Origin of the sequence: Methylocystis iwaonis (assembly GCF_027925385.1) — a bacterium.
GTDB lineage: Bacteria > Pseudomonadota > Alphaproteobacteria > Rhizobiales > Beijerinckiaceae > Methylocystis > Methylocystis iwaonis.
The window spans coordinates 3,012,793-3,057,500 of record NZ_AP027142.1 but is presented as its reverse complement, the minus strand read 5'-3'; the positions used below and the strand labels follow the sequence as shown (position 1 = coordinate 3,057,500).

General features: G+C 65.0%; 38 protein-coding genes, 2 tRNA genes and 2 rRNA genes (2 of these 42 only partly in view). 14 read left to right on the top strand and 28 right to left on the bottom strand.

What is annotated here, in order from left to right:
* From QMG84_RS14635 to QMG84_RS14625, 3 genes are all read left to right on the top strand, one after another.
* Nucleotides 1-888, top strand: a 23S ribosomal RNA gene (locus QMG84_RS14635); it begins 2,052 nt to the left of the window's first position.
* A 125-nt stretch (nucleotides 889-1,013) separates the two neighbouring features.
* Nucleotides 1,014-1,129: ribosomal RNA gene (gene rrf, locus QMG84_RS14630) — 5S ribosomal RNA — on the top strand.
* Nucleotides 1,130-1,210: 81 nt separating this feature from the next.
* Nucleotides 1,211-1,287, top strand: a tRNA-Met gene (locus QMG84_RS14625).
* 292 nt (nucleotides 1,288-1,579) lie between these two features.
* On the opposite strand, the gene QMG84_RS14620 is transcribed toward QMG84_RS14625, so the two are convergent.
* The 10 genes from QMG84_RS14620 to QMG84_RS14575 all read right to left on the bottom strand — a co-directional run bounded on the left by QMG84_RS14620 (nucleotide 1,580) and on the right by QMG84_RS14575 (nucleotide 12,252).
* On the bottom strand, nucleotides 1,580-1,921 hold the full coding sequence (locus QMG84_RS14620) for a zinc ribbon domain-containing protein YjdM (protein WP_281932023.1): 342 nt from the start codon (nucleotides 1,919-1,921) through the stop codon (nucleotides 1,580-1,582).
* Nucleotides 1,922-2,617: 696 nt separating this feature from the next.
* Nucleotides 2,618-2,785, bottom strand: a complete 168-nt coding sequence (locus tag QMG84_RS14615) for a hypothetical protein (protein ID WP_281928798.1) — start codon at nucleotides 2,783-2,785, stop codon at nucleotides 2,618-2,620.
* 206 nt (nucleotides 2,786-2,991) lie between these two features.
* Nucleotides 2,992-3,066 (bottom strand) — tRNA-Gln (locus QMG84_RS14610).
* 62 nt (nucleotides 3,067-3,128) lie between these two features.
* Nucleotides 3,129-4,565, bottom strand: a complete 1,437-nt coding sequence (locus QMG84_RS14605) for a pyruvate kinase (protein WP_281928797.1) — start codon at nucleotides 4,563-4,565, stop codon at nucleotides 3,129-3,131.
* A gap of 177 nt (nucleotides 4,566-4,742) precedes the next feature.
* Nucleotides 4,743-6,338, bottom strand: coding sequence for a Na+/H+ antiporter (locus QMG84_RS14600; protein WP_281928795.1), 1,596 nt, complete (start codon nucleotides 6,336-6,338; stop codon nucleotides 4,743-4,745).
* 480 nt (nucleotides 6,339-6,818) lie between these two features.
* The gene (gene rpe / locus QMG84_RS14595) at nucleotides 6,819-7,499 is read right to left on the bottom strand and encodes a ribulose-phosphate 3-epimerase (RefSeq protein WP_281928794.1); all 681 of its coding nucleotides are present in this window, start codon (nucleotides 7,497-7,499) and stop codon (nucleotides 6,819-6,821) included.
* Between the two features lie 148 nt (nucleotides 7,500-7,647).
* A complete protein-coding gene (gene fba, locus QMG84_RS14590) occupies nucleotides 7,648-8,730 on the bottom strand; it encodes a class II fructose-bisphosphate aldolase (protein ID WP_281928792.1) in 1,083 nt (360 codons plus the stop codon).
* Nucleotides 8,731-8,935: 205 nt separating this feature from the next.
* Nucleotides 8,936-9,274: a hypothetical protein gene (locus tag QMG84_RS14585; RefSeq protein WP_281928791.1), complete on the bottom strand. Its 339-nt coding sequence runs from the start codon at nucleotides 9,272-9,274 to the stop codon at nucleotides 8,936-8,938.
* Nucleotides 9,275-9,373: 99 nt separating this feature from the next.
* Complete coding sequence (gene tkt, locus QMG84_RS14580; RefSeq protein ID WP_281928790.1) at nucleotides 9,374-11,365, bottom strand: transketolase; 1,992 nt, start codon at nucleotides 11,363-11,365, stop codon at nucleotides 9,374-9,376.
* Nucleotides 11,366-11,376: 11 nt separating this feature from the next.
* Nucleotides 11,377-12,252 carry a phosphoribulokinase gene (locus tag QMG84_RS14575; RefSeq protein WP_281928788.1) on the bottom strand — a complete coding sequence of 292 codons (876 nt, stop codon included), beginning with the start codon at nucleotides 12,250-12,252 and terminating at the stop codon, nucleotides 11,377-11,379.
* A gap of 242 nt (nucleotides 12,253-12,494) precedes the next feature.
* Between QMG84_RS14575 and lepB the strand changes: the two genes are divergently transcribed.
* The 5 genes from lepB (at nucleotide 12,495) to recO (ending at nucleotide 16,408) form a co-directional block, all read left to right on the top strand.
* Nucleotides 12,495-13,265: a signal peptidase I gene (gene lepB, locus QMG84_RS14570; protein ID WP_281928786.1), complete on the top strand. Its 771-nt coding sequence runs from the start codon at nucleotides 12,495-12,497 to the stop codon at nucleotides 13,263-13,265.
* A 10-nt stretch (nucleotides 13,266-13,275) separates the two neighbouring features.
* Entirely contained in the window at nucleotides 13,276-13,965 is a 690-nt protein-coding gene (gene rnc / locus QMG84_RS14565; RefSeq protein WP_281928785.1) for a ribonuclease III, read from the top strand.
* Between the two features lie 192 nt (nucleotides 13,966-14,157).
* Nucleotides 14,158-15,087: a GTPase Era gene (gene era, locus QMG84_RS14560; RefSeq protein WP_281928783.1), complete on the top strand. Its 930-nt coding sequence runs from the start codon at nucleotides 14,158-14,160 to the stop codon at nucleotides 15,085-15,087.
* Between the two features lie 29 nt (nucleotides 15,088-15,116).
* Nucleotides 15,117-15,344, top strand: a complete 228-nt coding sequence (locus QMG84_RS14555; protein ID WP_281928781.1) for a DUF1737 domain-containing protein — start codon at nucleotides 15,117-15,119, stop codon at nucleotides 15,342-15,344.
* 350 nt (nucleotides 15,345-15,694) lie between these two features.
* Nucleotides 15,695-16,408 (top strand): DNA repair protein RecO, encoded by a 714-nt coding sequence (gene recO / locus QMG84_RS14550; protein WP_281928780.1) that lies wholly within the window; start codon nucleotides 15,695-15,697, stop codon nucleotides 16,406-16,408.
* Nucleotides 16,409-16,632: 224 nt separating this feature from the next.
* On the opposite strand, the gene QMG84_RS14545 is transcribed toward recO, so the two are convergent.
* On the bottom strand, nucleotides 16,633-16,863 hold the full coding sequence (locus tag QMG84_RS14545) for a hypothetical protein (protein WP_281928779.1): 231 nt from the start codon (nucleotides 16,861-16,863) through the stop codon (nucleotides 16,633-16,635).
* Between the two features lie 256 nt (nucleotides 16,864-17,119).
* Here QMG84_RS14545 and parC point away from each other — a divergent pair, with 256 nt between their 5' ends.
* A complete protein-coding gene (parC, locus tag QMG84_RS14540; RefSeq protein WP_281928777.1) occupies nucleotides 17,120-19,381 on the top strand; it encodes a DNA topoisomerase IV subunit A in 2,262 nt (753 codons plus the stop codon).
* A 115-nt stretch (nucleotides 19,382-19,496) separates the two neighbouring features.
* Here parC and QMG84_RS14535 read toward each other — a convergent pair whose 3' ends face one another.
* The 4 genes from QMG84_RS14535 to QMG84_RS14520 form a co-directional block, all read right to left on the bottom strand.
* On the bottom strand, nucleotides 19,497-21,776 hold the full coding sequence (locus QMG84_RS14535) for a CHAT domain-containing protein (protein ID WP_281928776.1): 2,280 nt from the start codon (nucleotides 21,774-21,776) through the stop codon (nucleotides 19,497-19,499).
* Nucleotides 21,777-22,105: 329 nt separating this feature from the next.
* Nucleotides 22,106-22,606 carry a hypothetical protein gene (locus QMG84_RS14530; RefSeq protein ID WP_202073908.1) on the bottom strand — a complete coding sequence of 167 codons (501 nt, stop codon included), beginning with the start codon at nucleotides 22,604-22,606 and terminating at the stop codon, nucleotides 22,106-22,108.
* A 307-nt stretch (nucleotides 22,607-22,913) separates the two neighbouring features.
* Entirely contained in the window at nucleotides 22,914-24,056 is a 1,143-nt protein-coding gene (locus QMG84_RS14525) for a helix-turn-helix transcriptional regulator (protein WP_281928775.1), read from the bottom strand.
* Nucleotides 24,057-24,089: 33 nt separating this feature from the next.
* The gene (locus QMG84_RS14520; protein WP_281928774.1) at nucleotides 24,090-24,965 is read right to left on the bottom strand and encodes a transporter substrate-binding domain-containing protein; all 876 of its coding nucleotides are present in this window, start codon (nucleotides 24,963-24,965) and stop codon (nucleotides 24,090-24,092) included.
* A 58-nt stretch (nucleotides 24,966-25,023) separates the two neighbouring features.
* Here QMG84_RS14520 and QMG84_RS14515 point away from each other — a divergent pair, with 58 nt between their 5' ends.
* Nucleotides 25,024-27,009: a glycosyltransferase family 2 protein gene (locus tag QMG84_RS14515; protein ID WP_281928772.1), complete on the top strand. Its 1,986-nt coding sequence runs from the start codon at nucleotides 25,024-25,026 to the stop codon at nucleotides 27,007-27,009.
* On the opposite strand, the gene QMG84_RS14510 is transcribed toward QMG84_RS14515, so the two are convergent.
* A complete protein-coding gene (locus QMG84_RS14510; protein WP_281928770.1) occupies nucleotides 26,968-28,041 on the bottom strand; it encodes a DGQHR domain-containing protein in 1,074 nt (357 codons plus the stop codon). The two genes, QMG84_RS14515 and QMG84_RS14510, sit on opposite strands and share 42 nt — an antisense overlap.
* Nucleotides 28,042-28,544: 503 nt before the next feature.
* Here QMG84_RS14510 and QMG84_RS14505 point away from each other — a divergent pair.
* A complete protein-coding gene (locus QMG84_RS14505) occupies nucleotides 28,545-28,766 on the top strand; it encodes a DUF2093 domain-containing protein (RefSeq protein WP_202073903.1) in 222 nt (73 codons plus the stop codon).
* On the opposite strand, the gene lpxK is transcribed toward QMG84_RS14505, so the two are convergent.
* From lpxK to QMG84_RS14485, 4 genes are all read right to left on the bottom strand, one after another.
* The gene (lpxK, locus tag QMG84_RS14500) at nucleotides 28,750-29,739 is read right to left on the bottom strand and encodes a tetraacyldisaccharide 4'-kinase (RefSeq protein WP_281928768.1); all 990 of its coding nucleotides are present in this window, start codon (nucleotides 29,737-29,739) and stop codon (nucleotides 28,750-28,752) included. The two genes, QMG84_RS14505 and lpxK, sit on opposite strands and share 17 nt — an antisense overlap.
* Before the next feature lie 6 nt (nucleotides 29,740-29,745).
* Nucleotides 29,746-31,023, bottom strand: a complete 1,278-nt coding sequence (locus QMG84_RS14495) for a 3-deoxy-D-manno-octulosonic acid transferase (RefSeq protein ID WP_281928766.1) — start codon at nucleotides 31,021-31,023, stop codon at nucleotides 29,746-29,748.
* Nucleotides 31,024-31,146: 123 nt separating this feature from the next.
* The gene (locus QMG84_RS14490) at nucleotides 31,147-31,401 is read right to left on the bottom strand and encodes a DUF4170 domain-containing protein (RefSeq protein ID WP_202073900.1); all 255 of its coding nucleotides are present in this window, start codon (nucleotides 31,399-31,401) and stop codon (nucleotides 31,147-31,149) included.
* Nucleotides 31,398-32,264 carry an inositol monophosphatase family protein gene (locus QMG84_RS14485; RefSeq protein ID WP_281928764.1) on the bottom strand — a complete coding sequence of 289 codons (867 nt, stop codon included), beginning with the start codon at nucleotides 32,262-32,264 and terminating at the stop codon, nucleotides 31,398-31,400. Before QMG84_RS14485 ends, QMG84_RS14490 begins: the two co-directional genes overlap by 4 nt.
* A 184-nt stretch (nucleotides 32,265-32,448) precedes the next feature.
* Between QMG84_RS14485 and QMG84_RS14480 the strand changes: the two genes are divergently transcribed.
* Nucleotides 32,449-32,973, top strand: a complete 525-nt coding sequence (locus QMG84_RS14480; RefSeq protein WP_281928762.1) for a DUF6101 family protein — start codon at nucleotides 32,449-32,451, stop codon at nucleotides 32,971-32,973.
* A gap of 181 nt (nucleotides 32,974-33,154) precedes the next feature.
* On the opposite strand, the gene QMG84_RS14475 is transcribed toward QMG84_RS14480, so the two are convergent.
* The 3 genes from QMG84_RS14475 to QMG84_RS14465 all read right to left on the bottom strand — a co-directional run bounded on the left by QMG84_RS14475 (nucleotide 33,155) and on the right by QMG84_RS14465 (nucleotide 36,383).
* Complete coding sequence (locus QMG84_RS14475; protein ID WP_281928760.1) at nucleotides 33,155-34,465, bottom strand: IS4 family transposase; 1,311 nt, start codon at nucleotides 34,463-34,465, stop codon at nucleotides 33,155-33,157.
* A gap of 263 nt (nucleotides 34,466-34,728) precedes the next feature.
* Nucleotides 34,729-35,556: an amino acid kinase family protein gene (locus QMG84_RS14470; protein WP_281928758.1), complete on the bottom strand. Its 828-nt coding sequence runs from the start codon at nucleotides 35,554-35,556 to the stop codon at nucleotides 34,729-34,731.
* A 14-nt stretch (nucleotides 35,557-35,570) separates the two neighbouring features.
* The gene (locus QMG84_RS14465) at nucleotides 35,571-36,383 is read right to left on the bottom strand and encodes an amino acid kinase family protein (protein WP_281928756.1); all 813 of its coding nucleotides are present in this window, start codon (nucleotides 36,381-36,383) and stop codon (nucleotides 35,571-35,573) included.
* Here QMG84_RS14465 and QMG84_RS14460 point away from each other — a divergent pair.
* Together QMG84_RS14460 and QMG84_RS14455 are read left to right on the top strand one after the other, a co-directional pair.
* The gene (locus QMG84_RS14460; protein WP_281928755.1) at nucleotides 36,382-36,711 is read left to right on the top strand and encodes a hypothetical protein; all 330 of its coding nucleotides are present in this window, start codon (nucleotides 36,382-36,384) and stop codon (nucleotides 36,709-36,711) included. The two genes, QMG84_RS14465 and QMG84_RS14460, sit on opposite strands and share 2 nt — an antisense overlap.
* A 66-nt stretch (nucleotides 36,712-36,777) precedes the next feature.
* Entirely contained in the window at nucleotides 36,778-37,092 is a 315-nt protein-coding gene (locus QMG84_RS14455) for a hypothetical protein (protein ID WP_202073896.1), read from the top strand.
* A gap of 329 nt (nucleotides 37,093-37,421) precedes the next feature.
* Here QMG84_RS14455 and QMG84_RS14450 read toward each other — a convergent pair whose 3' ends face one another.
* From QMG84_RS14450 to QMG84_RS14430, 5 genes are all read right to left on the bottom strand, one after another.
* Nucleotides 37,422-39,536 (bottom strand): phosphocholine-specific phospholipase C, encoded by a 2,115-nt coding sequence (locus tag QMG84_RS14450; protein ID WP_281928751.1) that lies wholly within the window; start codon nucleotides 39,534-39,536, stop codon nucleotides 37,422-37,424.
* A gap of 203 nt (nucleotides 39,537-39,739) precedes the next feature.
* Entirely contained in the window at nucleotides 39,740-41,803 is a 2,064-nt protein-coding gene (locus QMG84_RS14445; RefSeq protein WP_281928749.1) for a YgiQ family radical SAM protein, read from the bottom strand.
* A 141-nt stretch (nucleotides 41,804-41,944) separates the two neighbouring features.
* Nucleotides 41,945-42,487: a YqhA family protein gene (locus QMG84_RS14440; RefSeq protein WP_281928747.1), complete on the bottom strand. Its 543-nt coding sequence runs from the start codon at nucleotides 42,485-42,487 to the stop codon at nucleotides 41,945-41,947.
* Nucleotides 42,488-42,784: 297 nt separating this feature from the next.
* Nucleotides 42,785-43,915 carry a CobW family GTP-binding protein gene (locus QMG84_RS14435; RefSeq protein ID WP_281928746.1) on the bottom strand — a complete coding sequence of 377 codons (1,131 nt, stop codon included), beginning with the start codon at nucleotides 43,913-43,915 and terminating at the stop codon, nucleotides 42,785-42,787.
* Between the two features lie 151 nt (nucleotides 43,916-44,066).
* Nucleotides 44,067-44,708, bottom strand: partial view of a metal ABC transporter substrate-binding protein gene (locus tag QMG84_RS14430; protein WP_281928745.1) — the 3' portion only. It continues 234 nt past the right edge of the window; the window shows 642 of its 876 coding nt (coding positions 235-876); the start codon falls outside the window, past its right edge — the gene reads right to left on this strand; the stop codon is at nucleotides 44,067-44,069.

Sequence of the window (44,708 nt, the reverse complement as noted above, 5' to 3'; positions counted from 1 at the left end):
CGTCAGCTCAGTGAAATTGAATTCCCCGTGAAGATGCGGGGTTCCTGCGGTCAGACGGAAAGACCCCGTGCACCTTTACTGTAACTTTGCATTGGCATTCGTGTCGGCATGTGTAGGATAGGTGGTAGGCTATGAAGCATGGGCGCCAGCTCGTGTGGAGCCACCCTTGAAATACCACCCTTATCGTCATGGATGTCTAACCGCGATCCGTCATCCGGGTCCGGGACAATGCATGGTAGGCAGTTTGACTGGGGCGGTCGCCTCCCAAAGAGTAACGGAGGCGCGCGATGGTGGGCTCAGACCGGTCGGAAATCGGTCGTCGAGTGCAATGGCATAAGCCTGCCTGACTGCGAGACAGACAAGTCGAGCAGAGACGAAAGTCGGTCATAGTGATCCGGTGGTCCCGAGTGGGTGGGCCATCGCTCAACGGATAAAAGGTACGCCGGGGATAACAGGCTGATAACCCCCAAGAGTCCATATCGACGGGGTTGTTTGGCACCTCGATGTCGGCTCATCACATCCTGGGGCTGGAGAAGGTCCCAAGGGTTCGGCTGTTCGCCGATTAAAGTGGTACGTGAGCTGGGTTCAGAACGTCGTGAGACAGTTCGGTCCCTATCTGCCGTGGGTGTAGGAGTATTGAGAGGATTTGTCCCTAGTACGAGAGGACCGGGATGAACATACCTCTGGTGGACCTGTTGTGGCGCCAGCCGCAGTGCAGGGTAGCTATGTATGGACGGGATAACCGCTGAAGGCATCTAAGCGGGAAACCCACCTCAAAACCAGTGCTCCCTCGAGGGCCGTGGAAGACGACCACGTTGATAGGCCGGGTGTGGAAGCAGGGCGACCTGCGTAGCTTACCGGTACTAATCGCTCGATTGGCTTGATCGCTCTCATTTATCAACGCCCATCACAAACTCACATGTCCCCGAAAAGTGCGTAGCGGTTTTCGGATCAGGACATGTGCAAAAAACGTGATGACGATAGAGACCCTTTGCTTCGATGTGTTTCGCCGGCCTGGTGGCCTTCGGCGAAGCGATCAGACCCGATCCCATCCCGAACTCGGCCGTCAAACGCTTCCGCGCCAATGGTACTATGTCTCAAGACCTGGGAGAGTAGGTCGTCGCCAGGCCTGCCAAACACATCAAATCAACTCCTCTTCCGATCCCAAACACAAAAGCGCCGCTCCAAAAAAGCGGCGCTTCTCGCTTGTCGCGGGGTGGAGCAGCCCGGTAGCTCGTCAGGCTCATAACCTGAAGGTCGCAGGTTCAAATCCTGCCCCCGCATCCAAGCCGACTCACCCCTAAAAGAGCCCTGAAAAAAGCCTTCCCGCCGCGGCATCGGCAGAACTCGACCCGGCATCCTGCGCCTACGCAGCCCCACGGCGCCCGCGGTCCGCTCTCAGCGTGAGCGCACGCGATCGAGGCGCAACTGCGCGCCCTTTCTATTGCGAACCGATCGGTGGAAAAAAATGGCTGCAGGACAATCGTTGCCTGCAAGCAATTGCGGGGCTGGCTCTGGCTCCGCAATTCTGAGGGAAGGACGCCATGCAGCCGCAAGGCCGCGCCGCAGCGCCAAGCAATCAAGCCTTCCTGACAAACTCCGATTTTAGATAGATCGCGCCAATCCCGTCGATTTTACACGAGATATTGTGACCATCGACCGCATCGTCAACCAAACGGATGTTCTTGACCTTGGCGCCGCTTTTAACGGTCGAGGATGATCCCTTGACCTTCAAATCCTTGATCAGGCTCACCGTATCGCCCGTCGCCAGCAGATTGCCATTGGCGTCGCGCACACCTTCGCCTTGCGCTGGAGCTTCAGGCGCAGCCTCCGCTTCGTTCCACTCATGCGCGCATTCCGGGCAAGTCCACAAAGCGCCATCCTGGTAAGCATATTCCGAACCGCATTTTGGACACTTCATGTCTATCCATTTCCTGTGTCTTAGAGCGCATTCCGCAAAAGTTGAAAGACCTTTGCGATAAGGATGCGCTCCAGCTTTTTGAATCTGCAAGCTTTCCTATCACTCGCATGATTTCTATGCGAGCGGAAAGCGCGCGAGAGGGAAGTAGCTTCTCCTACTTTATCCGTGGCCGAAACGGAACCGGCGCAGGCGCGTCCCGCAGGAGGATATTAGGCGGCTGATCGTGAGGCCGGGCCGCTTCCAAATTCCAACTTTCCAGTAATTGACCTACGAAAATCAGAATTTCAGATCGCCAAGACTTCGAAGGCATGGGCCGCCCCGAAAGTGGCGGTGCGCCAACTCCCACGCTCGGATCGCTACGATTAAGGCTTCCTCCAGCCGCGCCTGTTCGAGCAGGTTCGTGCTGCGTTTATGGAATGGCGCAGAACGCGAAAGGTGAAGAAGACGCCCCCGAAGGAATATGCGCGCCGGTGCGCCCCTCCGCAAAAATCCCGCTGGCGCCCTTTTCTCCAAGGGCGCGGACTTTAGGTTTGGCCCTTGGGAGGCCTGCGCGAGGAGGGCGCAACGATGGCGGAAGACAAAGTGGTCGTCGGTGTCGTGGCTCTGCTTTACTTTGCCGCCTTCGTCGAGATTTTCGTCGCGGGATGGTGAGGCGCAGGGGCGCTGCGCCTGTTGGTCGCGACGACGAAAGGGCCGTCAAAGGCTGGGGGGAACCTTGCGCCCTTGGATGGGAATCATGAACCAATGCAGCAGGGCGAAGCCGGCGGAAATGAGCCCTGATCCATAGACGAGGGTCGAAAGTTTCGGATCTTTGATTCCGTAGCTCACAATCGCCAACAACAAGCCCAGGATGGCGACTGCCAAGGGGGTCGAACTCCGCGCGCTCATTTTACTTTAGCCTTGTTCAATTCGAGTTGTGACGGTCGCCTTCGCGACAGATTCCGCACCATGAGCTGGATAGTATCCATCAAGCAGGCATGAATGGGGCGGCGGCCCTTGCGAGCTTACGGGACGTGAAAAACCTGCCCGGGCTCAGACGCGCTTTTCGTCGACAGCATGTTGTCCGGCTGTGGCTGGGGCGGGAGGATTCGAACCTCCGTATGGCGGAATCAAAATCCGCTGCCTTACCACTTGGCGACGCCCCAAAGCGCTCGCTCTCCATAATGCGGCCGGCGCCGCTCTGCAACCCGGGAGTATGGCATTTGGCTCAAGACCACGCCTCGAGCCGCGCCAGCCTGGGGAATTTCTTGGATTGGTGGCGCTCCATGCGCCCGAGCACTTCGCGCAAGAAGCGCACGCCCTGCGGCAGATAGCTGCCCTTGTTGAGCATCACGCAATCGGCGCGCTGCGCCATGGCGGCGTCGGTTGTCTCGGGGCGGCTGGCGACGCCTTCGTGGACGAATTGATCGAGCACCTGGGTCGCCCAGACCACGGGGACATGCGCGGCCTCGCAGAGCCAGAGAATCTCCTCCTGCATCTCCGAAAGTCGGACGAAGCCGACCTCAACGGCGAGATCGCCGCGCGCGATCATCACGGCGGCGGGGCCGCGCGCCGCCGCCGCCACGATCAGCCCCGGAAGGTTGCGGATCGCGCGCGGCGTCTCGATCTTGAGCACCAGGCCCTGCCGGGGCGCGTCCGGGCGCCGGGCGGCCAGCTCCCGATCGAGCAAAGCGATGTCTTCGACCCGCTGGACGAAGGAGAAGCCGACAAGGTCCGCGAACTTTGCGACCGCGTCGAGGTCGGCCAGATCCTTGGGCGTCAACGGCGAGAGATCGAGGTCGACGGCGGGAAGATTGACGCCCTTGCCAGGCTTGAGCCGCAGCCCCTTGGCGCGCGCCGCGGTGATCTCGATCTCGACGCCGTCGCTTTCGCGGGCGAGAACGCGGCCCGAGGCCTTGCCGTCGTCGAAGGAAATCTCGGCGCCCACCTGGAGTTGGCCGACGATGCGCTGGAAATTCAGCGCCGCGGCGATCCCCTTGCCGCGCTTATCGAGTTGATCGACGAGGCGCAGGCGGTCGCCGGCAAAGAGGCGGCATTTCTCGGGCCCGCGCACCTCTTCTATGCGCAGCTTGGGCCCGGCGACGTCCATCAGCACGCGGCAGGGCCGCCCGAGCCGCTCGGCGGCCGAGCGGACATGGCCCGCCATGCGCCCCCAGGCGGCGGCGTCGTCATGCGCGCAATTGATCCGGGCGCAATCCATGCCCGCGTCGATCAGCGCGGCGACGAGGCCGGGATCGTCGGCGGCTTCGCTCGGCAAGGTCGCCATAATGCGGGTGCGCGTGTCGCCGTCGCCGAATATCTGGTCGCAAGCGGCGGCGAGGGCGTCGTCGCTTCGGCGCGCAGGATAAGCCGCGGTCTCTCCGCAGAGCCGGCGCAGAGTCGAAAGAAGCGCGTCGAGCGCGCCCAGCACATCCGCTTCGCTCCGCCCGAGCGAGGAGAGGCCGTAAGAAGCGAGGCGCAATTGCAGCGCGATCAGGTCGCGACCGCGCAGGGCGAGGTAATAAGCAAGGTTGCGGGCGCCGGGCATCGCCGCCGCTGCGGCGCCCCAATCGGCGAGGCGCGCGTCGCCTTCCGTTTGGACTGCCTCGCGCAGGGCCGCGACGTCGTCACGCAGCGTCCTGAGATCGCGCTCGGTCGTGTCCATCAGCTCACCGCCTCCTCGCGTGATTTAAGCATGAGCGAAGCGACAGGACTGTTACACTGCGCCATCTGTCCCGGCGTCATCGCGAGCGAAGCAACCCAGAGCCGCTATGGCCGCCCTGGATTGCTTCGCTTCGCTCGCAATGACGAGCCTCTGTCCCGCTGGGCCTCTGAACGCACATCAATGCGCCGGCGCGGCCTCGCCGGAGAGGCGTTGCAACCGCGACTCTTCCAGATCGAGCTCCGCTTCGATCGCGTGCAGCGTCGCGTCGTGGATGTCTCCGGCGCGATGCAGGCGCAGCAGCTCCGCGCGCGCGCCGCCGACGGCGGCGAGCGCCATGGCGAAATGGGCGCGCTTGGTTTCAATCAGCGCGTCGCCCTCGCGCTGGGCGCGCTGGAGGATCGTCACGCGGCGCCGGTACTCCTCGAGCAGCATGGGATGCCGTTCCTTGCCGTCCCCATCGACTTCGGCGGCAACCACGAGAATCGCCGCCTGATAGACCTTCTCGCGCGCCGCATGGTCGTCGAGATGCGCGACCGCGCCGGGGGGACGGGCGGTCGGCTTCAGCCAATCGACGAGTGGGCCGAGCGTTGCGCCTTGCAAAAGCACGGTGACGGCGATGACGACGAAGGTCGCCAACACGATGAAATCACGGCCGGGAAAATCGGCCGGCAAAGCGAGCGCCGCGGCGAGGCTCACGACGCCGCGCATGCCCGCCCAGCCGACGACGATAGGGACGGAGACGGACGGGCAGGGGTCATAATTGCGCACGGCGGGCGCGAGGCGCGGCAGATAAGTGGCGGGGAACACCCAGACAAAGCGCGCGCCGATGACGGCGGCGGTGACGATCAACGCGTTGACAACGGCCGAGGCGGCGGCCGCATTGACGCCGCCGAGTCCTTCGACGACCTTGCGCAGCGCCAGCCCGATCAGGATGAACACCATCGCCTCCATGACGAAGACGGCGGCGCGCCAGACCGTCTGCATCTCGATGCGGCTTTGCGCATCGAGAATAGCGTGCTGGGCCCAGCCCATCAGGAGTCCGGCCGTCACCACGGCCAATACGCCGGAGACATGCAGCGCCTCGGCGCCGACGTAGGTCGCCCAAGAGATGAGGAAGCTTGCGAGAATGAGGAGCTGCGTGTCGCGCAGGCGCGACATGGCGCCGTTGGCGAAGAGGCCCGCGACGAGGCCGACGGCGACGCCCCCCGCCGACAGGCGGCCGAACATGATCGCGGCGTCCGACCAGTCGAAGACGCCGGTGAGCGCAGCGGCCGCCGCCAGGCGGTAGAGCATCAGGCCGGAGGCGTCGTTGACGAGACTCTCGCCTTCGAGAATCGTCACGAGCCGCGGCGGGACCGGGACGCGCTGCAAAACAGCTTTGGCGGCGACGGCGTCGGGCGGCGAGACGATGGCGCCCAGGCAAAAGCCGGCCGCGAGCGGCAGCTCTGGCAGCAACGCATGCACGACGAGGCCGACGACGAGCGTGGTGAAGATCACCGCGCCGATGGCGAGCATCAGAATCGGCCTCAGATTGGCTTTGAAATCGCGCCAGACGGTGAAATAGGCGCTCGCCTGCAGCAGCGGCGGCAGAAAGAGCGTCAGGATGAATTCCGGGTCGATCGTGAAGGGCGGCTTGGCGGGGGTGAGCGCCAGCGCCATGCCGCCGATGACATAGGCGGCGGCGGGCGGCATCCTCAGATGCTTGGCGACAAGCGACAAAAGCAGCGCGGCAATGAGCAGCGCGAGAAGGATCGTGAAAGGGGCGTGGGTCATATCGCTCCCAGCCTAGAGCATGAGCGGCGCCGATTGAAAGGCGGGCGTTGTAGGAAATCGGTTCGATTGGCTCGTGTCATACCATTTCCGTTTGAACAGCTCGCATTGGGCCTTGTCATTCCCGGCGGGCTGAAAGCCCGACCGGGAATCCAGAGCCACAAAAGCGCTGGTTCTGCTCAGAGCCCGTCATTGCGAGCGAAGCGAAGCAATCCAGGGCAGCGATGTGGCCCTGGATTGCTTCGTCGGCTCCGCCTCCTCGCAATGACGGCGGTGCTTCCTCTGTGTCTAAACGGCGCGAGCGTCGGGAATGGCGCCGAACCAATCAAGCGGATCTCGTGTCATTCCCGACGCTCGCGCAGCGAGCGATCGGGAATCCAGAGCTGCATCAGCGCTCTTGTGGCTCTGGATTCCCGGTCGGGCCTTTGGCCCGCCGGGAATGACAGCGGCCCAGTAGTGTGAGCGGTTCAAGCGGAAATAGCGCTAGACCGATACGGCCCCGGCGCTCGCCGCAGCGGCGCGCAGCGCCCCGATATTGCCGGCATATTGGGAGGGCCCGCCGCGGAAAGCCGCGGAGCCCGCCACCAGCGCGTCGGCGCCGGCTTCGACGATGGCGGGGGCGGTCTCGGGCGTCACGCCGCCGTCGACTTCGAGGCGGATGGGGCGGGGGCCGATCATCTCTCGGATGGCGCGGATTTTGGCGAGCTGGGCGGGAATAAAACTCTGGCCGCCGAAGCCCGGGTTGACGCTCATGACGAGGATGAGGTCGATGTCGTCGAGCACATATTGCAGCGCGCTCTCATGCGTCGCCGGATTGAGCGAGACCCCCGCCTTCTTGCCGCGCGCGCGTATGGCCTGCAGCGAGCGATGCAGATGCGGGCCGCCTTCCGCATGGACCGTGATGATGTCGGCGCCGGCGTCGGCGAAGGCGCCGATATAGGGGTCGATGGGCGAGATCATCAGATGCACGTCGAGCGGCAGCTTGGTGTGCGGGCGCAGCGCCGCGACGACGGCGGGGCCGAAGGTGATGTTGGGCACGAAATGCCCGTCCATCACGTCGAGGTGAATCCAGTCCGCGCCAGCAGCCTCCATGGCGCGGGTTTCCTCGCCGAGCCTGGCGAAGTCGGCGGAAAGGATGGAGGGGGCGATGATGGTGTCGGTCATGGATTCCTCGAAAGGCGCCGGAAGCGGCGCCCCCTCCCCAACCCTCCCCCGCTGACGCGGGAGAGGGGGCTGGCTGTGGCTTTCATCGAGAAAGCTGATCGTGAGCGTCCCCTCTCCCGCGTGAGCGGGGGAGGGACAGGGTGGGGGCTTACTCCGCCGCCTTCTTCGTCGCAAACTGCGGGTCGAGCGCGCCGCTGGCGTAGCGCTTGGCCATCTCCGCCATTGGCACGGGCTTGATCTTGCTGGCCTGGCCGGCCGTGCCGAATTCCTCGTAGCGCTGCTTGCAGACCTTCACCATGGCGTCCTGCGCGGGCTTTAAGTATTTGCGCGGGTCGAACTCGCCCTTGTTCTTGTTCAGCGTCGCGCGGATGGCCGCCGTCATGGCGATGCGGCAGTCGGTGTCGATGTTGATCTTGCGCACGCCGAATTTGATGCCGCGCTGGATCTCCTCGACCGGCACGCCCCAGGTCTGGGGCATTTCGCCGCCGGCGGCGTTGAAGGCGTCCTGCAGCTCCTGCGGCACGGAGGAGGAGCCGTGCATCACGAGATGGGTGTTGGGCAGGCGGCGGTGGATTTCCTCGACGACCTTCATCGCGAGGATCGCGCCGTCGGGCTTGCGCGTGAATTTATAGGCGCCATGCGAGGTGCCCATGGCGATGGCGAGCGCGTCGACCTTGGTGCGGGCGACGAAATCCTCGGCCTGCGCCGGGTCGGTGAGAAGCTGGTCGTGGCTGAGCTTGCCCTCGGCGCCATGGCCGTCTTCCTTCTCGCCCTCGCCGGTCTCGAGCGAGCCGAGCACGCCGAGCTCGCCCTCGACCGAGGCGCCGACCCAATGGGCGAGATCGACGACGCGGCGGGTGACGTCGACATCGTATTGATAATCGGCGGGCGTCTTGCCGTCGGCCTTCAGCGAGCCGTCCATCATCACCGAGGAGAAGCCGAAGCGGATGGCGCTGGCGCAGGTGGCTTCGCTATTGCCGTGGTCCTGGTGCATCACGATCGGGATGTCGGGATACATGGCGATGAGCGCTTCGATCATCTTGGCGAGCATGATGTCGTTGGCGTAATTGCGCGCGCCGCGCGAGGCCTGGATGATGACCGGCGCATCGACGGCGGCGGCCGCCTCCAGCACCGCGAGGCCCTGCTCCATATTGTTGATGTTGAAGGCGGGCACGCCATAGTCGTGCTCGGCGGCGTGATCGAGAAGCTGTCGCAGGGTGACGAGGGCCATTGGGAAGATTCTCCCTTATTAGAGGCGGATGCCGAGTGAAATAGCGGGAACTTGCGCGGTTATCTACATCGTACGGGAAACAAGGGCCAGCCGCCGGCGAGGTGAGCTTGACAATCGTTCCCCGCCCGTCATGGCCGGGCTCGGTCCCGGCCATGACGGCGACCCGGAGGCAGGGAGGCGGAGAGAAAATCCGCCTTTAGGACATTCAGTGAGTCTCGCGCAGGCCCACGTGGCGCTCGAGGCGGAGCAGGCGCTCCTCGAACTCGCTCAGCAGGACGCCGTGTCCCACCGCCGAGGAGTGATATTCCACCACAGCGCGGCGCAGCCCCACGATCTGGTCGGAGAGACGCATTTCGAGGGTCAGCATGTCGGATGCGACATCGGCGCGCAGCGAGTGCATCTCGGAACGAAGCTCAGTTTTGGCGTCGCCGATCTCGGCGCGAAGCTGGACTCGCAGCGCGTCCACTTTCGCATCGACGGCGTCAACTTTCTTATCGATCTTGCGCAGCAGCGCTAATGTGAGGTTTTCGGGTTCGTCGCTCAAAACTTGGTCCATTATGCAAAATGCCTCGGCCGTACGGCCGGCCGAGGCACTCTAACACATCTCTTGCGGTGCAGCCCGTCCGGCGAAGCTCCGAACCGCTCAGCCTCGGGCCGCCCCGACCAGCGCGACGCCCGCCTCAGCTACGGCTTCGGCCGTGATGCCGAAGTGCTTGTAAAGCTCCGGCGCCGGGGCGCTGGCCCCGAAGCCCGTCATGCCGATGAAGACGCTATGCTCGCCGAGCCAGCGGTCCCAGCCGAGCCGCGCCGCCGCCTCGACGCCGATGCGCGGGCCCTTGCCCAGCACCTGCGCGCGATAGTCGGCGGATTGCGCCTCGAACAGCTCCCAGCAGGGCATAGAGACAACCGCCGCCTTTATTCCCTTGGCGGCGAGCGCGTCGGCGCCGGCGAGCGCGATCTCGACCTCCGAGCCCGTGGCGAGGATTGTCACGTCGCGGCCACCCTCCGGCTCGCGCAGCACATAGGCGCCCTTGGCCGAGAGATTCTCGCTCACCGGGCGGTCCAGCGTCGGCAGGTTCTGGCGCGACAGGCTGAGCACGGAAGGGGTCGCCTTCTGCGCGATCGCCAGTTCCCAGCTTTCCGCCGTCTCGATGGCGTCGGCTGGGCGGAAGACCAGCAGATTGGGCATGGCGCGCAGCGACGCCAGATGCTCGATCGGCTGATGGGTCGGGCCGTCCTCGCCGAGGCCGATCGAGTCGTGGGTCAGCACATAGATCACGCGCAGGCCCATGAGCGCCGAGAGGCGGATGCCGCCGCGCGCATAATCCGAGAAGACAAGGAAGGTACCGCCATAGGGCACGAAGCCGCCATGCAGCGCGATGCCGTTCATCGCCGCCGACATGCCGAATTCGCGCACGCCATAGTGGAGGTAGCGGCCCGAGAAATCGCCCGGCCGCACCGAGCCCATGCCCTTGGTGAGGGTGAAGTTGGAGTGGGTCAGGTCGGCCGAGCCGCCGATCGTCGCCGCCGTGGCTTCATTGATGACGCCGAGCGTCATCTCCGAGGATTTGCGCGTCGCGACCTTGGGTTTCTCGGCCGCGAGCGTGGCGCGGAAGGCCGCGAGCGGGCCGGCGATTTCCGCCGCGACGTCATTGCTCAGGAAGGTCTCGAGGGCGCGTCCCTTCGGCGAGGCGGCGAGGCGCTTCTCCCACGCGGCGCGCGCGCTCGCGCCACGTTGGCCGGCGGCGCGCCAGGCGGAGAGGATCGGCTCCGGCACGTCGAAAGGCGTATGCGGCCAAAGCAGCGTCTCGCGGGCGGCGGCGACTTCCGTCGCGCCCAGCGGTGCGCCATGGACCGACTCCTTGCCCTGCTTGCCCGGCGCGCCATAGCCGATCACTGTGCGGCAGGCAATCATCGAGGGGCGCGGATCGGCCTTGGCGATCTCGATCGCCTTGGCCACAGCCTCCATATCGTGGCCGTCGACTCGCTGCGTATGCCAGCCGGCGGCGGCGAAGCGGGCGCATTGGTCCGTCGAGGTCGAGAGATCGGTCGGGCCGTCAATCGAGATCGAGTTGTCGTCCCAGAACACGATCATGCGGGAGAGCTTCAAATGCCCCGCGAGGTCGATCGCCTCATGGCTCAAGCCCTCCATCAGACAGCCGTCGCCCGCGATCACGTAAGTATTGTGGTCGACGAGATCGTCGCCGAAGCGCGCGGCGGTCAGACGTTCGGCGATCGCCATGCCGACAGCCGTGGCGAGGCCCTGGCCCAGCGGGCCCGTGGTCGTCTCGACGCCCGGCGCATGGCCATATTCCGGATGCCCCGCCGTCGGCGCGCCGAACTGGCGGAAGTTTTCGAGATCGGCCTTGGTCATGCCCGGATAGCCCAGCAGATAATGCAGGGCGTAGAGCAGCATCGAGCCGTGGCCGGCCGAGAGCACGAAGCGGTCGCGGTCGGGCCAATCCGGGCGGCTGGCGTCGAACTTCATGAAGCGCTGGAACAGCACGGTGGCGACGTCGGCCATGCCCATGGGCATGCCCGGATGGCCGGATTTGGCCTTTTCCACCGCGTCCATGGCGAGGGCGCGGATGGCGTTGGCGCAGCTACGCGCGTCGAGTTCGAGTGCTTTGGACATATTCCGTTCTTTCAGGTCGCGCTCTTACGGCGCTTCACGAGTTCGAGGATCCTCGGCGTGAGGATGAGCTGCATCGCGAGATCGAGCTTATTGCCGGGAATGACGATCGAATTGGCGCGCGACATCCAGCTCCCGGCGATCATCGTCACGAGATAGGGAAAGTCCACCCCGCGCGGCTCGCGGAAGCGGATCACGACGATCGATTCGTCGGGCGTGGGTATTGAGCGCGCGACGAAGGGGTTGGATGTGTCGACCGTCGGCGCCCGCTGGAAGTTGATGTCGGTCTCCGAGAACTGCGGGCAGATGTAATGCACATAATCGTGCATGCGGCGCAGGATGGTCTCGGTCACGGCCTCGGTGGTGTAGCCGCGCGAATTGCGGTCGCGGTGGAGCTTCTGGGTCCATTCGAGGTTAATGACCGGCACGACGCCGATCTTGAGATCGGCGTAGCGGGCGACATTGACCTCGTCGGTCACCACCGCGCCATGCAGCCCCTCATAGAAGAGGATGTCCGTATTGGGGGGCAGCTCCTGCCAATCGGTGAACTGCCCGGGCGGCACGGCGAGCTGGGCAGCCTCGTTCTCGTCATGGGCGTAGTGGCGGTAGCGGCCAGAGCCTGTCTCGCCATATTCGCGGAAAAGGTTCTCCAGCTCCGGGAGGAGATTGGCGTCGGAGCCGAAATGGCTGAAATGCGGATTGCCCTTGGCCTGCGCCTCGGCCATTTTGGCTTTCATCACGTCGCGGGGGTAGCGATGGAAGCTGTCGCCTTCGACATAGGCGACCTCGATGCGCTCACGGCGGAAAATCTGCTCGAAGGTCGCCTTGACCGAACTCGTGCCCGCCCCGGACGAGCCGGTGATCGAGATGATAGGGTGTTTGACCGACATCGGCGCGCGACCCAGTGAGTTCCTTTTCGAGCTTACGGCGATCTGCTGCAAGGCCTGCCGCGCTGGGCTTGTCGCATGCCTGTCCGGTAAAGGAAAGGCTTTCGAGGATTGGGCCCAAAGCAAAGAGGCGCGCGCCGCCGGAACGGCGCAGGTTCTCATCCCCGCGTTTGCGTGCTAAGGGGCGCAGGGCGGGTTTTGCCGCCCATCAGATCAAGGAGCACGGCTTGAGCAGGAACGTCCCGATGGCCCAGAAACAGGAAGAGGGCGGACTTCTGGAGACCGTCAAGGTCATCGTCCAGGCTCTGGCCATTGCGCTCGTCATTCGCACGCTGCTGTTCCAGCCGTTCAACATCCCCTCGGGGTCGATGATCCCGACGCTGCTCATCGGCGATTACGTCTTCGTCTCCAAATACGCCTATGGCTATTCGAACTATTCCATGCCTTTCGGGCCGAATGTATTCTCCGGCCGCATTCTCGCCTCGCCGCCCAAGCGCGGCGACGTCGCGGTCTTCAAGCTGCCGCGCGACAATGAGACGGACTATATCAAGCGCGTGATCGGCATGCCCGGCGACCGCATCCAGATGATCGAGGGCCGCCTCTACATCAACGGCGTCGTCGTGCCGCGCGAGAAAATCGATAAGGCGCGGACCGAAAATCGCGACGGGCAGGAGGTTCCGGTCGCGACCTATCGCGAGACGCTGCCGGGCGACGCCGAACATGCCGGGGTCGAGCACACGATCATCGAGATCGAGGGCGACCACGGCATCAACGACAACACCGAGCTTTTTGTCGTGCCGCCGGACCATTACTTCATGATGGGCGATAACCGCGACAACTCTACCGACTCGCGCATTGCGCCGGAGCTTGGCGGCGTCGGCTATGTGCCCTTCGTCAATCTGGTCGGCCGGGCCGAGGTCATTTTCTTCTCCGTGAAGAAGGACGAATCCGCGCTCGCCTTCTGGCGCTGGCCTTGGTCGGTGCGCTGGGATCGGCTCTTCAAGCCGGCGCATTGAGCGGACATAGATGGCGCGGAGCAAGCCCGATCTCTCGGCGCTGGAGGAGCGCATCGGGCACGCCTTCAAGGATAAGGCCCTGCTGCGCTGGGCGCTGACGCATGTCAGCGCCGCGACGCAGCGCCCCGATTCCTACGAGCGGCTGGAGTTCCTGGGCGACCGAGTCCTGGGCCTCGCCGTTGCGCATATGATCTATGAGAGCTTTCCGGGCGACAGCGAGGGCGAGCTATCCCGCCGGCTCGCCGCGCTGGTGCGCAAGGAAACTTGCGCGGAAGTCTCGGAAAGCTGGGGCGTCGGCCCTCATATGCGGCTCGGCGAGGGCGAGGCGCAGACGGGCGGACGTAAGAAGCGCGCAATCCTCGGCGACGTCTGCGAGGCGATTATCGGCGCGGTCTTTCTCGACGGCGGGGCGCTGGCCGCGGAAGCCGTGGTGCGCGCGGCGTTCGGCCCGAAAATGCACGATGTCGGACGCAGCCTGCGCGACGCCAAGACGGCGTTGCAGGAATGGGCCCAGGCCCGCCGGCTCGCGCCGCCGCGCTACCGGGTGGTGACGCGCAGCGGGCCCGACCACGCGCCCTCCTTCGAGCTGGCGGTGGAAATCGAAGGGTTCGACTCCGCAATCGGGGCGGGAAGCTCCAAGCGCGCCGCCGAGCAGGCGGCCGCGGCGGCCTTCATGGCGCGCGAGGGCGTGCAGGAGTAGGATTCCCGGCCCGCCCAATTTCACGCGCCTGCGGCGTGATCCTCTTCCCTCCCCCTTGCGGGGAGGGTTAGGGTGGGGGTAGCCGCGATAGCAATAGATTGTCGACCCCCATCCCTAGCCCCTCCCGCAAGGGGGAGGGGGACGCGGCGCCGGCGCCGCTTAAGGCCGGACCAACGAGAAAACGGGACCGAATTGACCGACACCAACGCCACGGAACAGGAACAGGAAACGCGCTGCGGCTTTGCGGCGCTGGTCGGCGCGCCCAACGCCGGCAAGTCGACGCTGCTCAATCAGCTCGTCGGCGCCAAGGTCTCCATCGTCTCGCGCAAGGCGCAGACGACGCGGGCGCTGGTGCGCGGCATCGCCATCGACGGGCCGGCGCAGATCGTGCTCGTCGACACGCCCGGCATCTTCAAGCCCAAGCGCAAGCTCGATCGCGCCATGGTCGCGAGCGCGCTTTCCGGCGTCGCGGACGCCGATGTGGTGGCGCTGCTCGTCGACGCCCGCAGAGGCCTCGACGAGGAGGTCGAGGCGATCCTGACGCAGCTCGCGCAAGCGAAGGCGCCCAAGATTTTGGTGCTCAACAAGGTCGACGTCGTCGCGCGCGAGAAGCTGCTGGCGCTCACTGCGAAACTCAACGAACGGGGCAAATTCGAGGAGACCTTCATGGTCTCGGCGCTCACCGGCGATGGCGTCCAGGATCTGCTGCACGCCTTGGCGAAGCGCATGAAGCCGGGGCCCTGGCTCTATCCGGAAGACCAGCTCTCCGACGCGCCGCTGCGGCTGCTGGCCGCCGAGATCACGCGCGAGCAGATTTACGAGCGGCTGCACGACGAATTGCCGTACCAGTCCACGGTCGAGACCGATATTTGGACGAACCAGAAGGATGGCTCGGCGCGCATCGAGCAGACAATCTATGTCGCGCGCGAAGGTCAGAAACGTATCGTGATCGGCGAAGGCGGCAAGACGATCAAGGCGATCGGCGCCGCGGCGCGGCGCGAAATTGCGGAAGCCGCCGAGCAGCCCGTGCATCTCTTCCTCTTCGTGAAGGTGCGCGAGAATTGGGCGGAGGACCCCGAACGCTATCGCGAAATGCGGCTCGATTATCCGAAAGGCGAATAATATCGGGCGAGTTGATTCGCGAGGGCGCCATGGCCAAGAAATCGAAAACGCTGACCGTCTACCGCTATCTCACCGGCCCCGATGACGCGGCCTTCTGCCACCGCGTGACGGAGGCGCTGAGCAGAGGCTGGCAACTGCACGGTGGGCCGACGTTGACCTTCGACACAGCGCAGAATCGCGTGATCTGCGGTCAGGCGGTGATCAAGGACGTCGAGGGCGTGGAATACAGCCCGGAGATGAAGCTCTCGGAGCAGTGAGAGCGTAACGCGCCGTTGTCGCGATCCCGTCCCTCTTGCGGCTGCATGGGAGCCACACATCTCTCAACCGTCCTGGCCGGGCTTGTCCCGGCCATCCACGCCGCGCAATGCTGGGCAAACGTCGTCGTCGGAACATTTGCGTCGCCGTGAGGAACAGGCTTTCACTACGGCAAAGCCCCTGCATGAACCTTATCCACAGCGATAACGCGTTCAGTTGGGCTGTGCCCCTCGGCGTGGATGGCCGGGACAAGCCCGGCCATGACGGCCCCCGAGATGTGTGACTCTCTCGCCCCGTAAGGGGAGGGGATTAGATTGTCGTTCTTGCGGCAGCGTGGATCAGAGCAAGCGCTATGGAATGGCAGGACGAAGGCCTCGTCATTGGCGCCAGAAAACATGGCGAGACCTCGGTCATCCTGGAGCTGATGACGCGCGCCCATGGCCGCCATCTCGGCGTCGTGCGCGGCGGGCGCTCCAAGGCGATGCGGCCCGTTCTGCAACCGGGGAATCTCGTCGCCTCCACATGGCGGGCGCGGTTGGAAGACCATATGGGCGCCTATGCCGTGGAGCCGCTCGCCTTGCGCGCCGCGCGCTATCTCGATCGCGCCGCGGCCCTGCACGGCGTGACGATGCTTGCGGCGTTGCTGCGCCTTCTGCCGGAACGCGATCCGCATGAGGCCTTGTTCGACATGGCAGAAGCCATCGCTGTGCGACTTGATTCGCCCAACGCCGCCGCGCCGCTGATGGCGCAATTCGAGCTCGCGTTGCTCGGCGCCTTGGGATTTGGCCTCGATCTGGAACGCTGCGCCGTCACCGGAACGCGCGATGATCTCGCCTATGTGTCGCCGAAAACTGGCCGCGCGGTGAACCGGGAGGCCGGCGCGCCATGGCGCGATCGGCTGTTGCCCTATCCACGCTTCTTGCAGGAAGAAACCGAATACGCGGCCCCCGAAGAGATCGCCGACGCCTTCCGTTTGACGGGCTATTTTCTGACGCGCGACGTGCTCGCGCCGCGCGGCGCGGCTCTGCCGGCCTCGCGCGCGCTTTATGTCGCTGCCTTGGGGTAGATCCAGGGCTGCGAATACAGGTTAACAACGCAGCCGCGTCATGCCCGCGCTTGTCGCGGGCACCCACGCCAGGACATTAAGACAAGCGGGAAGAAGAAGTGGCGTTGTTCCGCTCATGTTCTTAAGCTTTCCGCCTCGGCGCGGCGTGGATGGCCGCGACAAGCGCGGCCATGACGCTGGAACGCTTCTGCTCGTTAACCCGAATTCGGAGCCTTAGGGATAGATCAGCGCGCGTTGTCGCAGACGACGCGCGACTCGTGATTCGTCACGCCGTAACCCTCGTCCGTGTCGACCACGACCTCGCGGCAGACCGCCTGCATGCCGCTATCGTTGCGCGCTTCTTCCGTGCCGACCTGCTGATGATGGCGCGGCGCGCGCGCCGAATCATTGGCGGCGACCCGCGGGGATTCGAGGGCGAGCGCCGCGCCCGCCAATTGCGCCAAGCCAAGAATCATGAATGCTCTGAGGATCGATGCCATTCGGAAGCCACAGAAATTTATGAGGAAACTTGGCTCGGGGAAGCTGAGCCGGCGGTGTTGCCTTTTCTAGGGAGCGGGACGGCGCCCCGCAAGCGTTAATTTTCCACTGAGCCCGATAAGCGGTGAGAATCGCATCGAGGGCTTGATTTGCCGTCACGTAGCTCGCTTGGCGCTTGCGCCGGCGCGTCGCTGCGCCTAGTACGGGCGAAAATCCAACAGAGGCGAAGGTCGAATGGCGCAGAAAGGCGGCGCGGGAAAGGGCAAGGACGGCGGCGGCGAAAGCGTGGTGACGCCCGTCGATCTGCGCGAGGCGCTGGAAGAACGCTACCTGCGTTACGCCCTCTCGACGATCACCGACCGCGCCTTGCCCGACGCGCGCGACGGCTTGAAGCCCGTGCATCGTCGCATTCTTTACGGCATGCATGTGCTGCGGCTCGATCCCGGCGCGCCGTTCAAGAAATGCGCGAAGATCGTCGGCGATGTGATGGGCTCCTATCATCCGCATGGCGATCAGGCGATCTATGACGCGCTGGTGCGCCTCGCGCAGGATTTCTCCTCTCGTTATCCGCTCGTCGACGGACAGGGGAACTTCGGCAATATCGACGGCGATTCGGCCGCCGCCTATCGCTACACCGAAGCGCGCATGACCGCCGTCGCACGCTCTCTGCTCGAGGGCATCGACGAGGACGCGATCGACTTCAAGCCGAATTATTCGGGTGAGGAGAAGGAGCCGGTCGTGCTCCCCTCCGCTTTGCCCAATATGCTCGCCAATGGCGCGCAGGGCATTGCGGTGGGCATGGCGACGTCCATTCCGCCGCATAATCTCGCCGAGCTGTGCGACGCCGCGCTCTATCTCATCTCGCATCGCGCCGCGACGAGCGAGCAATTGCTCACCTTCGTGCAGGGGCCGGATTTCCCCACGGGCGGCATCATCGTCGACAAGCGTGAGGAGATTATCGAAGCCTATCGCACCGGACGCGGCTCCTTCCGCGTGCGCGCGCGCTGGGTGAAGGAAGAGCTGCCGCGTGGCGGCTGGGTGACGGTCGTCACCGAGATACCATATGGCGTGCAGAAGTCGCGGCTGATCGAGAAGCTCGCCGAGCTGATTTCGGAGCGCAAGCTGCCACTCGTCGCCGACGTGCGCGACGAATCGGCGGAGGATGTGCGCATCGTCTTCGAGCCGCGCGCGCGCAATGTCGATCCGGCGCTGATGATGGAGACGCTCTTCAAGCTCTCGGAGCTGGAGACGCGCTTCAGCATGAATATGAATGTGCTGGTGGACGGCGTGACGCCGCGCGTCGTCTCGCTCGACGAAGCGCTGCGGCAGTGGCTCGATCATCGCCGCACGGTGCTGCAACGCCGCTCGCGTCATCGCCTCGCGGCGATCCTGCGCCGCATCGAGCAATTGGAAGGCATGATTGTCGTCTTCCTCAATCTCGATGAGGTGATCCGCATCATCCGCGAGGAGGACGACGCCAAGGGCGAGCTGAAGAGAGTCTTCAAGCTCACCGATCTGCAGGTCGATTATATTCTCGACACGCGGTTGCGCTCCTTGCGCAAGCTCGAAGAGATGGAGCTGCGCCGCGAGCTCGATGATCTCACCAAGGAACGCGCCGAGCTCGAAAGCCTGCTCGAGGACGAAGGCAAGCAGTGGAAGACCATTGCCGGACAGGTGCGCGACCTCAAAAAGCTCTATGGCCCACAGACGCCGGTCGGCAAACGCCGCACCACTTTCGAGGACGCGCCGGCGGCGGTCGATTTCGACCTCGCGGAGGCGATGATCGAGCGCGAGCCGATCACGGTCGTCGTGTCGAAGAAAGGCTGGATCCGCGCGCTCAAAGGTCATGTACAGGATTTGTCGACGCTGCAATTCAAAGGCGACGACGCGCTGGACACGAGCTTCTTCGCGCAGACGACAACGAAGATTCTCGTGCTTGCGACAAACGGCAAGGCCTTCACGCTCGACGCCTCGAAACTGCCGGGCGGACGCGGCCATGGCGAGCCGATCCGTCTTTACGCCGACATCGACGAAGGCGCGGATATTGCGCGCGTGCTGCCGCATACGGCGGGGGCGTCGTTACTGCTGATCGCGGATGACGGGCGCGGCTTCATCGTGGCGCAGGACGATCTGTTGTCATCCACCAAAAAGGGCCGCGCGGTGCTTTCCGTCGAGCCGCCCGCGAAACTGAAAGTGGCGACGGAAGCCGCAGGCGATCACGCCGCGATCATCGGCGAGAACAGGAAGCTCCTCGTCTTCCCGCTGGAAGAGGCGCCGCGCATGGCGCGCGGCAAGGGCGTGCGTATGCAGCGCTACAAGGACGGCGGCGTGGCGGATGCGAAAGTATTCTCGCTCGCCGACGGGTTGAGCTGGACGGATGCGGCTGGCCGCGTGTTCAACGTGGCGGCGGTGGAGCTGACGGAATGGATGGGGCATCGAGCGGAAGCGGGAAGGCTGCCGCCGCGGGGGTTCCCGAAGAATAACCGGTTTGGGTGAGGCGACCTCCCGTCATTGCGAGGAGCAAGGCGACGAAGCAATCCAGAGCCTCATCGCGGCCCTGGATTGCTTCGCTTCGCTCGCAATGACGGCGTAAGGGGACTTCTGACGGCCGTCAAAAGGCGCGACCAATCAACGTGTGCGCGGCCCAGTCTCCAACGGGAAGGCCGCTCTCGCGCAGCGAGCATTGCGCGCGGCGCAGCGCTTCCGCCTTCGTCTGGCCGTCGAGCCAATGGCGGTAGAACTCCTCGGCCAATTTCTGCGCGTGATCCGGATCGACATAGAACAGCGTCGCGACGAGAGACGGCGCGCCGGCTTCGAGAAAGGCTTGGCGGAATCCCCCAACTTCGCTAGCGAGCCGGGCCCGGAAGCCGCCCGAGCGACACGCGTTGAGAAACACGAGGTCAGCTTGGAGCCACGGCCCCTCCGCCTTGATCAGGGCGCGGGCGGTTAGATGGCCGCCCGTTAACTGCAAGGCCGAGGCGCTGAGCGTGTCCATGACGCCGGCGAGCACGTTGCCGTGGCAGGCCAAATGGATCACTCGAAAGCGCGCGGCTTCTGCGAGAAATCGTTCGGGAGTGGCCTCCGGCTCCGACAAATAGAGGCTTTGCTTCCCCCATTCGGGCTTGCCGACCAAAAGGTCGGCGACCGCCTTTGCCTGGGCGGCGAAGCTGATCTCTCCGACGCCGCCGGCGCCGAGCGTCAGGCAGGATTTCGCCTCCTGCGGGCGCCGCCCGAGGCATTCGAGTAAGCTCGCCACCGACGGCGCGATAACGGTCGCGCAACGCTCAACCAGCGAAACGCCGCCCTTTCCGGTCAAGGCCGCGAAGGGGATCGAATGGAGGTGCGAGTCGGGGACGATATAGAGGGTCTTGCAGGTCTCGGCCGTTTCAAGAAGCTCCGCCAGAGGCCGTTGCAGCGCTTCCGAAATGCCAGGCAGCGCATCGGCGAGACCCGCGTTCCATTGCTGCGGCCCATCATCGGCGGTCGGCAGCAACTTCTGCAATTGAGCCTCGCCGAAATCGGCGGAGACTTCGCGCACGGGGCGGCCCGGGGCGACGATGAAGACGACCGTGTCGATCGGGCCGACAGAGAACAGGGCCAGCGCTGCGGGTCCATCTGGGTGTCGTGCAAGAGCGTCGATGAGAAGCGGCAGGATGTCGCGCGAGGATGCTGGGCCAGCGGGCGAGATCAGTTGACCGTGCGCGCGCAGCAGCCGACCGCGGCCGCGTTCGGCCCACTCGAACCCCTCGGCGGCGCGTCCCAGCCGGGCGCAGATGCGCGCGGCCGCCGCGTAGGCGGCCTCGATATGCTGCAATTCGTCCCGGCCCGCGCCCGGACCGTCGCCGAGCGGATCACGCCGTCGCTCTGGAAACAGGCTCACGGCTTCGATGGCGTCGGCGAGCGCCCCCTCATCACGCCCGAGGCGCTGCAGCGCAGCGCTGCGGGCGGTCAACGCCGCGCCGCGGGTCTGGGCGTTGGCGGCGGCGTCCAGCGCGCCGTCGATGTCCGTCAGCGCGGCGGCGTAATCACGATCGAGAAAGCGGGCCATCGCGCGCTGCAACAACGCCCGGGCGAAACCCTCGCCGTCCCGCGCGTCACGGCAGGCGCGCAACACGACGTCGAGCTCGGAGATTGCGCGCCTTCGCTCCGCCGCTTCGCCGCCCGCGATCAACAGGCGGATCAAATCGCGCCGCGCGCCGTCGATAAACCCGGCGATGCCGGTCTCATTGCCGATCGCCAGCGCCTCATCGAACAGCTCGATCGCCTCCTGGCGACGGCCAGGGCGATCCTCGCAAAACCGGCCATAGGTCATGCGCGTCGTCCAACGCTCGCGCGGGCTCTTGGCGGCCAAGAGCGCAGCCTTCAGCCGGCGATCGGCGCGCGCATAGCCTTCCCGCTCGATGAGCGCCTGCCCACGCAAGAGCTGCATGTCGATCTTATAGGCCTCGTCGTCGGCGAGCTCTGGCGCTCCGCCGCGATCGAGTTCGGCGTTCATCGCGTCGAGCACCGCGCCCGACGCGTCCCAGCGCAACGCATATTCATAGCGCTGGCGCCAGATGCTGCGAATGAGCACGGGTTGGCGGCTCTTGATTGCGGCTTCGTAGGCGAGATCGAGCGTTCGCGCATATTTCTCGCGGTCGCCGCGCGCGAGGGCGATGTGCGCAAGGAGACCGAGGCTTCGCGATACGCCCTCCATCGAGCGTCGAGCCTGCATCTCCCTCTTCGGCGCGCCGATCCGGTCGGCCCAGCGCTCGGGATCGGCAAAAGATTCGGCGATCTCGACCGCCTCGGTCATCGCCTTTTGCGCCGCTTCGAGGTCGCCCGCCTCGAACTCGATCTTGCCGAGAGTTTCGAGGAGAAGAGCGCGTTCCGGGTCGTCGGCGGCGGTCAAGTCAAGACCGCTCCGGCACGCCGCTCGAGCGCCCGCGTAATCGCCAGTCATCGTGAGGGCGCCGGCTACTCCGAGCCACAGGACAATACCCGCTTTGCGGGCGCGCTCCGCCAGGTGGCGCCCCAACGCACTCGCGAGCGGACCTGGCTCCGCCGCCCATGCCCCGATGTCGCGGGCGATACTCTCCGCCTCCCCGGCAAGCGCTCGCAGGGGGCCGAGGACCTCTTTGGGCTGCGTCGCAACCAATGAATGGAGGCTTCGCCCTTGACGTTCGAGCGTGACGAGGCGCTCCGCCAAGGCCCGGAAGCGCGTTTCGCCCAGATCGCTCATCAGGCGCCGAAAAGGGAGGACTTCACCGTGTTAGGCAAGGCTTTGACGAAGCCGGTCACTTCGTGCGCAAGCTTGGCGCCGTCCTGAAGTTGGCCCCATTCGATCGTTTCGAGCTTGCCGTCCTTGAACTTGATTTTCTTCGGCACGGCGATCATCGCAAGAATGACGACCCCGGCCAGAAGCGTCAGGTCCATATGAGGCTGCGCCGCACGCCGTAGCGCCTCATCGAGATAATCACGAAGGCCAGGGGTCTGCGCCGCTTGGTCGAGAACGAGGCGGGCCACCTCGCCGCGCGCCTCGGTTTCCCTTTCCGCGAGCATTGCGTCGAGGAAAGGCGCGACGTCGGGCGGCGCGCCGTCGCGAGCCTCTTTGGCCAAATCATCGAGATCGGCGATGGTGGGTTTACCCCCGTCGAACAGATCGACCGGCAACAGATCGAATAATTCCTTCACCGCCTGTTGCGCTTGTCCCGGCGACAACGCCGCTATCCGTTGATCCATGAATTTGCCTCCTGCGCCGGCGAGCGACCGCCCGGTAGGATTACAATCAGCGTCGCTTGCTTTGCTAACAATGGTCCGATGAAATCTTGTTCGATTATGTCGGGGAAACGCGCGCCCGGCAAGCGGCGAGGCTTCGAGGCGCCGCCACGCGCGCGGCAGGGGCGTGCGCAGGTTTCCGAAGAATAATGGGTTTGGGTGAAGTGGCCGCCCCCGTCATTGCGAGCGAAGCGAAGCAATCCAGAGCCTCATCGCGGCCCCTGGATTGCTTCGTCGCTTCGTTCCTCGCAATGACGGTGGAGCCTAATGTTCATCGCCCGACGTTCAAATCTGCCCGCGAACTCTCCGAAAGCCGCGTCTGGCGCGGCTGTCCCTGAGTAGTCTGCGCCAGCAGCATCGCCAGATCGAGCTGGCGGGCGCATCCGGTTTTGGCGAGAAGGGATTTGATCTGCGTCCGCACCGTCTCTTTGGAGACGTCGAACTCCGAGGCGATATCCTCGACGGTCTTTCGCTGCGTGACGGCGCGCGCGACGCGCGCTTCGGCGGGCGTGAGGTCGAAGAGACCCTGAATGAGCGCGGCGTCGGGGGCAGCGGGCGTCGCCACCGCCGTAACCGTCAACAGGCTGAGCCCGCCGCCGAAAAGCTCGCGGGCAGCGCCGCTGATGGGGATAAGATGAACGACCGCCGGATCGCCCGTGGCGCCCTTTGATGGGAAAGACCGCGCCGAGGCGGCGGCTGGGTAAGTCACCCCGGCGAAGGCGCGACGCAACATTCCGTCGGCCGCGGGGTCGATCAAAGCGATACGATCCTTGGGCAGCCAGGCGATATGGGGGCGCATCGCCTCGATCAGCTCATTGGCCGCGAGAACCCTGCCGCCCGCGTCGAGAACCGCCGCAGGTAGGCCGATGATGGCCAGCGCTTGCGCCGCGGCGCGCAGCCGCTCCAGCCGCCAGCGCGCCGCAAGCAATCCGGCGCGCGCGAGATGCGGGCGAAAGGCGTCGAGGCGGGCGATGTCGGCGCGATCGAAGGGGGGCTTGCCAGCGCGGCGGTTGAGCTGGACCAAAACCAGATCGCCCGTGGGCACGGGAATCACCGTCGCCGCGCAATGGTGCAGGCCCAGGGGGCCGCACCATTCGCTCATGACGGAGTCCTCGAGCCATTCCTGCTCGCTGAACCCTTCATTATCCGCAACGAATCCCGCCCGGTCGAAGGCGATGAGCCGGGCGGTCGCCTGGGTCCGCGCCGCCCCGCCTCCCGGAGCCATCCAGGCGTCGGTGGTCCGCGAATTCATAAGGTCGGAGCAGCGCCAGCCCGTCCAGGCGTCGGCGCGGCGGGTGAGGATGATGCCGCCCGCCGCATCGACCAATTCGCCGAGGTCGTGCAGGATGAGCGGCCATAAATCCGGGTCGGCGGCCGCTTCATAGATGCGCGTGACGGTCGATTCGAAATCCATAGGCTGGACCGGGCGTTCGGAGGGGAGATTAGCTCAGAACGGCCCTATCGGAAAATACTTCAAAAAGAGTTCGCCCAAAACGCCCCGTCGATCGAGCCGCGCCAGCGCGTAATCGAGCGCCCGGCGCAGAGGCGCGTTGCCCTTTTTGACGGCGACGCCGACGCCCTCGCCGAAATAGCGCGGATCGGTGAAGGGGCCGTCCTTGAAGGTGCAGCATCCGCCCGCCTCCGCGCCGTTGAGCCAGAAGGACATGCCGATCGCGTCGCCGAAATAGGCCGCCACCCTGCCATTCTTGAGCGCGTTGCGCGCGAGAGCGGTCGTCTCGAAGGTCACGCGTTCGGCGCGCGGATAGAACGTCTCGAGAAAGGCTTCGTAGCGGGAGCCGGCGACGACGGCGACCTTGCGGTCGTCTATCGCCTCTGGGGAAGCAGCGGCGAGCGTCGTATCCGCGAGCGTCGCGAAACGGCCGGGGGTCAGGAAATAAGGGCCCGTGAACTCGACCTGCTTGCGGGTCTCGTCGTTGATCGAGAGAGAGGCGATGACGGCGTCGCCGCTATTGTCGTCCAGCGACGGAACAAGAAGATTCCAGCTTCGTCTCTGGATCGTGCAGGGCAGCTCCAGCTCGGCGCAGATCGCGCGGGCGAGATCGACGTTGAAGCCGGCGAGCTGTCCATCCGCGAGGAGAAAATTGAAAGGCGGATAGTCGTCTTCGGTCAGGAAGCGGATCTGTTTTATGTGCGAGAGATCGGGCTTCTGCAGCGCGCGATGCGGATCGACGAGCGACGGCGCCGCGGGCGCCGGATCGGCGACGGCGGCGCCGCTCGCGAGAGCAAAGGCGAGCGCTGCGACGAGGCGAAGCGAGAGCGCCACTGCAGGATGGGAAAAATTCGAATCAAATTTGTTGCGCACCCGATTTTTCTGACCGATAGTCAAGCTTGCATATTTTTTCATTCATTGAGTTTAGTTCATGAGCAAGGCGTCGGTCGACTATTTTTCCATCGATTCTGGCCTACGCAAGCGCGACGATTCGGGCTTTCCCCCGTTGCCTTTGCGCCGCAAAAGCCTCGCGGATGAATCCGCGCGGGAGGGGCGCAGGGCCTCCCGCAGGGTGGAAACGCCGCCTGTCGAAATCGCTTTTCTGCTCGATCACGGCGTCTCGCTCGACGCATTGAACAAAGCCGCTGGATTGGCGCGGCGTCAGGGCGTCTCGGCCGACGCGGCGCTCCTTGCCGAGGGCGTCGTCGAGGAAGCGTTTTTCTACCGCGCCCTCGCTCAGCATCTCGGGGTCGCCTTCATCGACGACACGATCGAGCTCGCGCCCGGCGCGCTTGCCGCGGCGGGGCTCGGCTATGTGCGATTGCGGGATCGCCGCGACGGCGTTCGTTGGCTCTTCGCGCCGTCGGGAACGCAAATCTTTCGTTTGACGAGCGTCGCGCGCGCAGCGAAAGGGCGGCCGCTTTTCGCGATCACGACGCGCACGCGTTTTCTGGAGGCGCTTCGCGACGCCTATCCGCGAGACGCCGTGTATGCCGCGAGCCATTCGGCGGAACAGATCGATGGGGATCTTTGCGTGCGCGGCTCCATGACGCGCGCGCCGCTCGCTTGCGCCACGGCGGCGTTGATCTGCATCGTCGTCAGCCTGTTCGCGCCTTTCGAAACCGTCAATCTCGCCGTCGCCTTCGCCCTCGCCGCGGCTTTCCTGGCGAGCGTCGTTCTGCGCCTGAGCGCCTGCGCTTCGAGCGCTTCGCGGCAGGAGGACGCGCGACGGATCGACGATGCGCGGCTTCCCGTCTATACGGTGGTCCTCGCGCTCTACAAGGAAGCGGCCGTCGCGCCGCAACTCGCGCGCGCCATCGACCGTTTCGATTATCCGCGCGCCAAGCTCGACATCAAATTCGTTATCGAGGCCGACGACGCGGAGACGGCTGCGGCCTTGCGCGCGCATCCGCCGCGCGCGCCGCATGAGATCATCATCGCGCCCGACGGAGCGCCGCGCACCAAACCGCGCGCGCTCAACATCGCCATGCCGCTGGCGCGCGGCGCGCTCGTCGCGGTGTTCGACGCGGAGGATATTCCCGATGCGCGCCAGCTCCGCCGCGCCGCCGCGCTTTTCGCCGCCGCGCCGCCGGATGTCGCTTGCTTGCAAGCAAGCCTTGTCATCGACAATGGCGCGCTCAATTGGATGACGGGCATGTTCGCACTCGAATATGCGGCGCTTTTCGATGTCTATAACAAGGGGCTGTCCCGGCTCGACCTGCCGCTCTTTCTCGGCGGCACCTCCAATCATTTCCGGCTCGCCGCCCTGCGCGAGATCGGCTTCTGGGACGCCTATAATGTAACCGAGGATGCGGACCTCGGGCTGCGTCTCGCGCGCGGGGGCTTCGCGGTGCGCACTTTCGACTCCCACACATTCGAGGAGGCGCCGGCCGTCTTTCGGGCGCTCGTCAAGCAGCGCACGCGCTGGTTCAAGGGCTGGATGCAGACGGCGATCGTTCATTGCCGCCATCCCGCGGGCTTCTTCGCCGATCTCGGGGCGCGGCGGGCTTTCGCCGTGCTCGCGATGTTGGCCGGCGGTGTTTTGGGTCCGCTGCTCGGTCCGCTCCTGATGTGCCGCCTGGCCTATCACGCCCTTTTCGGCGCGCTGTTGCGGCCGACGACATTCTTCGAGACGGCGTGCTGCGGGCTATGGTGCTTTCTCGCGCTGTCAGGAGCGGCGGCGCTGCTTTGGCCCATCCTCGCCGGGATGCGGCGACGGCGCCTTTCGGCACTTCGAAATGCGCTGCCCCATCTGCCGATCTGGCTTTTCATGCTCAGCATCGCCTGCTGGCGCGCCTTTTTCGAGCTCTGGCTGCGGCCCTTTCACTGGGAGAAGACCGAGCATGGGCTCACCATGCGCGGCCATCCGGAAGGCTCAGGCGAACAGCCATTGTTTGAGCAGGAAGCCGGCGCTTAGCGCCTTGCTGTAATGCTCGTGCAGCATGATATGCGTCATGCCGGCGCGCGGTAGGTCGCTCTTCTTCAGCCGGCGGAAGAAGGGAACGAGCACTTCCTCGAAATTGCGCACCGTATATTGGCCGCCATGCCGGTCGGCGACGCGCCCCGCGACATTAGTGAACAGCAGCATCAGCGCCTTGAACAGGACGGGATTGGCGATGTTCTGATCGATGGCGTGAAGCCCCAGGCCGTGACGGCAGGCGAGAATATAGGCGTTGAGAACGACATAGACTTCCTCGGCCGGCGCGCCGTCGAAGGCGCCTTTGATCGACCGCAGGGCCGCATTGAAGGTCACGCGGGAAATCATGCCCTTCTTGCGCTCGGCGGGGCTGAGGAAGCCGGCGAGCGCAGAATCTTCGCGCGTATGGAAGGCGTCGAAAACATTATGCAGCAGCGCTTCGGTTTCCGTCTCCAATTCCGAGAGTCGACGGATATCCAGCAAAAGCTCGTTAGGCACCGGACGCTGCTTGGTGTTGATGTCCATGAACAGCCGGCATTCCTGCGCGCGCGTCAGGCGGTTGTAGATCACAACTGGCACGCTCACCGAGGATTTGGCGAGCTTGAAGCCGAAGACGCGATGCTGCCCGTCGATGATGAGAAAGGCTTTCGGGTCCTTGCGGAAGGTAAGGGCGCCCTCGTCCTTGTCAAAGGAGAGATGCGCGCGCGTCTGCGCCGAGAGCACTACGGCGCCGGGCACGGTGCCCAAGCCCGCGTCGATGTAACGCGCGATCGATCTTGCGCGCCGCTCGTCGAGCAGGCGTTGGAAGCCGTCCGCCGGATTTTCGGCCCGAGCCTCGACCGTGCAGGTCTGGGCGAGAAGATCGCTCGGCAGCACGAGCGAATAGAAACGATGCTTGCCCTGGGTGACGATCAACGCGCGCTCTGAGATCGTTTTGGCCTTGGCGGCGTCGCGCGGGCTGGCGGCGGAGAACTCGGCGTCGTGGGGCAGGGGGTGGGAATCGGCCAGATCGCCTATGGTGTCCCGATCCATTATCGTGATCCCATCGAAGCGCGAACTTGACAGCGTTCGCGAAAGGCTGACTCGACGAATCAAAAATCGGCACTTGCGCGAAAGGCTAGGCGCGAATGACGACGGGAACAAGACCGCTGTGTTTCTTATTCGGGCAATTGGACGAACGCTGGGCGTGAACGCTTCCCTCCCCTTTACGGGGAGGGTGGCCCCGCGAAAGCGGGGTCGGGTGGGGTAAAGCCCCATCAGAGTCATTGCGGCGTGAGCCCCACCCGGCGGCCTTTGGCCGCCGACCTCCCCGTAAAGGGGAGGTATTTGCGGCTAACGACGCAGTTTGGCGTGAACTGGAAACTCTGGCGACACGCTCCCCACGATTGTTCGCGCTTCCTTTGGCGCCCGTGGGGTTGTAGACTTTCCGTCAAATTGGCCGGCCGGAGAGGGCGACGCCCATGAGGTCGATCATCTCGTCGATCCGACGACTGACAGGTCAGCCGCTGACGCGGCGCTTCAACAGAAGATATCGAATGAACCGCTACGAACGCACGCCGCAGCCGGCCGGGGAAGCCGAGATCGAGTATCTCGACGGCGAATATCGCATCCGCAAGCCCGGCGCCTATGTGCGCTGCGCCGTGACCGGCGAGCCCATCCCGCTCGAGGATCTGCGCTACTGGAACGTCGATCTTCAGGAGCCATACGCCGGCCCGCACGCCAAGCTCATGAAGCTCGGGGTCAAGAAGCCCGACTGAGGCGCGCGCGGGAAAGCGCGGCGTCGAGCGTCTCCAGGACGGCCTCCTGCTCGGCTATGGCGAGGCTAATGGGCAGAGCCTCTGCGGCGAACGCGGGCGGGAGGCGGACGGCGTCCTTCTCTGTTGTGACGAGCGTGGCGCCCTGCCGGCGCGCGAGCGCCGTCAGCTCGGCGAGGTCGTTTTCACTGTAGCGATGATGATCGGCAAAGGCCCGGGTCGCAACGACGTCGGCGCCTGTCTCCGCCAGGGTGTGGAAGAACTTTTCAGGGCGTCCGATTCCGGCGAAGCCGATGACTCGCCTGCCTGCTAATGCCTTTGCCGCTTGCGGGTCGGGAACGATTTGCGCCTCGAAAACCGGCTTTTTGCAAGACCTGCTAAGCACCCGCCCGGCAGCGCCCTCGCCGATGACGATCAGAGCGTCGGCGACCGCCATCTGCGCCTCGAGCGGCGCGCGCAGCGGGCCGGCGGGTAGGCAGCGGCCATTGCCCGCGCCATAGTCCGAGTCGATCACGAGCAGCGAGAGGTCTGGCGAGAGCCTCTGGCTGTGGAAGCCGTCGTCCAAAATGAGAAGGGTTGCCCCCAGGCCGCGCGCGAACGCCGCGCTTGCTGCGCGATCCGCGCCGACAATGGCGAGCCCATGGCGCGAAAGCAGCAGCGTCTCGTCGCCGGCCGTCGTCACATCGTCCTTTGGTGAAACGGCGAAGGGCTCGGTGCGGCCGCCGCGCCTGCCGTAGCCCCGTGTGAGTAGCGCGGGACGTTCGCCTTGCGCGGAAAGCAGCTTCGCCAGCGCGATGACGAGCGGCGTTTTGCCGTCGCCGCCAGCGGTCAAGCCGCCGACGACGATGGTCGGCAACGCGGCGCGCGGCGCCTTGCGGGCGAGACGGCCGCGGGCGAGCGCGCCATAGAGATGGCCAAAGGGCGAGAGCAGGCGGGAGGCGCCCCCTTCCGTGCGCCAGAATGCGGGCGCGCGCATGAGCGTTCAGCGCTCTGAGGCGGCGACTTGCGCGAGAAAGGGCTCGACCGCCGTCATGATCGCGCGCGAGGCGCCGCCGAGCTTGTCGACCGCTTCGGCGCCGGCGCGGCCCATGCGGCGCATGCGGGCGGGTTCGGAGAGGAGATATTGCGCGGCGCGCGCCAGCGCGGCGGCGTCGGCGACGCGCGCCGCCGCCTTGGCGGCCGCCAACTCCGTGTAAATCTCGTTGAAATTGTCGATATGCGGCCCATAGAGCACCGCACAGCCGAGCTTCGCCGGCTCGATCGGGTTCTGCCCGCCGCCGGGAACAAGCGATTTGCCCATGAAGACAACGCCGACGCTGCGAAAGAAGAGGCCGAGCTCGCCGATCGTGTCGGCGACATAGATCCGCGTCTCGCGGCGCGGCTCGCCATCGCGCGTTCGTAGCGCGGTCGCAAAGCCTTGCGCTTGCGCCAGCTCCGCGATTTCCACGCCGCGCTCGCGATGGCGCGGGGCGATGACCGTCAGCAGATTGGGAATCTGTTTGCTGATCTCGGCATGGGCGGCGAGGATCAATTCCTCCTCGCCCGCATGCGTCGAGACCGCCGCCCACACCGGACGCGCGCCGACCGCGCCGTTGAATTCGGCGAGACGCGCGGCGTCCACAGGCGGCGGCGCCACGTCGAATTTCAGATTGCCGGCGATGCGCACGCAGGGCGCGCCCAGCGCCAGAAAGCGCGCCGCATTCTCGGAATCCTGCGCCAGGCATAGATCGATCGCGCCGAACACACGGCGGGCGGCGCTCGGCAGGCCGCTCCAGCGCTCCGCGGATTTGCGCGAGATGCGGGCGTTGGCGAGCAGCAACGCCACCCCCCGCGTGCGCAGCGAGGCGACCATATTCGGCCACAGCTCCGACTCGGCGAAGACGGCGATGTCCGGGCGCCAATAATCCAGGAAGCGGTTGACGAAACGTGGGGCGTCGAGCGGGACATATTGGTGGAAGGCGCCGGCCGGCAGCCGCTGCGTGAGAATGCGCGCCGAGGAGACCGTTCCGCTTGTCACCAGCACTTCCGCGCCGCGCTGGATGAAGCGCTCGACCAGCGGCAGCAGCGAGACCGTCTCGCCAAGGCTCGCGCCATGCAGCCAGATCAGGCGCCCTTCCGGCCGCTCGCGCGAGGCGACGCCCAGACGTTCGTCGAGCCGGTCTCGGTCTTCCTTGCCGTGGGAGGCGCGCCAGTTGAGGCCGGCTCCGGCAAAGGGCGTCGCGGCGATGGTCGCCAATCGATAAAGCTTCAGGAGCGGCATGTTTACCGTGCTACGCAAACGCTTCGGCCCGAGGCCGCGCCGACTGGCCTAAGCGGCGTCGCGCTTCCCCGATAGAGAATAATGCTCCCAAAACCGGCGGATTTTGGAAAGCGCCAAGCTCGGTCAGAGCTTGTCGTGCTCGGGGTCGAGAAGCTTGTAGAGATGGACGACGAAATAACGCATATGCGCGTTGTCGACGGTCGCCTGCGCCTTCGCCTTCCAGGCGGCGACGGCGCTGTCATTGTCGGGATAGACGCCGACGATGTCGAGCTTTGCGGGATCGCGGAAGGTCACGCCGTCGAGCGCCTCCAGCTCGCCGCCGAAGACGAGATGCAGAAGCTGCTTGTCCTGTTTCGCGGGCGTCGCCTTCTTTGTCATGACCACTTTATTCCTTTCGAAACGTCCAGAGCTATCGTTCTCGTGTCCTCGATGAGAGGCTTGGGCGCGGCGACGAGCATGCCGCGCTTCGAGGAGCTGCGATTATAGGTGATCTCGCCCCCCTCGACTTCTTCGAGCGCGATCCCGGCCTCCTCCAGAATGACGTCGGCCGCGGCGATATCCCAATCGCGTGCATTGGGCGAAGAGATGACGAGATCGTGACGCCCGGCGGCAATATCCACGAGCCGCAGCGCCAGGGACGGCGTGCGCGGCGCGATCGCAATATTGTGCGGCAGAGCGGCGATACGCTCATGCAGCGGCCGCGGCGCGATGACCATGGCGCCGGCGAGCGTGGCGCGGCCGAGCGGCGAGAGACGCTCGCCATTGAGGAAGGAGCCTAATCCGCGCGCGGCGGTAAATGTTTCCCCGCGCGCCGGCGCATGGACGACGCCGATCGTCGGCCGTCCGCGCTCGACGAAGGCGAGGGAGACCGCCCAGCGCTCGTCGCCGCGGGTGAAGGCCTGGGTGCCGTCGATCGGATCGACGACGAAGATCGCCTCGCGCGACAGGCGCGCGTCAGTGTCGGCGGTTTCCTCGGAGAGCCAGCCGGCCTCGGGCGCGAGCCGGCGCATTTCCTCGAAGAGGAAACGGTCCACCGCGAAATCGGCCTCGGTCACCGGCGAGCCGCCGCCTTTGTAGGAGATCGCCGCCGCCGTGCAGGCGCCTGGGCGGAAATAGGCCATGGCGATGTCGCCGGCCTCGCGCGTAATCGCTTCGAGGCGCGACAGGAAGGCGGGACGGTCGGATTCGACGAGCGGCATCACGAGAAGCAGTAGGGGAGCCGCGGCTTGCCTGCAAGACATTCGCGGATGCGAATTGCCGACAATTTGATCAAATGTGTTTCCCCGCATTTACCTTGGAGTCGTGATAACGGCTCAAATGCAATGGTTTACGCTGCATTCACCAGGGTTTTTAGCAACTTTGCCGGGGCTCGCGCGGCAGGATCGTGGGGACAAAAGGAACAGCCCGAGCCCGAGGAGTGAAGCCATGTTCGAAGCCGGCAATGCGCGCAAGATCGATGAAGCGTTTCTCGTTCAACGCGACTGGCGTGCGGATGGCGGCGTGCGGCGCGTGCGCGTCACGCGCAGCGACATCCTCATCTCGCGGCGCTTCAACGGCGTCGACATGATGATCGCCGTGCCTGCGCCGGCCTATTGCGGCGTCGTGCTGGACGTGGTCGAGGGGCAGGATGGGGCCCCCTGCTACCGCCTCTCGCTGGCGCATCGCGACCGCGATCTCGACGTCGTGCTGGCGGAAACCCAGGACAGCGGCGACGCCGCGGCGGACTGGAAATATTGGGCGAGCTGGCTCGCCTTGCCGCGGCTCGCGGCCGAGAACGGCAAGCTCGCCAGGGTGGATGCGGCGACTTCGTCGCTCGCGGCCCTCCCGCGCCGGGGCGCCTCCAGCCTGCGCAGCCGTCGCCCGCGTTTCCTCACGCGCCGCAAGACGGGCGTCGCCGCCCGCATGGCCGAGGTCTTCGCCGGCGAGCGCGAGATCATCTGCTACGAGTGAGCCGCAGGCTGCGTAATTAGTGATAGCGATTTGGCGTCATGATCCCCATACCTCCCCTTTACGGGGAGGTCGGCGGCCGAAGGCCGCCGGGTGGGGCTCGCGCCGCAACGGCAGTGGTGGGCTTTACCCCACCCGCCCCCGCTTACGCGGGGCCACCCTCCCCGTAAAGGGGCTATCGGATTCACACATCGTAGAAGGTCAGCGCGGCTCCGAACTTTATTCGTCGAAAGTCGTCGAGGCCCTGGCGCATTACTTTGGGGCCGGGCTTTCCGTAATAGGCGGTCCAGCCGCCGAGCCTGGCGACGACCCAGGCGGCGAAGGCGAGGCTGCCTTTGCGGTGGGGGTTCTTCTGGCGGGCCGTCGCGCCCTCGAGCTTCGCCGAGACGGCCTCGAGCAGCGCTTCGTCCTCGGGCTCGAAAGCGTCCGTCAGCAACTGGTCGGTCGCGCCATCGCGCGCCTTGACCAGTTGCATGACCGTCACAGCGGCGACCGCCGTCGCCGCCACCAGCTTGATCATCACTTTCGGATCGCAGATGTCGGCCTGCTCGATCTCGAAGCCCGCCGTCTTCAGCGTGCGGAAGAATTCCTCGATGGTCCAGCGCATTCGATAGAGGTCGATCACCCGGCGCGCCTCGGCCAGGCTCGTCGCCGCATGGGTCGTGAGAAGCCGCCAATGAATGGGCGCGACGCCCTCGGCGGCCCCGACCTCGCGCACGTCGACCAAAGTCACGCCGACCGCGTCCGGCAAGTCGCGCGCGCCGTGGCGCGGCTTGCGCAAAGTGACCGGCGAGACGCGGACCGCGAGCGCCGCCTTGCGCGCCTTGCGTCCCGGAGCCGCCGGGATCTCGGCGACGAAGCGGCCCGCCTCGGCCAATCCGTCGGCGAAGGGGAACAAAAGCTCGATCGCATCCTCGCCGTCTGCGGCGATCGTCCGGTTCTGGCAGGCGCGCACAATCAGCTCCACGCCGCCCGGACGCTGCGCGAGATGCGCGTAGATGTCGCTCTCCCGATCCGAGACGACAGTGATCCGCTTCGCCGCCGCGAAATCCTCGCGCGCATGCGTCGCCACATCGAGCCAGCGCTGCGATTCCTTGTCCGCGAGCGCGCGCGAGCGCCGCGCCGCGACCTTGGCCCCCGTGTCGCGGTTCCAGACCTCGGCATGAGCGAGGCCGAGCAGCGCGCCCGTGCCGGCGTCGAGCGCCAGGGCCGCGTGCAGCAAAAGGCCGCGCGTCCCGCCGCCCTTGCCGACCGGCCCATAGCCGTTCGCCTGCGCGCGCTTGCCGCCGAGCGCCAGCTCGCTGGTGTCCTGCGCCACCACTATGTCGCGACCCGCCGCCCGCGCCGCTGTGAGCCCGGCGGCGTGCCGCGCCATCTCCTCGGCGGTCACCGCAGGATTGCGCAGGAAGCGCGCGAGCCGCACCTCCTGCGCCCGCCGCCCGCCGGCGATCCGACGGATGCGCGCGCACGGCCGCGCGACGAGGCCCCGATGCAACGAGACCCCCCTTTTTCCAGGCGGCGGTCGCCGAACCGCCCCAGTCCATACGAAATCGCCATGCCCCACCCCGCGAATCAAAACGCGACCCACGGAATCAAACAGACCCGACCGAGGCAATCACGATGTGTGCATTCGATAGCCGTAAAGGGGAGGGATGGGCTCACGCCCGGCGTTCGGCGTTACCCCGGAGGGTCAGGAAGTGCTTGCGCCCCCGATTGCCGATCGCTCGCAATGACGGGTGAGCGCTAAATCCGTAGCGCTCAGGCCGCCTGCGCGCCGGTGCGGACAATTGTCCCGACATGCTCGCCGCGCAGCGCGGCGGTCAGCCGGCCCGGAACGAGTCCGTTGACCACCTGCACCCGCTCGAGATGCCGCGCATTCGCCATGACCTCGAGGAGCGCGCGGTCGAAAGGCAGCGCATCGAGCTTCGAAAGCTCGGCGCCGCTCGCCTCGCGGATCAGCTCGGCCCGCTCGCCGCCGGGGCCTTTGGGGTCGGTCGTATAGACCCCGTCCACGTCCTCCACGATCGTCAGACCAGCCGCGCCGAGCGCGTCGGCGAGCAGAAATGCGCCGGTGTCCGCGCGGTGCATCGGGATGCGCGAGTGTGGGAATTCGTGGTGGTGGTAGGGCGGAAAGGCGCTTCCGACCACCGCGCGGGCCGCGGAGAGATGGATGGCGAGCTGGTTGGCGATGGTCGGGTGCTCGACATAGGAGACGCCCTCCGGCGCGAGCAGCGAGGCGAGGATATGACCGTTCTGGCCGGCTTCGCTCGCCGCGAGCGGGGCCAGCGAGCCCACCGGCAGGCCGAGATCGAGCCCCACGCCATAGAGGTGGCGAGCGCGCACGCCCGCGCCGGTCAGGATCAGCAGACGGTGCTCGGGCAGGAGCTTACGGATTTCGTCGACGATCGGGAGGATGGCGTCCGCGCCGCGATCCATGATCGAGCGGCCGCCGATCTTCACGACCTGCAGCCAGGGGAGGAGCCGGATCGGGCGGCGGCCGGCGACCGGGCGGATGAGATCGCCGTCGAGGAGGGTCTGGCGCGCGAGCGGCGAGGCGACGTGCTTGATGCTATTGGCGTCGGTCATGGGAAAAAACTCTTTTAGCTCGCGGTGATGATCGTGCCGACATGCTCGCCGGCCAGCGCGCGTGTCAGATTGCCGGGGACGAGGCCGTTGACGACCTGCACTTCGCGGACGTGGCGCGCGGCTTTCAGCAGATCGAGCATGGGGAACTCGAGGATCGAGTCGTGCAGCCCCTGCGCCTTCATCTCATCGACCGAAATCTTCGGGATGAACTTCGCGTCCTTCGCGGTTTTCGGATTGGCGGTGTAGAGGCCGTTTTCGTCCTTCACGAAGATCATCGCCTTGCAGCCGAACTGCTCGGCGACGAGGAAACATCCGGCGTCGGTGCGATAGGGCGGGATGACGCCCTCGGGCGCGGGGCGCATCCAGACATTGTAGGGCGGCATGCCGCTGAAGATGACGGCGTTCACCTCGGCGAGGTAGAGCGGCACCGCCGAGAGCGCGGCGCCGTTGACGGCGGAGACGCCGTATTTGGCGAGCAACTGTCCAAGCATTGCGGCGTTCTGGTCCGCGACCGAGGCGCCGAGCTGCGAGAGCACGCCCGCCGGCAGGCCGAGCCCCGCCGCGATCGAATAGAGATGCCGCGCCCGCGTGCCGGCGCCGGTGCCGATCAGCAGCTTATGGGCTTTGCGGGCGGCGACGATCTCGTCCACCAGCGGATAGACCGCCGCGCGGCCACGGTCGATGACGCTTTGCCCGCCGATCTTGATCACGCTCGCGTCCGGCAGAATGCGGAAATCGGCGGCGGATTCGGCCGCCGCCAGAAGCTGCGCGTCGGTCAGCGATCGCTGCATGAGGAGGGCGTCGAGCGCGGCCGTCGTATTGGCCATGAGGGCAACCTTTCGTGATATTTACAATTTTTTATTCCACTGTCTCGATACAGCTTCGACAATTACCTCGCAATATGTAGAAATTCTGCTTCTTTTACTGCGCGGAAAACACGGCAAATGCTTCGCCGGAAAAGATGATGGAAAACGCCTGCGCCGAATTTGCGATGCGGCTTCGCGCGGTCACATCCCCAAGCAGGGCATCAAAATTGCTTGGCAGTGCTGCCAGGCGAAACGGGGGTTGTCGACCGACTTCCCACACGTCCGGCGTGCGACATCAAATCCGCTTGATTGGCTCGTTACGCGAGCTGCTCGGGCGGAAATCACATGAGAGAGGCTTCCTTCGTCTCGGTGACGAAGAAGCCGACGATCCCTCGAGCGTGGGGCAGTCGAGAAGATGCAAGTCACATTCATCCGGAATACGTCAGATGGCCGCGCAATCGAAGTCATCGGTCCCTATGTCTGCGTGGCGCGCGAGCCGGTCGCCGACGGGATCGTCGAGATCGCGACCCATCCCAATCGCAAAGCGATCCTGGCGAGTGTGCCCAATGCGACGCATATGGCGGGACCGCTCGTCTTGACCGCGGAAGAAGCCTCGGCGGTCCGCGGCGCCCTCGCAGCCGCGCAGCCGGCGCCCGTTGAGCCGAGCGAAATCGACAGGCGCTTTCGCGAGGCTTACAACACTCGAAGCCGTCGGGAGGGCATCGAGTAATACGAGATCCGCTTGATTGGTTCGGCGTCATTCCCGACGCTCGCGCAGCGAGCGATCGGGAATCCAGAGCCAAACCAGCGCTTTTGTGGCTCTGGATTCCCGATCGGGCCTTCGGCCCGTCGGGAATGACAAGCCCCAATCCGAGCTATTCAAACGGAAACGGTATAAGGGGCGCGCGGCAAGTTTGACGCGCGGCCGTCAGTGGTTGGCGCTGAGGCGCAAGCTCATCTCGATCGTCGAAATCATGCGCCGCTTGCCTCGGGGCGAATGCGACAAGGCCGCCGCTCAATTGCCAGAGCGGCGGCCCCGCGAAATCTTACGCCAGACGGCTATTCGTTCTCGTGTTCGACCTCGGCGGATTTGACACGCTTGCCGCCGTTCGAGCCGAAGGCCGGGTCGCTGACGCTGTCTTTGCCGTTTTCGATATGGCCCGCGAGACGGCGCTCGAAGCTCTTGTCCTCATCGATGGTGATCAGCAGATCGTACCAGCCGAAGCTGGCTTCCAGCGGCCAGGACTTCTCGAAACGCTCGCCCGGGGAAAGACGCCGCTTTGCCGTGTGGCCAGTATAGGCGTTGAAGATCGTGACGGTGCGGGCGCTCGCTCCGCGATTTGCGACGACGATCTCGAATTCGCGATACGCCTCCTCCTCCTCGTTCTCGTAATGGGCGCCGACATAGAAGTCGGCCGAGCCAGCCGCGACGCCGCCCTTGAAGGTGCGAAGGAAGCCGTTCGGGCCATAAACCGAGAAATCGTACAGGCCGCTGACCGGGACCTTCAAGCTGTCGGAAAGCGACTTGCCGGCCTCGACCGTATAGCTCCATGGGCCAGAGGAAGCGTCGCCCGAACGCACCTGTAGCCAGGCCCCCGCCTTGCCTTTGTTGGCAATTTCGAGGTGGAACGTCTTCGCGAGGTCGAGGGCGCCTTTCACATCGAGCGCATAGGGCAGTGGGCGGGCGTAGCGCGCGCCGCTTTCCTGTTTCGGCATCGCCTGCTGGGTCGGCAGGGTGGGGACGTAGCTGGGATGTCGCTGCCGGTCCGGCGGCGCGTAAGACGCCGTGCTCGGCAGGGCGACGAAGCGTTTGTCGGGCCGCGTGAAATCGAAGGCCGAGGTCAGATCGCCGCAGATGGCGCGGCGCCACGCCGAGATTTGCGTTTCGACAACGCCGAAGCGACGCTCGATGAAGCGAATGACCGAGGTGTGGTCGAACAATTCGGAGCAGACATAACCGCCTTTGCTCCAGGGCGAGACGGCGAACAGCGGCACGCGCGCGCCGAGGCCGTAGGGGCCCGCGGCGTATTTCGCGCCGCCCGCATAAATCTCGTGCGTCGTGGCGACCGTGGAGAGACCTTGCGACGGCGATTGCGGCGCATAAGGCGCAACGACGTGGTCGAAGAAGCCGTCGTTCTCATCGTAATTGATGATCAGGACGGTCTTGCTCCAGACTTCCGGATTGGAGGTCAGCGCGTCGAGAACTTGCGAGATGTACCAGGCGCCGTAATTGACCGGCCAGTTCGAATGTTCGGTATAGGCCTCGGGAGCGGTGATCCAGGAGACTTGCGGCAGCGCATTGCGACGCACGTCGTCGCGAAGAATGTCGAACAACGCGCCGCCAACGGCGATGTTCGTGCCGGTCTTCGCCTTGTCGGCGAGCGGCGCGCCCGGCTGTGCGTTCTGATACTGATGGAAATAGAGCAGCGAATTGTCGCCGTAATTGCCGATATAGGGATCGGTCGTCCAGCCCCACGATCCGGCGTCGTTCAGTCCCGCCCCGATGTCCTGATAGACCTTCCAGGACACGCCGGCTTTTTCCAAAAGCTCCGGATAGGTGCGCCAGTCGTAGCCGGCCTCGGAATTGTCGAGGACGGGCCCGCCATTGGCGCCGTCATTGCCGACCCAGCCGGTCCACATGTAATAGCGGTTGGGGTCGGTCGCTCCCATGAAGGAGCAGTGATAAGCGTCGCAAATGGTGAAGGCGTCGGCCAAGGCGTAATGGAACGGAATGTCTTCCCGGGTCATATAGGCCATGGTCAGCGGGCCCTTGGCCGCGACCCACTGGTCGTATTGACCATTATTCCAGGCCTTGTGGGCGTCCGGCCAATTGTGCGGCGTGCCGGCCAGGAACTGCGATCCCACCGGATGCGCGTCGGGACGATAGGGCAGGAGCTCGCTGGCGCCATAGGGCTGATGAAACACTGATTTCTTGGATGGCAGAAAGGCCGGACGCGGATCGCCAAACCCGCGCACGCCGCGCAGGCTGCCGAAATAGTGATCGAAGGAGCGGTTCTCCTGGGTCAGGACGACGATATGTTCGACGTCCTGGATGGTGCCCGTCCGCTTATTCGCCGGCAGCGCCAGCGCGCGTTCGATGCTCGGCGGAAAACTCGTGGCGAGCGCTGTGGTACCAGCAAGGCGCATAAAATCGCGGCGGTTACTTGCGGTCATTGTGTCGGCCCCCAAGGCTGTGCTTGCGGGGCTCACTAACAAGGGGCAACGACACACTGGTGACGGGGCTTTGACAAAATGACGACGGCGCTTTGCGACTCTCGAGTAAAAGCGGCTGGCCGAGTGTGAAGCAATCCAGGGCGGCGATGCGGCCCTGGATTGCTTCGTCGGCTCCGCCTCCTCGCAATGACGGCGGTGATTATTTATTTGACGGCCGGCTTCCGATAGACGACGCCCTTCGTGAGGAACTTACGCTCGCCTGACGCTCCGCGCCTAATAGAGGGGCCGCCCTCGCCGGTTCCTTTCGGCTGCCAATTCGGCACGAGCTGATGCTTGCCGGGCCCGATGAGGTCGGCGCGGCCCATGGCTTTCAGCGCCTCGCGCAGCATCGGCCAGTTTTCGGGATCGTGATAGCGCAGGAAAGCCTTGTGCAGGCGCCGCTGCCTTATCCCCTTCACCGCGTCGACTTGCTCGGACGCTCCGCGCCGCACGGGTTTCAGCGGATTGAAGCCCGAGTGATACATGGCTGTCGACAGCGCCATGGGCGAGGGCAGATAGGTCTGCACCTGATCGGCGCGGTATTTATTGCGCTTCAGCCACAGCGCCAGATTCATCATGTCCTCATCCGTCGTGCCCGGATGCGCCGCGATGAAGTAGGGGATGAGGTAATATTCCTTCTTCGCCGCCCGCGCCGCCGCGTCGAATAACTGCTTGAAGCGGTCGTAGGAGCCGATGCCCGGCTTCATCATCTTGGAGAGCGGGCCGCTTTCCGTATGTTCGGGCGCGATCTTCAAATAGCCGCCGACATGATGCTCGACGAGCTCTCGTATATAGGCCGGGCTTTTCACCGCGAGGTCGTAGCGCACGCCGGAAGCCACCATCACCTTCTTCACGCCGGGAAGCGCGCGCGCCTTGCGATAGAGTTCGATCAGCGCGTCATGGCTGGTGTTGAGGTTCTTGCAGATGTCGGGATAGACGCAGGACGGGCGCCGGCACAGGGCCTCGGTCTCTTTGTCGCGGCAGGCCATGCGATACATATTGGCGGTCGGCCCGCCAATGTCGGAGATAATGCCGGTGAAGCCTTCCGTCTTGTCGCGGATGATCTCGATCTCTTTGAGGATCGAGGCTTCCGAACGCGATTGGATGACGCGGCCTTCGTGCTCGGTGATCGAGCAGAAAGAGCAGCCGCCAAAGCAGCCGCGCATGATCGTCACCGAATGGCGGATCATCTCCCAGGCGGGGATTTTGGCGCCCTCGTAAGACGGGTGCGGCGCGCGCGCGAAGGGCAGGTCATAGACGGCGTCCATCTCCGCCGTCGTGAGTGGAATGGGCGGCGCGGTGAGCCAGACGTCCTTGTTGCCGTGCCGCTGCGTCAGCGGGCGGGCGTTGCCGGGATTGCTCTCCTTGTGCAGCACGCGCGAGGCGCGCGCATAAGCTTCCGGGTCGCTCGATACTTGTTCGTATGAGGGCAGGCGGATGACGACATCGGCGCCGCTGCGCGCATCGTCCTTGCGCAGACGCCCTTCGTCGGCGCTGTCGATATCTTCGGCCGAGGCTTCGACCCATCCTTCGGGCGTCGCGTCGCGCAGCAAAGCGAGGCCGCAAATGTCGGAGAAATCCTGCGCCAGCCCGCGCTTGGCGATGCGATGCGCGACCTCGATCAGCGCCCGCTCGGCGTTGCCGTAGAGCAGCAGATCGGCCTTGGCGTCGAGCAGGATGGAACGACGCACCTTGTCCGACCAATAGTCGTAATGGGCGATGCGGCGCAGCGAGGCCTCGATGCCGCCCAGCACAATGGGCGTCTCGGGGAAGGCTTCGCGGGCGCGCTGGGCGTAGACGATAACCGAGCGGTCCGGCCGTTTCCCGCCCTCGCCGCCCGCCGTGTAGGAGTCGTTCCTGCGGATGCGACGGTCCGACGTATAGCGGTTGACCATCGAATCCATATTGCCGCTGGTGACGCCGAAGAAGAGGTTCGGCTTGCCCAGCTTTTTGAAGTCCGAGGCGTCGCGCCAGTCTGGCTGCGAGATGATGCCCACGCGAAAGCCCTGCGCTTCCAGCAGGCGCCCGACGATCGCCATGCCGAAGCTCGGATGGTCGATATAGGCGTCGCCGGTAACGAGGATGATGTCGCAGGAATCCCAGCCGAGCGCCTCCATCTCCGCCCGCGACATGGGCAGGAAGGGCGCGACGCCGAAACGATGCGCCCAGTATTTCCGGTAGGAAAAAAGCGGCTTGGCGCTTTGCAGGGGTGGGGTCGTAGAAGCCATGGCGGTACTAGGCGGGTTTTTCCTGGTGCGTCAACGGGGAACGCGCGTCGTCATTGCGAGGAGCGTAGCGACGAAGCAATCCAGAGCCGAGGCGTGGCTCTGGATTGCTTCGCTTCGCTCGCAATGACGGCTTGCGATCTTTTAAGCCCCGTTCTTCGGCCCGGTCTCGTCGGACGTCTTCTTTTCCGCCTGCCCCGAGATCGTCACCCTGTCGGAGAAGGCGAAGAGGAAGGTCGAGACCACGAAGGTGATGTGAATGGCGATGTAATAATTGAGGTCGCGCTCGTCCAGCTTCGGCACGTCCATAAAAACTTCGAGGAGCTTGATCGCCGAGATGGCGACAATGGTGGTGAGCAGCTTCAGCTTCAACTGCGTGAAGTCGATGCCGCCCATCCAGCTCGGCCAGCCTTCGCGCGTCGTCGCCGGAACGCCCGAAACAAAGTTTTCATAGAGTGAGATCGTCACGATCATGACCAGCGCGCCGGTGAGCGTGAGGTCAATGAGGCCGAGCAGCTCGAGAATGACCCTGTCCTCGCTGGTCGAGCCCAGAGACGTTACGATCGAAACGAGATGGCGCCCGGCGTTCACCATCAGGGCGAAGAGCCCGAGCGTCAGCATGATGAAGAAGGGCGCGAGCAGCCAGCGCGACAGGAACAGATAATGCTCCAACAGGCGCTTCAGCATGGCGGCTCCGGGCGCGGCTGGCGCGCCGCTTCCGGATGGAATTAGGGGCCGAGGGCAAGGCGGCAACGCCACCCAAGCTATCAAACCATTGCAGTTTGAACAGCTCGCATGGGGACGTGTCATTCCCGACGGGCCAAAGGCCCGATCGGGAATCCAGAGCCCCAAAAGCGCTGGTTTAGCTCTGGATTCCCGATCGCTCGCTTCGCGAGCGTCGGGAATGACAGCGAACCAATCAAGCGGATCTCGTATCAGAAGGCGGAGACGGTCGTGTTTGCTCTGGATTCAGTCACGGGTGGTTCAGGAGACGGCCGCCTCGAAACCCTTACGGATCGCGTCTTCCTTGAGCTTGCGGCCGATGAAGACGAGGCGCGACTCGCGCTTTTCGTCGTCCTTCCATTCGCGCTGCAGATCGCCGTCGAGGATCATGTGAACGCCCTGGAAGACGAAGCGCCGCGGCTCGTTCTTGAAGGCCACGATGCCCTTGCAGCGCAGAATGTCCGCGCCCTCTTTTTGGACCAGCTCGTTGAGCCAGGGCACGAAACGCTCAGGATCGACCTCGCCCGCATGGCGTAGCGAGATCGACTGCATCTCGCTGTCGTGGATCGCTTTCAGATGGCCGTGGCCGTCGTGGTCATGATGATGATGCTCGTGCTCGCACTCCGGCCCGCACTCATGGTCGTGATCGTGGTGATCATGCGCATGATGCTCATGGTCGTGATCGCACTCGGGACCGCATTCGTGATCGTGACCATGGTGGTGATGATGGTCGTGATCATGTTCCTCGGCCACGAGGAAATTCGGCTCGATCTGAAGGATGCGGTCGAGATCGAAAGCGCTGCGCTCCAGCACGGCGTTCAGCGGCACATTGGCCTTCACGGCGCGATGCAGGCTCGCATAGGGATTGATGCCGCGGATGCGCGCCTCGGTCTCTTCGAGCTCCTCCGGCGTCACGAGATCGGTCTTGTTGAGGATGACGACGTCGGCGAAGGCGATCTGCGTCTTGGCTTCCGGCGCGTCCTTCAGGCGCTCGCTCAGCCATTTGGCGTCGGCCACGGTGACGACGGCGTCGAGCTGCGCCGCGTCCTTCACATCGGCGTCGACGAAGAAGGTCTGGGCGACGGGGGCGGGGTCGGCGAGGCCGGTGGTCTCGACGATGATGGCGTCGAATTTGCCGCGCCGGCGCATGAGCCCTTCGATGATGCGGATGAGATCGCCGCGCACGGTGCAGCAGATGCAGCCGTTGTTCATCTCGAAGACTTCTTCGTCGGCGCCGACGATGAGGTCGTTGTCGATGCCGATCTCGCCGAATTCATTGACGATGACGGCGTAGCGGCGGCCGTGCTGCTCGGTGAGGATGCGGTTGAGGAGAGTCGTCTTGCCGGCGCCGAGATAGCCGGTGATGACGGTAACGGGAATTTTGTCGGTCAACGCCGCGTGCTCCAAATGCTGTCGCCCCCTCCCTGTCCCTCCCCCGCTAGGCGGGAGAGGGGACGCTCATGATCGGGGTGGGCGGAACGTCATGAAGGCCGCCGTCTGCTCCCTCTCCCACGAAGTGGGGGAGGGGTGGGGAGGGGGAAGCCTACGGCGCCAGGGCTTTGCTCAATTCTCTAACATTGTGGCGCATCATGTCGATATAATTCGCGCCGTCCCCCTTGGGACCGGAGAGGGCGTCGGAATAGAGCGTGCCGCCGATCTTCGCGCCGGTTTCGGCCGCGATGCGCTTGGCGAGCCGGGGGTCGGCGATATTCTCCAAAAACACCGCCCCGACCTTGTGCTGTTTCACGGAATCGATGATGCGGGCGATGTCGCGGGCGCTGGCCTCAGCCTCGGTCGAAACGCCCTGAGGGGCGATGAATTCGACGCCATAGCGCGCCGAGAAATAGCCGAAGGCGTCATGGGTCGAGACGACGCGGCGGCGCTCCTTGGGGATGGCGTCGAGCGCTTTGACGATCTCGGCGTCGAGCGCGTCGAGCTTGGCGAGATAGGCGGCGGCGTTCGTCTTATAGGCCTCGGCGCCTGCCGGATCGGCGGCCGCGAGCGCGTCGCGGATTTCGGCGACATAGACCTTGGCGTTGGCGACATCCTGCCAGGCGTGCGGGTCGGTTCCCTCCTCGCCGGGCCGGGCGGCGACGCCCTTGCCGAGCGTGACGATAGTTCCCCTGCTCTTGGCCGCGGCGACGAGGCGTTCGAGCCAGCCTTCGAACCCCAGGCCATTGACGAA

Excerpts from the sequence above, each read along its gene's own strand:
- QMG84_RS14445 (WP_281928749.1), bottom strand. The coding sequence starts at position 41,803 with ATGGCTTCTACGACCCCACCCCTGCAAAGCGCCAAGCCGCTTTTTTCC.
- QMG84_RS14480 (WP_281928762.1), top strand. The coding sequence starts at position 32,449 with ATGTTCGAAGCCGGCAATGCGCGCAAGATCGATGAAGCGTTTCTCGTT.
- rpe (WP_281928794.1), bottom strand. The coding sequence starts at position 7,499 with ATGACCGACACCATCATCGCCCCCTCCATCCTTTCCGCCGACTTCGCC.
- lepB (WP_281928786.1), top strand. The coding sequence starts at position 12,495 with ATGGCCCAGAAACAGGAAGAGGGCGGACTTCTGGAGACCGTCAAGGTC.
- QMG84_RS14510 (WP_281928770.1), bottom strand. The coding sequence starts at position 28,041 with ATGGATCGGGACACCATAGGCGATCTGGCCGATTCCCACCCCCTGCCC.
- parC (WP_281928777.1), top strand. The coding sequence starts at position 17,120 with ATGGCGCAGAAAGGCGGCGCGGGAAAGGGCAAGGACGGCGGCGGCGAA.
- fba (WP_281928792.1), bottom strand. The coding sequence starts at position 8,730 with ATGGCCCTCGTCACCCTGCGACAGCTTCTCGATCACGCCGCCGAGCAC.
- QMG84_RS14460 (WP_281928755.1), top strand. The coding sequence starts at position 36,382 with ATGAGGGCAACCTTTCGTGATATTTACAATTTTTTATTCCACTGTCTC.
- QMG84_RS14545 (WP_281928779.1), bottom strand. The coding sequence starts at position 16,863 with ATGATTCTTGGCTTGGCGCAATTGGCGGGCGCGGCGCTCGCCCTCGAA.
- QMG84_RS14515 (WP_281928772.1), top strand. The coding sequence starts at position 25,024 with ATGAGCAAGGCGTCGGTCGACTATTTTTCCATCGATTCTGGCCTACGC.
- QMG84_RS14605 (WP_281928797.1), bottom strand. The coding sequence starts at position 4,565 with ATGGACACGACCGAGCGCGATCTCAGGACGCTGCGTGACGACGTCGCG.
- QMG84_RS14495 (WP_281928766.1), bottom strand. The coding sequence starts at position 31,023 with ATGCCGCTCCTGAAGCTTTATCGATTGGCGACCATCGCCGCGACGCCC.
- QMG84_RS14575 (WP_281928788.1), bottom strand. The coding sequence starts at position 12,252 with ATGTCGGTCAAACACCCTATCATCTCGATCACCGGCTCGTCCGGGGCG.
- QMG84_RS14470 (WP_281928758.1), bottom strand. The coding sequence starts at position 35,556 with ATGACCGACGCCAATAGCATCAAGCACGTCGCCTCGCCGCTCGCGCGC.
- QMG84_RS14505 (WP_202073903.1), top strand. The coding sequence starts at position 28,545 with ATGAACCGCTACGAACGCACGCCGCAGCCGGCCGGGGAAGCCGAGATC.
- QMG84_RS14440 (WP_281928747.1), bottom strand. The coding sequence starts at position 42,487 with ATGCTGAAGCGCCTGTTGGAGCATTATCTGTTCCTGTCGCGCTGGCTG.
- recO (WP_281928780.1), top strand. The coding sequence starts at position 15,695 with ATGGAATGGCAGGACGAAGGCCTCGTCATTGGCGCCAGAAAACATGGC.
- QMG84_RS14525 (WP_281928775.1), bottom strand. The coding sequence starts at position 24,056 with ATGGATTTCGAATCGACCGTCACGCGCATCTATGAAGCGGCCGCCGAC.
- QMG84_RS14455 (WP_202073896.1), top strand. The coding sequence starts at position 36,778 with ATGCAAGTCACATTCATCCGGAATACGTCAGATGGCCGCGCAATCGAA.
- QMG84_RS14530 (WP_202073908.1), bottom strand. The coding sequence starts at position 22,606 with ATGGATCAACGGATAGCGGCGTTGTCGCCGGGACAAGCGCAACAGGCG.
- QMG84_RS14555 (WP_281928781.1), top strand. The coding sequence starts at position 15,117 with ATGGCCAAGAAATCGAAAACGCTGACCGTCTACCGCTATCTCACCGGC.
- QMG84_RS14490 (WP_202073900.1), bottom strand. The coding sequence starts at position 31,401 with ATGACAAAGAAGGCGACGCCCGCGAAACAGGACAAGCAGCTTCTGCAT.
- tkt (WP_281928790.1), bottom strand. The coding sequence starts at position 11,365 with ATGTCCAAAGCACTCGAACTCGACGCGCGTAGCTGCGCCAACGCCATC.
- QMG84_RS14485 (WP_281928764.1), bottom strand. The coding sequence starts at position 32,264 with ATGTCTTGCAGGCAAGCCGCGGCTCCCCTACTGCTTCTCGTGATGCCG.
- lpxK (WP_281928768.1), bottom strand. The coding sequence starts at position 29,739 with ATGCGCGCGCCCGCATTCTGGCGCACGGAAGGGGGCGCCTCCCGCCTG.
- QMG84_RS14465 (WP_281928756.1), bottom strand. The coding sequence starts at position 36,383 with ATGGCCAATACGACGGCCGCGCTCGACGCCCTCCTCATGCAGCGATCG.
- QMG84_RS14450 (WP_281928751.1), bottom strand. The coding sequence starts at position 39,536 with ATGACCGCAAGTAACCGCCGCGATTTTATGCGCCTTGCTGGTACCACA.
- QMG84_RS14600 (WP_281928795.1), bottom strand. The coding sequence starts at position 6,338 with ATGACCCACGCCCCTTTCACGATCCTTCTCGCGCTGCTCATTGCCGCG.
- rnc (WP_281928785.1), top strand. The coding sequence starts at position 13,276 with ATGGCGCGGAGCAAGCCCGATCTCTCGGCGCTGGAGGAGCGCATCGGG.
- QMG84_RS14620 (WP_281932023.1), bottom strand. The coding sequence starts at position 1,921 with ATGAAGTGTCCAAAATGCGGTTCGGAATATGCTTACCAGGATGGCGCT.